This is a genomic window from Archaeoglobus fulgidus DSM 4304 (genome assembly GCF_000008665.1).
Classification (GTDB): domain Archaea; phylum Halobacteriota; class Archaeoglobi; order Archaeoglobales; family Archaeoglobaceae; genus Archaeoglobus; species Archaeoglobus fulgidus.
Genome location: NC_000917.1, coordinates 1,541,579 through 1,597,642, shown reverse-complemented (window position 1 = coordinate 1,597,642; position 56,064 = coordinate 1,541,579). Strand labels below are relative to the sequence as shown.

The following is a 56,064-nucleotide window of genomic DNA, read 5'->3' as shown; positions in this document are numbered from 1 at the left end:
AGAGGGTCAGAAAAGTTGCTGCAGTGTCGGGAAAGGGCTGCTTTGCCTTAAACGAGGCTATTGATGCTGGAGTGGAGCTTTTCATCACGGGAGAGCCTGAGCACGAAGCCTACCATCTGGCAAAGGAGGGTGGAATCAACGTATTTTTTCTCGGGCACTACGAGAGTGAGAAGTTTGGCGTTCAGAGCCTGATGGAGGTTGTGAGGGAAAAATTGGGGATTGAGGCTGTGTTTCTTGACATTCCGACGAACCTTTAAGGCCAGAGCCCGTAGTAGGCGTTCAGGATGATTATTAAAACTCCCGTAACGATGCCTGCAGCAAGAATGGTTTTTGGGCTAACCTTTATCTGAGTTTTTTCCTCCTCGAAGTACCTCATTATACCTGCAGAGGACATCAGCGGTGGTGTCTTCGCCTTGCCCTTCGGAGCCTTTGCCATGGTAAAAGTTTTGTGGGTGAATATTTAACTCTTCCCATGGAGGTTTACAGCGGGATTCTTGTCACTCACGAAGGCGTCTTTCACGGTGACTTAATTGTCGAGGAAATGGCGTTTGAGGAGAGCAGGGTGGAGAAGGATGATTTTGTGATTTCCCCAACTTTCTTCAACGCCCACACCCATCTGGGTGATGCTGCTCTAAGAGAGGCACCAAGGCTCGACCTCGTGAGCATTGTGGGCCCGGGTGGCTACAAGCACCGCATGCTTTCCCAGATTGATTCAAAAACTCTCAGACAGGAGGTGGAGCTGGAGGTGAGGATAAGCAGAGATGCTGGAACGTCCCACTTCCTCGACTTCAGGGAGGGCGGCAAAGCAGGGCTTGAAATCGTAAAGGGAATCGATGGTGTCCTGCCCCTTGCCAGACCAACAAGCGTTGAGGAGGCTGAAGAGGTTGAGGCTTTCGGCTTCGCCTACAGCAGCGCTCGTGACCACGATTTGAAGCTTATGGAAGAGGTTAGAGAGATTGCAAGGCGGAGGAAGATGCTGTTCGCCATTCATGCTGGGGAGAAGGACTGCGCGGATGTTGATGCTGCTTTGGCTTTAGAGCCTGACTTTGTTGTCCACATGAATTCTTGCCCGGAAAAAATAAGGGAGTTTGTTGAGGCCGAAATCCCCATCGTGAGCTGCATTCGCAGCAACGCCTTCTTTGGCCTTCTTAACAAAAAAAGCTACGAATTGCTGAGCGAATACGAAAAATGGATGCTTGGAACGGACAATGCAATGATTTCCACAGCATCAATGCTGGACGAGATGCACTTTGCCGCTTACCTTATTGGCAAAGAAAAGGCGATTTTGAGGGCTGCAACAGCTAGCTATGCTGTTTTTGGCTTCAGACACGGCTACGTAGTCTTCAACAGAAACTGCAGCTTCAGGAGGACTTCCGACCCGCTTTTAACGCTTGTGAGGAGGGCCGGGGTTAAGGACATTGAGAGGGTTTTAATCCTATGATCACTTTAACCTCCTGTAACTCACGGCCCTTTTCAACGCCTCATCCCTTAAACTCTTCTTCTCGAAGTGAAGGTCAAGGCAGTGCTGGGGGCCCAATTCAAGCTTTTTCTTGATGTCCCTCGTTATCCCTTCCTTTTCTCCATTTTCAACCGCATCCGTCAGAACCAGCAGGTCAACATCACCCGCCTTCTCAGCCTCACCTCTTGCAAGGCTGCCGACAAGGTAAACCTCGCTGTCGCTATATCTTCTCCTTAGCTCATCCACAACCGCAGGAATCCACTCCTCCCAGTTTCTGAGGTTTTTCTCCCTCTCTATCAGCTTCCTGTCAACGTATCTTCCAATCTCCCTTCCTGTATACCACCTGTAAGTCCACTCAAAGAGGAAGGAAGCTGCTATAAGGGAAAGCATCACAGCCAAAGCGTAGAGATTTTCCTCCGCCATTCTCAATGCAAGAATTGTGAAGGCTGCGAGGGCCATAATCGCCCCAGCTGAGGAGATTAGCGGATTGACCTTAACCTTCCTCCTGAGCTTTACCGCAGCGAGGTTTACAGCAGCAAATATAAGCAGGAATCCCCCGCTGCCTGCTGTGGCTATCGTTTCAAGGTTGGTGGTGATGGAAAGAATTATGGAGAGAATGGGAATCACAACCAGCCCCTCGTAAGCCTGCCTCCACAGCTTCTTTCCAACAAACTCGGGAAGCTCTCCAAACTTGGCAACCATGTAGCTTGCTCTTGCGGTTCCGTACAGAGTGGCGTTGATTGCCGAGCTTGTTGATGCGAGGGCTGCAAAGGTGACGAACCAGAAGCCAAGCTGTCCGAGTGCTGGCTCGGCAGCAATGGCAAGAGCGTAATCTCTGGCCTCCATAATCTTCTCGTAGGGCAGCGTTCCGACAGTTATTATGGCAATTAGAACGTAAACCGCTATAACGACAACAACTGAAACGTAGAAGGCCTTCTCAAGAACCTTCGGATGCTCAACATCTCCGCCCGCATTGGCAATCAGCTCAAATCCCTCGTAGGCGAGGAAGATAATCATCCCGCCTGCAATTATGCTCACTGCATCAGCCCAGTTGGACGGCATGAGCCTCTCAGGATTCACGAAGGCAAGCCCCGCTGCGGCAACGATAACAAGCACCGCAAGCTTGAACGCAACGAGCAGATCCTCTGCTCTTCCGCTCACAACTGCTCCGAGGGAGTTTAAAACTGTAAAAAAGATTACAACGAATGCGATAAGGAAGCTCTTCAAAATAGGGGTTCCGAGGGCGTTGGCGGCGTAACTGCCAAAGGCGTAGGAGTAGAGAGCTATCATGACAACATAGCTAACGAGGAGAAGGATGTTTAACCCACCAGCAAGCAAACCCGTTCCGTAAGCCTTGATCAGGAACTCTATCGTCCCGCCCTCGCTCGGAAACCTCAGGCTGAGCTTTGCGTAGGAGTAGGCGGTAAAAAGCGCAACAATTCCGGCAATGAGAAAGGCTATAGGGGCAGAGCCCTTCGCAAGCTGAACGCTCAGGCCGAGAACGGCAAAAATTCCTCCCCCAATCATGCCGCCAATGCCGATGCTGACAGCTTCCCAGAAGCCGATTTTCTCCCGCACTGAAAATGAGCAGGAAACAAAAATAAAAAATTATTCCTCTCCGTAGGCAGCTTCGTAAACCAGCTCGACTATGTCCTTCACAACAAGCTGCTTGTCGAGCTTCTCGGTCTTCACTCCATCTTCAAGCATCAGCAGGCAGAAGGGGCACGCAACTGCCAGAACGTTTGCTCCGGTCTCAGCAGCCTCCTGCGCTCTAACTCTTGCAGGCTGAATCTCTCCGGGATAGTCGCCAACGATGTTTCCAGCTCCTCCGCCGCAGCAGAGAGACATTCTCCTGTTGCTCTTCATTTCAACAAGCTCCACTCCCGGAATCAGCTTCAGCACCTCTCTCGGCAAATCGTAGATGCCGTTGTACCTGCCGAGGTAGCATGAGTCGTGGTAGGTTACAGTCAAATCAAGCTTGTTTTTGAGCTCAAGCTTTCCGCTTTTTATGGCATCCCTCAGGATTTCGAGGAACAGCTTTACCTCGTAGCCCTCATACCAGTTCTTGAAGGCATTGAAGCAGTGTGGGGAGTGCGTGAAGAGCCTCTGCACCCCATATTTGCCAAATGTCTTGATGTTCTCCTCCATCAGAACTTCGAACAAGCCCTCCTCTCCCGCTCTTCTGACGTCGTTGCCGCAGCAACCCTCCTCTCTGCCGAGTGTTGCAAAGTTTATGCCCAGATCGCTGAGAATTCTGGCCATTTTCAGCGTTACGTTAATGTTCCTGTTTTCAAAGGCGTGGGCGCATCCAACAAACCAGAGCCACTCGTACTCCGGGTTGTCCTTAACCTTCGGAACCTCAACGTCGCTCTTCTTCACCCAGTCCTCCCTCTTGAACTTCCCTATGCCCCACGGATTCTTCTGCTTCATTATATTCTGGAAGAAGTCCCTGATGTAGGGAGGAGTTTTGCCGTTCTCCACCAGAACCCTCTTTATCGCCAGCATCGTTTCGCTCGGCTTTACATCTCTCGGACAGAACTCGGTGCAGAGGTTGCATGAGAGGCATAACCAAGCTTCCTCGAAGTTCTCTATAACCTCCCCCACACCGAATCTTGAGAGCAGTACGGGTTTTCTAGGAAAGCTTGCATCGGTCGTTGAAACGGGGCATATTCCCGTACATGTCCCGCACTGGTAGCATCTGACAACCCTCTCAGCACCAAACTCTTTTAAAATTTCAAAATACTCTGGGTCTATCGTAATCATTTTATCGTCCTCCTTGAGCTTTAGCCCAGTCTCCTTTGGTGATTTAAAAGCATTTCTAAAAATGCTAAAGAAAAAGATAATAATTAACCTTTTATTTTCTTGATTTCCTCCTCTCTCAGAACTCTCCTGAGGATTTTTCCTACCGCAGACTTCGGCAGCTCATCTCTGAACTCGACAAGCTTTGGAACCTTGTATGCAGCCAATCTCTCCTTGCAGAACTGGATTATCTCCTGCTCGGTAACCTTTCCCTTGTATTCCGGCTTCAGGACAATGTAAGCCTTGACCGTCTCTCCCCTGTAGGGGTCGGGCACTCCTACTACAGCAGCCTCAACAACTGCTGGATGCTCGTAAAGCACCTCCTCAACCTCTCTCGGATAGATGTTGTAACCTCCTGCAATTATCATATCCTTCTTCCTGTCCACGATGTAGAAGTATCCATCTTCGTCCATCTTCGCCATGTCTCCAGTCAGCAGCCAGCCATTGACGAGAACCTTCTTCGTCTCTTCCTCCATCTTGTAGTAGCCCTTCATTACCTGCGGTCCCTTTATAACTAGCTCTCCAACTTCACCGATTGGGAGAACCTTTCCTTCATCGTCTATAACGACAGCGTAGGTGTCGGGGAAGGGTATGCCAATGCTCCCCTCCTTGTTGAGGCCGTAAACAGGGTTGCCAAGTGCTACGGGAGAGGTTTCACTTAAACCATAGCCCTCAACCAGCTTACCTCCCGTAATCTCCTCGAACCTCCTCTTAACCTCAACGGGAAGTGGGGCAGCACCACTAATACATGCTTTCACCGAACTTAAATCGTACTTCTTCACATCGGGGTGGTTGATTATCGCCGCATACATCGTCGGAACTCCGCAGAAAATGCTCGCCCTGTACTTCTGAATGCTCTCAAGTATCCTCTTGATGTCTCTGGGGTCGGGAATCAGGACGATGGTTGAGCCGTTGGCGATTGGAGCGTTCATTGAGGTCGTCATTCCAAAGCTGTGGAAGTAGGGCAGCACTCCAATGAAGACATCATCAGGAGTTCTGTCAACAACCCACTCAAGTGTCTGGTAAACATTCGCGACGAGATTGAAGTGCGTCGACATCACAGCCTTTGGCACACCAGTGGTACCTCCGGTGTAAAGGAAGATTGCCACATCATCCTTGGGGTTGATTTCAGGCCTTTCCTTTGTTAGCGGTGACTTCAAGGCATCTTTCCAGTAAACTACCTTATCGCTCTTCTCGATTCTTACCTTCTCCTTCTTGAGCGGATAAAGGATGTTCAGGGGGAATGGGAGATAATCCTCAATTTTACAGATTACCGCTTTCTTTAACTTTCCTTCAGCTAAAAGACCCTTTATTCTAGGATAAACGAATTCGACAAAGAATCCGTACTCCGCCTCGCTGTTCTCCTGAATGTACCTGATTTCCCTCTCAGTATAGAGAGGGTTGCACTGCACAACGGTCGCGCCGACCTTTAAAATTCCGTAGTAGGCCGCAACATACTGAGGCACGTTCGGGAGGTCCAGAATGACCCTGTCTCCTTTCTTAATGCCGAGGCTCTTCAAAAAACCTGCAATTCTGTCGCTCATCTCGTCAAGCTCTCTGTACGTGATTTTCTTTCCGAAGAAAATCAGCGCGGTCTTGTCGGGATACTTCTTCGCCGTATCCTCCAGAAGCTGATACAGCGGAATTTCGGGGTAGTCAATGTTGGGCCTAACTCCTTCATCGTAGTGCTTTAGCCAGATCCTGTTTATCTCCTTCTCGTCAATTTCTGTTATGCTCTTTCCTTCCACACCAAGCATATTGTTAATTAGAGTGAGAACTATTAAAATTTTTTTAAATGTGGGATAACTTTTAACAATTAACTATTAGGATTTTCCAAGCCTAAAACCCGCCCTCCAGCGGATAGTGGCAGGCAAAGCTGTGCTCCCCGCCTTCCAGCTCGGGCTCCTCTTTCTTGCACTTCTCCCTCGCAAAGGGGCAGCGTGGGTGGTATCTGCACCCTGAGGGAATATCGATGGGATTTGCAATGTCTCCAATAATTTCCACTTTTCTCCCCTTTTTCACGAAGCTCGGAACTGAGGAAAGCAGAGCTGCGGTGTAGGGATGCCTTGGATTGTGTATAACCTCCCTCGTCTTTCCGATTTCCATTATTTTTCCGAGGTACATCACCGCAATTCTATCGCCCACAATCCTCGCAACTGACAGGTCGTGAGTTATGAAGAGCATGCTCAGATTGTACTCATCCCTGAAGGACATGAGCAGGTCAAGAATCGCAGCCCTCAGGCTGACGTCAATCATTGAAACCGGCTCATCCGCAACGACGAAGTCGGGCTTGAGAATCATCGCCCTCGCTATCGCAACCCTCTGCCTCTGGCCACCGCTGAGCTGATAGGGCATTCTGTTGAAGAACTGCTCCCCCGGCAGTCCAACTCTGTCCAGCATCGACATGGCCATTTCCCTTGCCTCATCATTCTCCGCAATTCCGTGAATTGTGAGGGACTCAACGAGGTGCTCCCCAATCTTCATCCTCGGGTTTAGGGAGGCGTAGGGGTCCTGAAAGACCATCTGGATATGCCTCTTCATCCTCCTCTGCTCTTCCTCGCTGAGGGAGGTAATCTCTCTGTCCTTGAAGTAAATCTTCCCGCTCGTCGGCCTTTCCAGTCCGACGATGATTCTGCCCGTCGTCGTCTTCCCGCACCCGCTCTCCCCAACGAGGGAAAGTACCTCACCCTGCTTCATTTCGAAGCTTACGCCATCGACAGCTCTCACAAAGTCCCTTCTTCCGCTCAGCAAAACCTCCAGAACGGATTTCTGAACGGGGAAGTACTTCTTGAGGTTCTCAACTCTCAGCATTCTATCACCCGTAGAGCCAGCACTTCACAACCCTTCCGTCAACTTCGAACTCTGGCGGCTCCTTCATGCACCTCTTCGAAGCTTCAGAGCACCTCGGCCTGAACCTGCATCCTTCTGGTGGGTTTATGAGGTCGGGCGGGAAGCCGGGGAGGGGCTTGATTTCCTTATCCATCCACACATCGGGAACGGACTGAATTAAACCTTTCGTGTAGGGGTGGAGCGGTTCATTCGTCAGTTTCTCAGCCTTGCCAAGCTCAACGAGCCAGCCAGCATACATAACCGCAATCCTGTCGCTTCTCTCCGCAGCCAAGGCGAAGTCGTGGGTGATTAGCATCACAGCCCTGCCCTCCCTCTTCATGTCCTCCAGCAAGTCCATTATTTTCTCCTGAACTATGACGTCAAGAGCAGTAGTTGGCTCATCTGCAATCAAAAGCTTGGGATTGAGGCTTATGGCCATCGCAATCATAACTCTCTGCCTCTGGCCACCGCTGAGCTGATGAGGGTATGAATCAACCCTCTCAGGCTGAAGGCCCACCTTCTCAAGCATCTCCCTCGCCATCTGCCACGCCTCTTTCTTCGTAACATCCATGTGCTCCATGATTGTTTCAGAAATCTGGTCTCCTATTTTCTCAAGGGGGTCAAGGCTGGTCATTGGGTCCTGAAAGACCATCCCTATCTTGCTCCCCCTGATTTCCCTCATCTCCTCATCGCCTAAAGAGAGCAAATCAACGCCATCAAAAATTATCTTACCGCCCGAAATCTCGCCGGGATAATCAATCAGCCTCATAACGGAGTGGGCGAGGGTCGATTTACCGCAACCGCTCTCTCCAACAATGGATATGAACTCGCCCTTTTCAACGGACATGCTGACGTTGTCCACCGCCCTCACAACACCTCTGCGGGTTCTGAAGATTGTCGTCAGGTTCTCTATGTCCAGCAGCATCATCTCTCCCTCCTTGGTGCGTATATCTCACTGAGCCCCTCTCCAACTAATGCAAAGCCGAGAGAGAGCAGCATCACCATCAGCCCGGGGAAGGTAATCATCCACCAGTAGCCCGCAGGCAGGTATGGCCTTCCCGAAGCGAGCTCAAATCCCCAGTCAGGAGTGGGAGCGCTCACTATGAATCCAAGAAAGCTTAATCCTGCCTCAGTGAGAATCGCATCAGCTACGCTCAGGGAGAAGACTACCACGAGGGTTGGAATGAGGTTGGGGAAAATGTACTTCCTCATTATCCTCCAGTCGCTCGCTCCTGCAGCCTTTGCAGCCTCAACAAACAGCAGGGATTTGACGCTCAGCGTCTGCCCCCTAATCATCCTGAAGTATGTGGGAACGTAAACAACAGAGATTGCCACAACAGCGTTGAAAACACTTGGCCCAAGAACAGCAGCAATTGCAATTGCCAGAATCAGGCCGGGAAATGCGTACATGCTGTCCATCAGCATTGAGAGCAGCCTGTCAAGCTTTCCGCCAAAGTATCCGGAAATGAGGCCGAGAGGGACGCCAATAACCGTTGAAACAAGAGAGGCTGACAGTACAACGGCAAGAACAACTCTTGAGCCGAAAACGATTCTCGAAAAAACATCCCTGCCGAGATTATCCGTTCCCATGATGTGCTCAGCACTTGGAGGCTGCAGAACGTCCTTTCCCGACTTTATAGGGTCGTAGGGGGCGATGAAGGGGGCAAAGACCGCCATCAATGCGACAGTGATGATTATCGCAAGTCCCGAAATGACCATGTACCTCCCTTCCGCCTCTGGAAGGAAGCTGAAGATTGTTGTTGCGAGATTTCTGACTTCCGCCATTCCACCACCTCAGTATCTTATCCTTGGGTCAAGTAACGCGTAAATCACATCCACCACAAGGCTGATTAGCGCTACAAAGACTGCATAGAAGACTATCGCCCCCTGAACGGAGGTGTAGTCCCTGTACTCTATCCTCTCAATCAGGAAAGTTCCCATCCCCGGCCACGAGAAGGTTGATTCCGTAAGCACCGCTCCAGCCAGAAGAATGGCGAACTGGAGACCCATCAGCGTAACGACGGGGATGAACGCGTTCTTCATCGCATGAAAGACGACTTTTCTGTTCCTCACTCCCCTCGCCCTGTAAGCTTTAATGAAGTCCTGACTGAGCACGTCAATCAGGTTGTTTCTCAGCAATCTTGTGTAGGCCCCTGAAAGAACAATTCCGAGTGTTATTGCAGGCAGTGCGAGGTGGGCGAGGGCATCGATAAGAGAGTTAAAGTTCAGCGTTAAAATGCTGTCAAGAACGTAAAGCCCTGTGATTGTCTCTGGAGTGTTTCCGGGCGTTATTCTACCGCCAATTGGCAGAACTTTCAGATAAACCCCGAAAAGCATTTGCAGAAGCATTCCAAACCAAGGGATGAAGAGCGTGTAGGCGACAATGCTGTAAATCCTCATCCCAGAATCAACCTTGCTGCCCCTTCTGAAGGCCGCAATCGAGCCAGTGGCAACTCCTATCAGAACGCTCAAAATGAAGCCAAATATCGTCAATTCAAGCGTAGCGGGAAAGTGGTCCATGATTTCGGCAATTACAGGTCTCTTCCCCCAGATCATGGACTTTCCGAGGTCACCTGTGAATACACCCTTAAGGTACTCAATGTACTGCTCGTGGTATGGTTTGTCCAGCCCTGCCTCATGCCGAAGCTTCTCCAATACCTCTTCCGGAACCTTCTGCCCCACCATCGCCGTTATCGGGTCGCCGGGGATAATTCTGAGTATCAGGAAAACGATGGTCAAAAGGATTAGCACCGTCGGTATTACCATTAAAAACCTTGTTATTATGTAAGCCGGCAGTGACGACATCGGATACGTTTGAGGTGTTTGGCTTAAAAATTTATCTGAGGGAAAGAGGGGCACATTGTTGTACCTTTATCGCCTGAAGATTGTATTTCATCAGATGCACGTTTGAAGCTCATGGCACTTCTGAGAAGGCTCGAAAACGATAGTGAAAAAGAACCATGTCGATTTCGGGAGAAATAATTAACGGAAGAGTGGCACTACACGTTGATGCTAAAGCCTCTCTTCCTTTTTCTTGTTTCATGATTAGTTTCGTAACCTCTCCAATGAATCTTATGCTCCCAGCCGGAGCGATAAAAAGATTAGCCCATTAAATTTTTGCCAGATACACTCAAGATACTGTTATATATCATAACACGGACATTTACAACATGAAGAAACTATACGTTTTGGCGCTTTTGGTTGCTGCAGTGCTGCTACTGGGCTGTGCCCAACAGCCGGAGCAACCGCAGAAAGAGGAAGCTAAGAAGCTGAAGATTGAGCTCTGGTGGACTCCAACTCACTACGGTGACACTGAGAAAGATTTGGCACAGGTTCTGAAGGAGCAGCTTGAGGCAACGGGAATGATTGAGGTTGAGCTGAAGAGCGCCGAGTGGTCAACTTTCCAGGACTATTCCAGAAAGGGAGCGATGATGGCTTCGCTGTTCGGATGGTATCCTGACTACCTCGACCCTGATGACTACACCACACCCTTCCTGAGTTGCACGGCAAACAACTGGCTCGGCTATCCGTACTGCGACCCGGAGATGGATGAACTGCTTGAGAAGGCATCAACAGCAACCTCGATGGAGGAGAGAGAGAAGCTTTACAAGCAGATACAGCAGAAGCTTGCTGAGGATGCACCGATAATCCCGCTCGTACAGGGCAAGCTGACGATAGTTGCAAAGGACGACATCAAGGGAATTACCCTCGACCCGACCATGATTTTCAGGTACTATCTTGTCTACTCCGAGGAGCAGAAGGACACAATCACCATCGGTGTAACTGACAAGATTACCGATCTCGACCCTGCCAATGCTTACGACTTCTACACATGGGAAATTATGAACAACGTCATGGGAGGGCTGGTAAGGTACAAGCCCGGCACAACAGAACTTGAGCCATACCTTGCTGAAAGCTGGGAAGTCAGTGAGGATGGCCTTGTTTACACCTTCCACCTCAGGCAGGATCTGAAATTTGCTGACGGCACCCCATGCAAGGCGCAGGATGTGGTGAGAAGCATCAAGAGAGTCATGACCATTCAGGGCGACCCCTCATGGCTCGTTACTCACTTCGTCGAGGATGTGGAGGCTGTTGACGACTACACTGTGAAGTTCACGCTCAAGAAGCCAGCAGCGTACTTTGTCTCACTGCTTGCAACACCGCCATACTTCCCCGTCCACCCGGCATACAAGGCAGATGAAATAGACCCCGACCAGACTGCCGGTGGAGTTGGGCCCTACAAGATAGTGGAGTGGAAGAGAGACCAGGAGCTAATTCTCGAAGCCAACCCGAACTTCTTTGGAGAGCAGCCAATGACAAAGAGAATTGTGGTGAAGTTCTACAAGGACGCCACAACTCTAAGACTTGCCATCGAGAAGGGAGAGGTTGACATCGCATGGAGAACGCTCACACCAATCGACATCGAATCCCTGAAGGCAAAGGAGGGTCTGCAGGTTATCGAGGCTCCGGGTGGTTTCATCAGGTACCTCGTTCTCAACGCCAATGAAAACACAGACTACCCGACAAAGAACATCTACGTCAGAAAGGCCATTGCAGCTGCAATTGACAGAGAGGACATCGCCCAGAGGGTTTACAGAGGGACCGTTGAGCCGCTGTACTCCTTAATACCAATCGGTATGTGGAGCCACGAGGACGTCTTCAAGGATATGTATGGAGATGGCAACATCGAGCTTGCCAAGGAGTACCTGAAGAAGGCTGGCTATTCCGAATAATTTTTTGATTTATTTTTTATTTGGGCTCAAAATTAAAAGGTAGAAACTCTTTCAGCAAGTTCAGGGCCTCTTAAGTCCCCTTCTCAGCCGCTCAAGATTCGCCCATACTCTGTCGAGGTCTTCAATAAGCTCCGTAACCCTGTCTATGTTTGAGATTACCTTCTCAAAGGCTTCACCTCCGAGTTTTTCCCTTAACTCGCAGAAGGCTCTCGCAGCAGCGAGAGGATTCCTTATTCTGTCCACCAAGTGAGAAACCAGCCTTATGTTCTCACCAATCTCGTCTATGAACTTTTTCCTCTCTGTAACATCCCTCGCAACACCGTGCACGGCAACAACTTCTCCCTTTTCAATTACAGGGTGTGCGATAACCTCAAGCCACAGTATCTCACCGCTCTTCGCTTTAACCGGCAGCTCAAACGGCTCCGTTGGCTTTTTTGTTTCAACAACTTCTCTTATTTTCTCCCTAACCAACTCATGGTGGGACTCGGGAACGACATCCCATACAGTGACGTTCTCTCCCTCTTCATACCCAAGAAGCTCCATAGCCCTTCTGTTTACCCTTGTAAAGCAACCCCGCATGTCGTGGACGTAAAGGATGTCGTTGGTGCTGTTCCATAGATACTCGTAGCTCTCCAGAGCTTTTCTCAGCTCCTCCTCCATGCGCTTTTTCTCCGTAATGTCCCTGACGAATTCCACAACCATCTTGACCTCTCCGTTTTCAATGAGAGGATAGCTGAAGAGCTCAAGCCATTCCACTTCAGAACCCTTCAGCCCCGGAACTACTCCTCTTTTCATTTCACCGCTTTTCATCGCTTCAATAGTTGGGCACTCCTCGCACGGTTCACTGCGGTTGTGGTACGCTTCGTAGCACTTCTTTCCCACAACATTTCCATACCACCTCTCCATTGCGTGGTTAACCATTATAACGTTCATATCCTTGTCCAGAACGCTGATTCCATCCTGTATGGTATTGAAAATGGCTCTCAGGAAGGCCTCATTCTTCCTAACCTCCTCTGTCCTCTTTGCAACAACCCTGCTGAGGTATGCATTGAGCGCAATTGCAGCCAGCAGCACAGCAAAAAGGGACGCAATCGCGTAGTAAACCCACTGGGGAATCACCTCAACCCTCGGCCCCAACCACCTGTCGAGAGATTGATAGTAAACAGAGTTGCGGTCGGATTTCATGGCGCTTAGATGGGCATCTATTCTCCCAAGCACGTTATCGTCTCTCCCTGCGAATCTGAGCTCAACCGGGCCGAAAATGATGCTGCTCTCCTTCAAGCCGTAATCTGAGGCGTAGAGGGAGGCGTATATTCTCGAAACCACTCCAGCGTCTGCCCTACCAGCCTTAACTTTCTCGAAAACTTCCCTGTAATCCCCCTCAATCTCAAATATCTGGCAGTTTAGATTGAACTCATCAACAAGCCGTTTCAGTTCCGCGGTGTAAACGTCCCTTTTCACTCCAGCAACCTTTAAACCATCAAGCTTCAAAACAGAGTCAAGGTTCTGTTTTCCCACAACCACTCCCCAGTTAGTGAAAACGGCCTCATCATTGAACTTGTAAGCTTCAGCCCTCTCCTCCGTGTACGCTATATCCACCAGAAGGTCTATCTCACCCCTCTCAAGCTTATCCAACAGCCGGGGGAAGGTGTCATGAACGTACTCAATGCTCCACCCCTCTTCTTCTGCGATGTATTCGAGTATGTCAATGAAGAAGCCTTTAGCCTCACCGTTTTCGACGAAAACAAGAGGAGGGTTGTCGTAAACACCAACTTTTAGAGCTGAGACTGGATTTAGAATGAATAGGGTACAAACCGTGATTAATGCGAACAACTTGAACTTCACCATGTAAAATAAAGTAACGAACTTATAAAAGCGTTTGGTGAGAAATTTTTAATAATCCTCACGAACATCCGAGGAGCATGTATTTCGACTCACATCTTCATTCAGAGGGTCTGGGCTTCTCCGAGCTTGTTAAGCTGAAGGAAAACGGAATAAAGGAGGTTTGCAGCCTCGCCTTCTTTCCCGTGAAGCCAAAATACCCTCAGACCATGATAGATGTCTTCAGAAAGCTAACAGAATTCGAGCCTCTCAGATGTGAGGCTGCAGGGGTTAAGATGCATCCCGCTGTTGGAATTCATCCGCGCTGCATTCCTCCTGACTATGAGTTCGTGCTGGGCTACCTTGAAGAGGGGGAGTGGGTTGCCTTCGGCGAAATAGGGCTTGAGCTTGTAACTGATGAGGAGATTGAAGTTCTCAAATCGCAGCTCGAGCTGGCGAAGAGGATGGACGTGCCGTGCATAATTCACACACCGAGAGGAAACAAGCTAAAAGCAACAAGGAAAACCCTCGAAATCCTCGAAAGTCTCGACTTTCCCGCAGACCTTGCGGTAATAGACCACGTGAACTTCGAAACACTCGACATGGTTCTTGAGACTGAGTACTGGATTGGCCTCACAGTTCAGCCAGGAAAGCTTTCTGCCGAGGACGCTGCAAGAATAGTGGCTGAACACGGCCCGGAGAGGTTCATGCTGAACAGCGATGCGGGTTACAGGGATGTAGAAATAACCACGGTGGCGGAGGCTGCTGTAAAGATTGAGGAGGCTGTGGGCAGGGAGGAGATGGAGAAGGTTGCGAGGGAAAACGCCAGAAAATTTTTGAGGGTGTTGGAATGAAGAGGCCCACGCTCGATGAGTACTTCATGGAAATCGCCTCGGTTGTGGCGAAGCGCTCCACCTGTCTTAGACAGCACGTCGGGGCCGTCATAGTCAAGGACAAGCGCATTCTTGCCACGGGCTACAACGGAGCGCCTTCAGGCCTGCCACACTGCGAAGAGGTGGGATGCCTGAGGGACAGGATGTCCGTGCCGAGCGGGGAAAGGCAGGAGCTTTGCAGAGGGGTGCATGCGGAGCAAAATGCAATAATACAGGCGGCTAAGTTCGGGATAAGTGTTGATGGTGGTACTCTTTACTCAACTCACTGCCCCTGCATCACGTGTGCGAAAATCATCATCAACGCGGGGATAAAGAGAGTTGTTTACGGGAAGGAGTATGCCGATAAGAACGGTTTGAAGCTTCTGGAGGAGGCAGGAGTGGAGATTGAGTTCTTTCCTTCTGATTCGCTTAGCAAAAAAGTAAAAAATTAAATGTAATCCGAAAACTGCACGATAATCGAGTGCCTGTCCGCAGACCATGCCGGGATGGTGAAGCTTTCCTCCCCACCGGTTCTCGACTTCACAGCTATGCTTATCGTCCCCTCCGCAGGGACAACAAGGTCGGCGGCGCTCATGAAAGGCATTATGGAGTACCTAACAACCTCTCTGTCAAGATCGCTCTTTCCATCAGCCCCCCTGTCGAAGACCCATAGCCCGTTGACGGCTCTCTCAATGGGGCAGATTCTCTCAGTGCAGACGTTGACACCATTCACGTAAACCTCATCAACACCGCCAATCTCCTCGTCATACTCGCCTATCATCTCCTTGTATCTAATCAGCAGCAGTCCCGATGTCTCCTTGGCTGCTGGGGAGAGTCTTTCGGGCAGTATCAAAAGCTCCACGTCGAGGGGAGGCTTTGATACCAGAAACCTCGCCCACAGGTCATCTCTCACGAAGGGGGCGCGGTAGTAGTGATAAATGATGGGGCTGAAGTCCTTGCGGAACTGGAACTCGTAAAGCTGCCCCTTCCTGAGCCTGACCTCAAAGTCCCCCTTCACCCTCATGAACTTGACGGGCAACCTCGTCAACCTCTTGCCGTTCTCGTCTATCGGATAGATTGACAGCCATCCCGAAACGTCACCATTGGTCGCAAAGGCCAGAAACTTCCCCTTAACCTTCACGTAATCTCCATCCTGCGGCACTATGTCGGTTGTTGCTGGCTTGTAGCCGTTTATGAACTCAAACATCACCGCAAAAGTTTCCGGAGAAGTGCAGAGCTGAACGTGCGTCATGTTGTTGAAGTAAACGTTGGTTGCGTTGTAAACAACCTTCTCCTCCGGAAGTCCGAGAGCCGGCAGAGCTTTCGGATTTCCGAACACTGCAAGCGTCGGAATCCCTTCGGGAGCATCAACCCCCCAGACGCCGTCAAGAAGAATGAGGTGCGCAACCTTCGCAGCCCTCTCAGGAGAGGAGTTGACGTATCTGACCAGGAAAAACGTCCCCATTGAGTGCCCGACCAGATCCACCTTATCCGCTCCGCTTTCAGCGAGAGCTTCGTCTATGACCCTGTCGAGCCTGCTGAAGGTTTCGTCAATCAGCCTCTCCCTGCTCTTGGAAAGTATCTTGTCAAGCGTTTCAGGGTCGATAATCTGGCTGATGTTCAGCCCGAATTCGCTCCCAAGTCCGCTGAAGAGCATGTCAGTTTCCACAACCAAAGCCCACGAAATCGTGTCGTATTCGAAGGTTTTGACATACTCTGCCGGATATCCGTTTGCAGCAAACCTCATCCCCTGGCTCTCGAACTGTCCAGCAGAACCCGCAAGACCGTGCACAAACACTACCGGTCTAAAGTCTTCCGCTGCTGCCACCTGCACGGCAAAAACCAGCAACACCAGCACGGCAAGCCCTCTCATACTGAATTACCTTCACAAAATATTATATAATTTTCCTTATGTTAATTGTAATCAGCAATATAATCATAATTATTTAAGCATTTCCGGAAACTTCAAGATGATAGCAATAATTAAATAAGACCTTGCATCCTATGAGTCATGAATCCCATAATTTTGAAAAAGGATGGTAAATTAGCGGAAATAACTCTGAACAGGCCTGAAGTGCACAACATGTTTTCCATGGCCACCCTGACGAGGGGTTTCGCTGAGAAGGTGGTGACGATGCTTGAAAAAAGGAGGCGAAATTCGACCGAAATTAAATTTTTATGTCGCCATGCTTTTTGACGTAGCTCACAAGCCCGCCTTCATGGAGAATCTTCAGCATGACCTCGGGAATTGGCTTCACTCTTATCTCAATACCCTTCGTTCTGTTCACCACCAGCCCTTTGCCGAGGTCAACTTCAAGCTCATCACCGCTATCGATAGAGTCTGTGTCGGCTATCAAAACAGGCAGGCCGACGTTTATGGCGTTCCTGTAGAATATCCTAGCGAAGGATTTGGCGATGACCGCCGAAACCCCTGCAATTTTCAAGGCCAAAGGGGCGTGCTCTCTGCTGCTTCCCATGCCGAAGTTCTTTCCTGCAACGATGAAATCTCCGGGCCTGAACTTTTTCATGAAATCCGGATCAGCATCCTCCATCACGTGCTTTGCCAGCTCAGGCATGTTGCTTCTGAGGTGGTAGTACCTGCCGGGCGTGATGTGGTCGGTTGAGATGTCATCACCAAACTTCCACGCCCTGCCAACCATTTTCATTCGTCGTCACCTCTCTTGCATACGAAAACCGGAACAGGGGAGCGCCTTATAACGCTTTCAGAGGTGCTTCCAAGTATCATTGTCATCACACTTCCCGCTCCTCTTGAGCCCATAAAGATCGTGGTGGCATTAATCTCCTCTCTTTTTGCCAGTATCGCCTTGTGCGGTGTTCCAGACTCTATGTGAACGTGAACCTCAATACCCTCCGCCCCTATTACCTCCTCCATCACTCTTAAATCGGCCGTTTTATCTCCATCCTCAGAGACGTGGATTATGTGCAGTTCTCCTCCAGTCTTTTTAACGACGAACTTCGCGTATTCAAGCGCTCTGTCAGCCCACTTCGAGAAGTCGTAAGCCACGAGAACCCTGTCAAAAAGGCTGTTGACCACCATATCGTGTTTGAAAATATAAACAGGCACCTTTGAGTCGTGGAGAACTCCCTCCGAGACACTTCCAAGAAGTATTTTCTTGAATTTGCTCGCCCCTCTTGAGCCCATGGCAATGAAGCTGTAGTTTTCGGATGCTTTGATAATCTCAACAACCGGGTCTCCCGCAGGGAAGGGTTTGATGACTTCCGCCTTAATTCCCGCGGCTTCAATTTTCTGCGCAACTTCGGGCAGCACTTCTTCAGCCTTCTCTGACATTTCGTCAATGTAGTGGTCAATATCAATCCCGCCGCTAACCGTGCTAAGCTTTGTAAGGTTTATGACAAAGAGAACACCAATCTCCTCAACACCAACTTTTTTGAAGTCACCAAGGTATTCGAGGACTTTAAAGCTGTTTTCGGAAAGGTCCGTGGGAAGTAACATCTTTCGAAGCATGGTTATTTTAGAAGCGTTAAGTTTAAAATTTTTTCATTCATTTAATGATTGGATGCTTTCAGTGCTCGTTAACTCTGCTTTGAAAATCGCCGAAGAATACGGGATAGAAAGGATAGCCTTAATCTCCAAGGAGGAGTTTGAGGAAGAGTTAGAAGGTTTTGAAATCATTCAAGCACCCAAAAAGTTTGCGACAATTCTGGACAGCATGATATACTACTTCGAGGAGAGTGAAGAGAAGATCATAGCGGAAAAATTTGCCCAGATTTACAGAGCGAGGGAGTACATTTCCGCTCAAATGTATTTGAAGGGTTTTGAGTTTGGAAGAGCAGTTGTGGTTTTCGACACCGACACCCTGAAGGGTTTAACCATCTTTGAACCAGAAAAGAGCTCATTTCTTAAGGCGGTTGAAGAGTGTGTAGAAAGAGTTCATCCCGAGGCGTTTAGAGCCGTTCTCACCGTTGCCCTGAACATTGCTCAGAAGGGGAGGGAGGGGAGAAAGATAGGGACGGCCTTCGTTATGGGGGATGTGGAGGAGGTTATGAGCAGGTCGAGCCAGCTTGTGATAAACCCCTATCACGGACACAAGGAGGCGGACAGGGATATAAAAAATCCCGAGAACTGGGAGAGCGTCATGGAGTTCGCCCAGATTGACGGTGTTTTCGTGCTTGACGAAAACGGCATCATCATCGCATGCGGAAGGTATATCGAAGCTTCAGCAAAGGATTTGGTATCCAAGATTAAGCGCGGACTCGGGGGGAGGCATATTGCATGCGCCTCAATAACGAAGGAGACAAAGGCGATCGCTGTTGTCGTTTCTGAGAGCGGTGGAGACATCACGGTTTACAAGGACGGTGTTGAGGTTATGCACATTCCATCTCTGCTCTTCTGACCGTGCAGCGGGAGATTGTTGAGCCTTCCGAGCTGCTGGATGATAAAATCTCGCTCAGGCACGCAGAGAGCTTTTAAGGTACTCCAGAGCAAAAATCAGCCCTGATACAGAATTAAGGAGTGGGACTACTATGCTGTGCTAAATCCCGAATACGGCATCGCCCTCACATATTCTGATCTGGGCTACTTGGGGCTGATTTCGGCGGTCTGGCTCGACTCATCTATACGGTTTGGGGCACCCCGCCATCGGATCTTATATTGCTTTTGCTTTTCTGGAACCAATGCTCATGTTAGATTGCCCGTCAGTCTGTCAGCAGTAAAATAAGCGCAATAGCGCAAGAGTCCAAAAATTTATAAGCCTTACGAATTCGTTCAAAGATTTTCGAACGTTTTCGTTGGTTTATTATACAAATTAAACCGAATGCACTCAAAAAGTCGGGGGTGAGTTCGTGAAACACAGGGTAAGTGTGGCTTAGTATTGGCTGTAATTTCTGCCACCGCTGCTGCATACGATGGCTTGGTAGATAGAACGAGAACGCAGCAAGAACCGATGAACAACGAGGTTTTAGCTTACATAAATGAAAGGCTTGATGAAGCGCACAACTACATTTCCAGCATATTCTGGGTGGATGGAGTCTTGGACTACCAGTACTCAAACTCGGATCATGATTTTATAGACCACCTAAATTCTATGAACCCCACCCACACGAAGATAGTCCTGATACACAGTCACGGCGGTGCAGATGGCTGGTGGATTTGGGGATCGAGTTTTCTCCAGTTTAAGGATGGTAGCAAGTTGTACGATAACGAAGTGAACAGATGGCTAAATTACGACGGATACTTTATCTTTGCCGGAGCATGCGATTCCGCAACCTACGATGATCTGGGTAATACCTTCCTTAACAAGGGATTCGATGCGTACTTCGGATATACTGACAGCGTCTATACTGTCAACAATGCCAGATTTTATTCAGCGTTTTTCGATAAAGGAAGACACTTAGACGTAACTATTTCTGAAGCCAGGGATCACGCAGAACAACAAGTGTTGAGCGAGTTTGGTTCAAACTCAGATGTGGTTAAAAATAAAATCATAGGGGACTCTTCTCTTTGCTTAGCCACCTCCGACTGGTGAGGTGGTAGAATGAGTGATAGAATGAGGTTTAGCCTTGTATTTTTCGGCTTGATTTTGAGTGCAGCAATTGTGATGGCTACCAGCTCAACCCACCTATTCCAAAAACCTTCTACGGAACCGGAGCTTCTTATAATAAAGATGGCTGTCAGCAGAGAATGGGATAAAATTTTTGAAATTATGTATTTGCATCATATAGTCACTGGAGTACTTATCCTATCATTCACCTATATCTACCCATCCATAAGGGACTTTCAGCAGGGATTTGACGTTTTTTCTGTGGAATATTTACCATTAGCCCTATTTGGCGTTTATGGTTTCATAGTCAATTTTGCTGCTTCTGTAGCCATAAAAAAATGGATGAAATGGTATATCGAAAAAGGATAATAACTGCGATCAACTTTAAAAACATTTTAAGAATTATATGTCTCAAAGTAAATACAATTAATCTTTGGCAAGAGTATTAAATGGTCTGTTTCGAAAAATTTTTAGTTCAAGTGATGACATAGTAGCATGAAGGACATTTTTATTGTTGGTTGCGGGAGCTACATGGACACGACCTACGGCTGCCCCGGTGAGTGGCGCTGTCTGAAGGCTGCTGCGCTCGGAGAGGGGAAGTTTGACGAGCCGGTTAGAGTGATTGGCTTTGTGAGGTGCGAATGCCCCGGAAACACGTTGGTGCCGAACATCGGCATGACAATGAAGCTGTCTGAGGTAAAGCCGGATGCGATTTACTTCAGCTCCTGCATGCTGAGAGATCCGGGCTGCCCCTACAGAAGCGCCGAGGAGTGGGCGAAGATAGTAGAGAATGCCTTCCAAATTCCAGTAAAGCTCGGCACTCACGAGTACAAGTGATTTCATTTTTCTGTCAGAATGAGCTTCAGAATTCCACCTGAAATTGCGTCTGATTTCCTTTGAAATTCTATCCAGCTCATCTTCGGTGTTTACCTCTCAAACTCAATAAGGCTTTATGCATTCCCTCAGCAAATCTGCTATGTTCAGAAAGGGACTGGTTTACAGCTTTCCCATCGTAATGGCTTACATTCCTGTGGCTTTCACCTTTGGCGTTTTAGCCAGAACTCTCGGCTTTTCAGAAGTGGAGGCAATGCTTGCATCTCTGCTGATATTCGCGGGAGCGAGTCAGTTTGCCCTCATCACCCTCTACAGCCAGTCCTTGCTAAGTGCGATTTTCATCCCCATCTTCCTCAACCTCAGGCACATAATTTACAGCTCGATAATAGCCCAGAAGCTGAAACTGCGCTTTCCACACATTTCAGCCTTCGGCCTGACTGACGAGGTTTTTGCAGTCTCGGTGAACTCCGCTGAAAATGAGAGATTTCTGCTCGGCCTTGAGCTCGGCTCCTACTCGGCATGGGTTGGGGGGACTGCACTGGGAGTTCTTGCGGGAAGCACCTTGATTCTCGACAGGGACGTTTATTCTGCATTGGTCTTCTCAATCTCAGCCCTGTTTCTGGTTCTCCTGCTCCCGAACCTGAAGGGCAGGCATGTCAGAGCGGCTGTTAGCGGTGGAGCTGTTGCCTTGGCTTTCCACCTGCTTAACCTCACTTCTGTTGGAATAATTGCAGCCGCCTTAGCAGGACCGCTGCTTTCGGGGTGGGATGGTGAGTGAGAAAGTCTTGGCCATCATTGCCGTCGCTCTGGGAACCTACTTAGCCAGATTCCTCCCGCTGAAGATTAAATTCGCCACATCCGACAAAATTAAGAGCTTTCTGTCCCTCTCGTCCACATCGGTAATCTCCGCCCTTTTTGTAACCTCCGTGTTTACACCTGATGCGGCAGAGTTTGGCGTGAGGGTTGCAGCCCTATTTCCCCTCATATTGAGCTTCTACCGCTGGAGAAACTTCGGTCTGTCAATCTTTGCAGCAGTGCTTTCTTACTACCTTCTGAGGCTTGCTGTGTGACTGCGAAAAATTTTAATCTTTTTTCTGCCAAGACCAGACATGACTCTAAGAACGAAAGACGGGCTCACTCTCTACACTCGAAGGTGGGATGTTGAGTCTCCAAGAGCTGTAATCTGTCTTGTTCATGGTCTGGGGGAGCACTCTGGAAGATACGAGCACGTTGCAAGGTTTTTCAATGAGAATGGCATCTCCTTTGCAGCTTTTGATTTGAGGGGGCATGGAAGGTCGGAGGGGAAGAGGGGGCATGCTGAATATCAGCAGTTAATGGATGACATCACCCTTTTCCTCCAAAGTTTGGATTACGACTGCCCGAAGATACTCTACGGCCACAGCATGGGCGGGAATCTCGCTCTGAACTACATCCTGAGATACGACCCCGACATTGCGGGAGGTATAATTTCCGCTCCCTTCCTTGCTCTGCCAAAGGAGCTACCAAAACACCTGTTTTTCATTCTGAAGCTCCTCAACGTTGTTGCTCCTTCAATTCAGCTTTCAAATGGCATCGACCCAAACTTAATCAGCAGAGATAGGGAAGTTGTTGAGGCCTATGTTTCTGACCCCCTCGTCCACGACAAAATCTCCCCTCGATTCATTCTGCAATCTCTTGAAGCGGGAAAATGGGCGCTGGAGAATGCAGACAGGCTGAGAAAGCCCATTCTTCTGATACACGGAACTGCTGACCAAATAACCTCCTACAGAGCAAGTCAGGAGTTTGCAAAAAGGGCTGGGGAGCTTTGCAAGTTTGTCAGCTACGAAGGCTTTTATCACGAGCCCCACAACGAGCCCGAGAAGGAGAGGGTGCTTGCTGACATGCTGAAGTGGATAGAGGAGGTGATTTAGTGCATTTTCTCGGCATCGATGCGGGAACGACAGGAGTGACTGTGGGAGTTTACGATGCCGATGGAAATCTGGTTGCAAAGAGCTACTCCGAGTTTGAAACCTACTACCCCCAGCCGGGATGGGTCGAGCAGGATGCCGAGCACTGGTGGAACAGCATCATCGATGCCTGCAGGCAGGCGGTGAAGATTGCCAAAGCCTCTGACAGCATAGCAGCTATAGCTGTTGCAAATCAGAGGGAAACAATCGTCCCCGTTGGCAGAGACGGTGAGCCTGTAAGCAGAGCGATAGTCTGGCAGGACAGGAGGTGCAGGGAGGAGGTTGAGCTGATAAAGGAGAGAATCGGGGAGGAAAGGGTTGCAAAAATTACCGGACTAAAGCCGGACCCCTACTTCTCCCTGCCGAAAATTCTCTGGTGGATGAGGAACAGGCCTGAAGTCATAGAGAAAAGCTGGAAGCTGATGCTCGTCCACGACTACATCGTTTACAGGCTAACCGGAGAGGTTGTGACGGACTACTCAAACGCCTCAAGGACGATGCTCCTCGACCTGAATTCGAGGAAGTGGTGCGATGAAATCGCTGCCGAATTCAACCTTGACCTGTCTCTGATGCCTGATCTCGTCAATTCGGGAGAGGTTGTGGGGGAGATCAGGGGGAACGTGGCGGAGAAGCTTGGCATAAGTTCGAATCCGGTAGTGGTTGCAGGTGGGGGAGACCAGCAGTGCTCCGCCCTCGCTCAGGGTGTTGTTGAGGAGGGGAGCGTGAAGTCCACGACGGGAACGGGGACCTTCATGGTTGCACCTGTGGAGAAAGTCAGAGGCCACGGAGACATCATATACTCCGCCCACGTTCTGCCCGGCATCAATGTGGGCGAGGTGAGCATCTTCACCACGGGCAGCCTGCTATCGTGGGTTAAGAAAGCCTTCTATCACGGTGAGGGCTATGATGTGATTAACGAGGAGGCTGAGAAGTCAGGAGTGGGGGCGAGAGGTGTGTTCATCCTGCCCTTCTTTTCCGGAGCTGGCTGTCCCCACTGGAATCCGGAGGCGAAGGGGGTTATATTCGGCTTAACTCTTGCCCACAACAGAGGAGACATTGCGAGGGCTGTGATGGAGGCAGTAGCTTTCGAGGTGAGAAGCAACATTGAGGTGATGGAGAATAAGGGAATCAGCATTGAGGAGCTTCGCCTTGATGGCGGAGCAGCGAACAGCAGGCTTTGGAACCAGATTTTTGCTGACGTTACCGGCAGAAAATGCCTCGTTTCATCTGATGTGGAAGCGACTGCGAGGGGGGCGGCAATTCTTGCAGCTTCCGGATCTGACAGCTTCAATGGTATTGACGACGCTCTTACAACCTTCCTACCCGATTTCACAGAGGTTATGCCGTCCGAGGATGGGATGGGAAAATACGAGGAGATTTATAGCAAATATGTCCAGATTAGGGATGCATACTTGAAAGGCTGAGGTGATAGAGTGCCTGTACTGCTGATTGTTGTTGACGGCCTATCAGACAGGCCCATCGACGGTAAAACCCCGCTGAGTGTTGCGAGAAAGCCAAACCTCGACAGACTGGCTGAGATGGGGATTAACGGGATTATGGACACCATCGCTCCCGGAATAAGGCCGGGCAGCGACACCAGCCATCTTGCTTTGCTCGGCTACGACCCCTACAAATACTACAGCGGGAGGGGCCCGATTGAGGCTGCTGGAGTGGGGATTGAAATCAAACCGGGGGACGTGGCCTTCAGGGCAAACTTTGCCACTGTAGAGGGTGAGGGCAGCATATTCGACAAGACTGTTGTTGACAGGAGGGCGGGGAGGATTGAGGACACTTCAGAGTTAATCAAAGCCCTCCGCGAGATAGAGCTGCCGGTGGAGCTTCTCGTTGAGAGGGGGACAGGTCACAGAGCGGCGGTTGTTTTCAGGGGGGAGGGGCTGTCTGACAGAGTGAGCGACACCGACCCCAAGGCAGTGGGAAAGAAGGTGAAGCGCTGCGTTCCGCTTGCTGATGATGCAAAAGCCAAAAAAACGGCTGAAATAGTGAACGAGTTCATGCAGAAAGCCCACGAGGTGCTTGAGAACCACCCTCTCAACAGGGAAAGGGCTGAAAAAGGGCTGCTGAAGGCCAACGCCCTGCTTTTGAGGGGAGCTGGAGAGATGCCGCACGTTCCGAGCTTTAAAGATAAGACGGGCTTAAGGCTTTGCGTTATAGCAGCAACCGCCCTGATAAAAGGAGTCGGCAGAGTTGTCGGGGCGGATGTTATCACTCCCGAAGGGGCGACGGGAAACAAGAACACGAACCTTGAGGCAAAGGTTAAGGCGGCAATAAACGCCCTCGAAAGCTACGACGTTGTTCTGCTGCACATAAAAGCAACTGACGAACTCGGCCATGATGGAGATTTTGAGGGGAAGAAGGCCTTCATAGAGAAGCTTGACGAAAAGATAGCCCCACTGCTCGACTTGGATTTCAGCAAGACCTGCCTCATTCTTACAGCAGACCACTCAACCCCAATCAAGGTTAAGGACCACACCGCAGACCCGGTGCCTGTTGTAATCGTTCACGAGGATGTTAGAAGGGATGAGGTTAGCAGTTTCAGCGAGTTCGAGGCGTACAAGGGCGGGCTGTGCAGGATAAGGGGAATGGACCTGCTCAACATCGCCCTTGATCTGCTGAACATTGCGAAGAAGTTTGGGGCTTGAGCTTTTATATATTTTATAAAAAATAAAATTTAAACTTCCTCATCACCCGTCCTTATCTTGACTGACTTCTCCACTGGAATAACGAATATCCTCCCATCACCGAACTTCCCAGTTCTTGCCGAACTCACTATCGCCTCCACAACCTCATCAACAGCATCGTCGCTCACCACAACCTCCACCTTCGTCTTCTGCAGCAAATCAACCTCCACCTCTCTTCCCCTGAACTGAAGCCTGATGCCCTTCTGCTCCCCCCTGCCCTTCACCTCTGTAACGGTCATTCCGACAAACCCTCTCTCTTCCAAAGCTTTCTTAACGCACTCAAGCTTCTCGGGCCTTATTACAGCGACAACCATCTTCATATCCACCACCTCACGTGTAGGCAACCTCCTCATGCTGCGACAGGTCGAGACCGACGTACTCCTCCTGGGAGCTAACCCTCAGCCCCACAGCGGCATCAACAGCCTTTGCCAGTATCAGCGTCACGAGGAAGGCGTAGGCTGTTGCGACTAGGGCCGCAATTATCTGAAGGAGCAGTTGCTGTGCATTCCCTGCCACCAGGCCGGTAGCACCAACAGAGGCGAAGATGCCGGTGGCAATGGCTCCCCACAGGCCTCCGACGCCATGAACAGCCCAGGCATCAAGACTCTCATCTACTCCTGCTCTGACTCTGAGGAGCATCGCTGCATAGCACACCACTCCTGCAACACCTCCTATTACAAGTGCAGAAAGCGGGTCAACGTAGCCAGCTGCAGGAGTAATTGCCACAAGCCCGGCTATAGCACCGCTTGCCACTCCCAAACTTCCGGGTTTTCCCTTTAGCCAGGAGGCAAACATCCAGCTTAAGGCACCCATCGCTGCCGAAGTGTTCGTAACTAGGAATGCGTTCAAAGCCACATCGTTCGCTTCCAGTGCACTACCAGCGTTGAAACCGAACCATCCGAACCACAGCAGTGCTGTACCGAGCAAGGTCATAGGAATGTTGTGCGGTTCAATGTTGTATTCCCCGTAGCCGGTTCTCCTGCCTACAAGAAGTGCTAGAGCTAAAGCACTGAAACCCGAGCTTATGTGCACCACCGTTCCGCCTGCAAAGTCCAGCGCCCCTATTCCAGCGAGCCAGCCGCCTCCCCACACCCAGTGAGCTATCGGGTCGTAAACGAAGGTTGTCCACAGAATGCCGAACAGCAGGAATGCCGACAGCTTTACCCTTTCTGCAAGTGCTGATACAATTATGGCCAGTGTAATCGCTGCAAACGCCATCTGAAAAGCAACAAATCCGTAATCGGACATGCTAACGTTCCTGAGTCCGATGAACACTAAGTTGCCAGTTAAACCACTGACATCGTCACCAAATGCAATAGTGTAGCCAAGGAGTATCCACTGTACGCTCACAATCGCCAGTGCGACAAAGCACATCGTTATCGTGGAAAGGACATTCTTAGCTCGCACCATACCACCGTAAAACAATCCCAGCGCTGGAGTCATCAGAACGACCAGGGCCGTCGAAATCAGCAACCAAGATATATCTCCACTCTGCATAGCTCAGAAATTAAGCCCGAATTTAAAAAAATATTTAACAAAAACTCATAACTTTTCACAATTCTTCAGTTTTTTAGTTTTTTTCTAAAAAGTTTTTAATTTTCCGTTAAACCAAGCATTTTGGCAATGTATTCGGCGTCAGGAAAGGTTCTAATCGTGTTTTCAAGGGTTCTTTCGATGTCCACCTCGACATTCCCTGAAATCCTGCCGTGTCCGGGCAGAAGAAGGTCAATCTTCATGGTTTTAATTTTCCTCAAAGAATTGAAGTACTCACCCAAGCTTCCGGAATTGTAAATCGAAGATAGTGTTCCGTTAGCGAAAAGAGTGTCTCCTGAAAATAAAATTCTGTTTCTGGGGTCGTAGAGACAGATGCACCCTGAGGTGTGGCCTGGAGTGTGCATAACCCTCAGAAAAACGCCGCCCAGATCCACGGCATCTATATTGTTCAACCACACGTGAACTCTATAACCAACCGGCCTCTGACCGTGAGTTCTGCACATCATAACCTCATCATCGCCATAAATTATCTTAACAGCCGCATGTCTGTGGGCCATGATTATGGAGTTCTTCTGGAGGAAGAGGTTCCCCCCAATGTGGTCAAAGTGCTCATGTGTGTTGATGACGATGTCAATATCCTTTGCATTCAGACCGATCTCTCCAAGCTCTCTTTCCAGCTTTGGAAAGTCCCTTGCCGTGCCCGAATCTATGAGAGCATTAAGCTCTGCAGTGATAAGGTAGCAATGGCTGGAAAGTCTTCCCGGCTTTATCTGGTATATGTTGTTGTGAATTCTTCTGTACATAATCATCAAAAATTAAAGGGAGTCGTCTCCCCTCTCCCCTGTCCTGATTCTAACGACATCCTCCACTGGGATTATGAAGATCTTTCCATCACCTGGGCTACCGGTGAATGCGGAGTTCACGATCAACCCTATTACCTCCTCCACAGCATCATCCTTTACCACGATTTCTAGCTTTACCTTGGGAAGCAGGGTAACCTCCATCGTTCTGCCTCTGAACTGAATTTGCATGCCACCCTGCTGTCCCCTCCCCTTAACATCCGTCACAGTCATACCGTAGAACCCTCTCTCCTCAAGGGCAGCCTTAACTTCTGGGAATTTTTCAGCTCTGACTATTGCCTCTATCTTCTTCATCTTCCACCACCTTGCTTCATGGCAAGTGGCAGCTCCGTTTCAGTGCAGACAAAGTTGGGATACGCTACTGCAGCATGCTCTGCAATGTCGAGACCGAGCATCTCTTCTTCAGGACTTACTCTAATTCCTATCACCTTTTTGAGGATCCAGAACAGTGCAAACCCCGTTCCGAAAGCCCATGCAAAGTTTACAATTGCTGAAATTAACTGCACTATGAAGAACCCCCAATTGCCATAAAGCAGACCCGTCACGAGAGGGGATTCGGTTGCGTATAGACCATAGCTCCCGTCAGCAAAAATGCCGAGCGCTATCAATCCCCAAGTCCCCGAAAATCCATGAACAGGTATAGCTCCTACAACGTCGTCTAACCCCCTCTTCTCAAGCCACCAGTATCCGTAGGTTGCTATGAACCCGGCAATAGTGCCTATGACCACCGAAGACCATGGCTGAACCCAGGCACACGGTGCTGTAATTGCAACCAGCCCAGCAACAGCTCCGTTGCAGGTCATGCCCACATCCGGCTTCCCGTTTCTTAACCAGGTTATTGCCATCGCCGTCACCGCCCCTGCAGCAGCGGCTAAATTCGTGTTAGAAGCAATTATAGAAACTCTCAGCTCGTGAGCTGACAGAGTTGAACCCGCATTGAACCCAAACCAACCGAACCAGAGTATGAATGTTCCTATTACTGCAAACGCCAGATTATGACCCGGAATCGCTCTTGGATTTCCATCACTGTCATACTTACCTAATCGCGGTCCCAGGAGCATCACTGCGGCCAGTGCAATGTAACCCCCGAGTGCGTGGACGACTCCACTTCCAGCAAAATCCAGGGCTCCGTAACCTCCGCCAAGCTTCACCATGAACTCGCTGCTACTCAGCCATCCCCCTCCCCACAGCCAGTGACCGTAAATTGGGTAAATTACTGCTGAAACCACCGCGCTGTAGACAAGGTAAACCGAGAACTTCGGTCTCTCGGCAATTGACCCGCTCACGATTGTTGCTGCAGTTGCCGCAAATACGAGCATAAAGAACCACAGCTCAATCGTCGAAACGTCATAACTTTCTCCAGCCAAAAACCATCCTGTAGTGCCAGCAATTCCCTGCCAGTCAGCCCCCATCATCAATGCAAAACCTACTGCAAAGAAGGCCAAGCTGCCAACAGCAAAATCCATGAGGTTCTTCATCATTACATTCGCCACATTCTTGGCCCTTGAAAAGCCAGCTTCGAGCATTGCAAAACCAGCCTGCATGAACATCACAAGAAATCCGCAAATTAGGGCCCATACGAAATCCACTGGCAACTCTGGATTTTCCTTGAGCGTCTCTGCACCATTTGGATCAGCTCCTGCTGTTGCAACGAGAAGCAGCACAATCAGTACAGCAACACACATCCTCCCTACCATGAACTCAAGTTTTAGTGTTGTTTTTAAAAATCTTTTAATATTTTTTTGACATTTCTAAGATTTCTTCACAAAAATTGAGAGTTATTCACAAAATTTTTAAACAGCCTTGTGTGTTAACGGCTATGCGAAATCCCGTTAGAGTAACCATTGCTTTGGATGACGAGAGCGTTAAAATATTTGAGGAGCTGAAAAAGGAGTTAGGTTTATCCCAAAGTGAGATTATCAGGCGAGTTATTAAATTCTACAGGGATTACAAATTTCTTGAAAAGTTCGACAGAGAAAAAGTTTCCACCTATATTGAAATGCTCGGTGAAGGTGAGCACGTTGTTCTGGACATAGACCACTGGATTTCTCTTCTTGAATTCATAGAGTCTCACCCCAGCGGAGAGGATTTCTGGAAGCTTCACAGAGAAATTGCTAAGGCTCACGCAGAGGAGTTCAGTGGTAAAGATTTGGAGTACGTGCTCCGCAGACTCGAAGCATGCAATTTTTTCAGGCTGCAGGTTAAGAAAAACGAATTTGTTCTTCTGCTCAATCACGAAAAGACGAAGAAGTTCGTTAAAATGCTTATGGAGGTTCTTCTGGAAAAGATGGGGTTTGAATGCGAGATAAGGGAGGATTTGATGAAGCTCAGAATAACGAAAGCCTAATCCCCCTCCTTTGTTCTTGAGTAAGTATAAACAACCCTGTGCAGGGCAGTGATGTGGCTTAAAACAGCTATAATCAAAACAGCCTCGTAAATGTATCCTGTAAGCATCCCCAGAAGCAGAATCAAAAGCCTCTCGCTCCTCTCTGCTATACCAACATCGCACTTCTCGATAATTGTTTCGGCCCTCGCCCTCGTGTAGCTCACAAGCAAAGCTCCGCTCATCGCCATTGCGATGGCAACCCAGTCAACGCCGTAGATTCCGAGGGAGATGAAGAGGATGACGTCAACGTATCTGTCAGTCACTGAATCAAGGTAGCCCCCAAACTTTGTGGTTAACTCTGCCTTTCTCGCCAGCGCCCCGTCAAGCAAATCGCAAAGGCTGCTGAGCAGGACGAAGATGCTTGCATGCAATATCCTGCCCTCAATTATCAGGTAAGAGGAGATGAGAGCAAAAACCAGACCGGCGAGTGTGAGGTGGTTGGGCTTTACTCCGAGTTTGGACAGTCTTAATGCCACCGGAGAGACGAGTTCCGTCGTGAGAGGTTTTATTCGGCTGAGCATTTTACTTCCAAAGGGTTCCCTTGTAGTGCCCGGTTACGGGACAGCCGAGGCAGAGGTCAATTTTCCAGTAATTGCAATTCGTGCAGCTTTCATCGCCGCATGGCACCTCTTTCTGCCTTTCAATGTACATCTTAATCGGCATAACAGCGTCTCTTTCAGCCCTGACAATTATTCCTGCCTCAACATCGTAAACCTCAGGTTCGGCTCTGATGTGCTTATCAACAATAGCCTCAAGAGTTGTCAGGTCTTCGCCAGCAAGCAAAATCGTAATATTCTTCTCTCCAGCCACGACGAGTCCGTTGAGGAAAAACGGGCAGTTTGAAAGCTTATTTAGGATTTCAGATGGTCTCTTACATTTCACATCAACCTTAAGAACGTACAGACCTGACCGTTTTATGTTGAGCCCGTACGCGTGGCTTATAACACCCAGCTCTTTGAGCTTTTTTATCCTGCTTCCTACAGAAGGCTGCGAAAGTCCTACAACCTTCGCTATTTCGCTTTGAGACATTTCCGGGTCTTTTTCGAGAAGCTCGAGTATCAATCTGTCCTTTTCATCTATGTCAAGAACCTTGGCCATTTCAGAACACCTCTGAGTCTCTCTCCGTCAACTTATAAAAAATTAGCGGAGTGTCCTGCACCATATTTAAACAATTTATCCAAACATCTAAACTCTTGCCGGAATCAAGCACTGAAAATATTGAGGATAACACTAAATACCTTTCTAGCGTACTATACCAAAATGTACGCTGCTGAAAAGATAAAAAGAGTTCTGGAAAATGCAAAGGAAGAGGGAGTTTTACAGAGCGAGATACCTCGCCTTACCGGTTTATCGAAATCAACAGTTTCTGAAACACTCTCTATGCTTGAAGATGTGAAGGAAGTTGTCAGAAAGAAGGTTTCCGGAAAGTCCTACAGAGTCTGGCTTGCGAAGTACTCTCCCGAACCTTTAAGTGGTGTGGTAAGAGTGGGGATTTTGAGGGCCAGCGAGTATCCGAGAGTGATGAGGGCCTCAAAGAAGCTCAATGCGCATATAAGGGTTTACGATAGCAGCATCGAAATCACAAAGGACCTCGTTTACGGTTTCATCGACATAGCAGCTTCTCCGTTCATAACTCAAGCGGTCTTTGGGATCCTTATGAAAAACATCACAATTGTAAGAAAGGTGGCTCTAAACGGAGGGGGACTCGTTTTCTCAGGTATAAGCTCCGATTACTGGGGCTGCTCCGAATTCTCAACCATGGAAAGAAATTTAAGGAAATATCTCGAGTTGAAAGGGCTAAAGGGCTCCATAAGGTATTTCAGAGGCCCTGAAAGCATGATAAAATCCCTGGGGGAGTTGAGGGCGATAGCGATATGGGAGCCGTACTTCACAATGCTTGAGGGAAAAAAGGAGGCCTTCAACGAGCACATTGGGGATTACCTCTGCTGCACCCTTGCCGTTAACAACAACTTTAGCGAGTGCAATTCAGACTTGCTGGAAGAATTTATCAGGGAGTTCGACAGGGCGAAGGTGGGAAAGAAGGATGGAAAGGTGTTGGCAGAGTTAATCGGCTTCCCTACCGAGGTGGTGGTGAGGTCTTTCGAGAGCTACGATTTCTACCCAGACCAGGAGTTCAAAAAAGAGGAGCTTGAGGAGCTAAGATTCGGTGGGCTGGATGGAGTCGTGCGCCTCGATTAAGTCGCTGAGCTTAAGAAGGCTCATGAAATTCCTTCCTGACTCCTCCCTATCAACAACCGCGATAATGGCCGCTACGCTCGCACCGCTCTCCTCAACTCTCCTCGCTGCCGAGAGGGCAGAGCTGCCGGTGGTTATGACATCTTCCACAACCACAACTTTCTCCCCTTCTTTCACTTCCCCAATTCTGTCGCCCTTGATGCCGTAGTCCTTTTTCTCCTTCCTGAAAATAACGAGTGGTTTTTTCATTTTCAGCGAAAGCGCGACCGCTATGGGCACACCACCAAGCTCAACGCAGGCAATTCTGTCAAATTCCAAGTCTTTCAGCTTTGCCGCCATGCCTTCAGAAATCATCTCAAGGATGTCGGGGAAGGTGGAGGCGAGCTTCACATCGACGTAAACTCTGCTCCTCTTGCCTGAAGACAGCACAAAGTCACCGAACTTCAGCGCTCCGACCTCTATCATTCTCTTGACTAAAGCATCAGCCAACATCACCACGGCACCTCCTTTAGATTCAGCCTGTAGGCAATATAGTTTATCCCCATATGAAGGGCGGGTGTGATGATGACAGCCAGAGCGATGATTTCAGCCGTAAACAGCTTCCAGAAGGGTGGATAAAGCGAGGCGATAAGCAGGGCAACGAGAAGAAACATAAGCTGGTCAACGATTAAAAATCTCGAGCCCCTTTCGTAACCGAATCTCCTCTTGATGAAACTTCCGCAAAGGTCTCCAAACATAGCCCCGAAGGCAAGGAGAAACGTAAGCGTGAAAAACTCGTTAAAGGGGAGAGAAGAGTAAATTGCCAATCCCGAAAGCTTCTCAATTGCATACTGAAGATTGGCCGTCAAAACTCCACCCGCAACGCCCCCAACGAATCCCCTCCATGTTTTACCGTCCCCGAGTATCCTTTTTCCATCAACAAAGGTCTTTCCAAAATCTATCGGCGTTCCGCCGCCAACAAGAACGGCGAAGTTGTTGGGGGTGTAGCAGGGGAGAAGAAGCCAGATTGTTTTGAGAATTAAATCGAGCATGCATGCTGTTGGTGTCGGATTTTAAAATTTTTACATGGCGGTTCAGCTAACGAAACAAAAAACAAAATTAACATCCCCACAAAACTTCAATGATGTTCCTTAGGCTGCGAGAGGAAATTGCCAGAAATCTCAGAAATTCAGGAGTTAGAGCTGTCTCGCCCTACAAGGTAGGAATTGGATGGATTGACTTAGCCATCCCTCGAAAGAGGATTGGCATTGACATATTGGATGGAAGCTACGAATCCTGTGCGGAGAGACTCAGCTCCCACCCCTTCAGGGATGTGATAATAGTTGACTCCGTCGAAGAGTTCTGCAAGGAGTTTGGCATTCCCGCTCCCGAGCTGAATGACGAGGAGCTTGAAGCTCCCTCTGCATACGTAAAGGCCATTGAGGATGCTCTGGCTTATCTTTACATCACAGGCGAGGTTTACGAGAAGGAAATTGATTACAGACCGCTGAACTCAACTTTGCCAGACCTGAAAAGGTTCGGTTATGCTGTCTCATATTCAAAGCCAAAGCTCAATCCACAGATGTTCGTATGCCTCACTCATGACGGCTACACAGCAGCGAAAAAGGTAGTATTGAGGAGAGTCGAGCTGTTCGAGAAAAGACTCAGAAAGCTTTCAACTCCAGAAAACTACATAATCGCCCTTGGCATGTCTGCAGGCCTGAAGGTTTTTAAGACGGCTGATCTGGAAGACTACGACCTCAAATCTCTCCTCAGCTTTATGCGGAAGCTGAGCGAGGAAAGGTTTGCTGTTGACGAAGCTCTGCACCCAAAAACAGCTCTCTGCAGATTTCTTGTTGATACCGCATTAAACGGAAAGGCAGTGAAGCTCGCTCAAACTCTAAGCAAGCTCGGTTTGGCCTTCAAGGTTAAAAAATACTCGCCCTTCGGACACTACCTCGGAGAGGAGTACAGAATTGCAAGGGAGGCTGTTGAAGCATTAATGAAGTTCAGCTTTGCAGAAATCCCCAGAGATTACCTGAGGGAGTTCATGGCCCTGACGTATCCGCTCAGCCACTCCGACATCTATCCAATTCTGAGCTACTCAGGGGATTTTCTGAGAAAAGCCGAGGAGAGCGGAGTTTGCAGGCTCGAAGGCTCAAAGATAACCCTCAGCGAAAAATTTGTTGATTATGCCAAGGTCAGGCTGGCGATGCTTATTGAGAAAATTACAGAAGATCTTCCTTAACCTGCTCTGCAACCTCTTTGCCCGCCCTAATGCTTCCATTCATGCTCCTCTCCGGATAGTTCGGCCTTGAGGTCATTCCCGCAACGTAAAAGCCCTCCGCAACTCTATAGGGAGTTATCTTTCTCCTGTATCCCTTCTCGTAAATCGGCCCGCTGTACTTTGCTTTGAAGACCCTAACAAACCTCACACTCTCTGTCTTAAATCCGAGCTTTCTGAGGTCGGAGAGGAAGAGCTTCTCTATCTCCTTATCGCTCAGATTGAAAAGCCAGCCGTCTGGAGTGGAGTAGGCTGCCAGATACATGAGGTGGATGCCGTAGTCCTCGAAGGGCATGAAGTTCGTGTGCTCAATAACCGCCCCGAAGCTCATCTTATCAGCGATGTTCGTCCAGTAGATGTTCTCAGTCAGTGTCTCCTCAGCCCCAATCAGGGCGCAGACGGAGCTCTGGTATCTGACTTCCGGAATTCCGAGCTTCTCTGCCAGCTCGCCAAGCTCTGAGAGGGGGGCTGTGTACACAACAGCATCAAAATCCTCACCATTCACGTCCCATCTGGCATTTTTCCTGATTCTCGCCCTTTCTCTCCTTATCTCCAGCCCCTCGGCCATCTTATCCACAAGCTGCTGGAACCCGTGCCTTATGTAGCCTATCTCCTCTCCAGAGTACTTCCTGTTGCTCCTTATCGCAACCCTCCCAAGCAGCCATGCGTAGCTCACCTTCTCAGCATTCTCCCCAAACTTCGACCTCAGGAGGGGCATGAAAAAGCGCTCAAGCAGCCCTTCTCCAAGCTCTTCCCTTATCCCCTCACTTACACCAACATCATCAAAATCCTCATAGTTCAGCTTCCTGCTCTTCAGAGTGAACCTCGCAAGCCTGATTTTTTCACCAAAGGTAAGGAGAGGATAGCGAAGAATTTCAAAAGGAGTGTTGAGGGGGTAAATTTTACCGTTGGCAGCAAATCCAGTCTTTGCTATCTTCCACACAAGCTTCGACTTCAGCCCGCACCTCTTTATCTCCTCAAGCAGGAAGGCGTCATCCCTGAAGCAGTGGTGGTAGAACTTCTCGATGCTGAATTCCCTGAAGGTTGCCACAAGCCCTCCCACGTCATCAGGCTCAAAGACCACAACTTTGGCATGCTCTGCAAGCTCCTTCGCCGTCTTGAGCCCTGTAAGCCCCGCTCCAACCACAGCAATTTTCATCAAAAAGCGTTTTTTCAGGCCATATTAAAACTTCACCATCTTTATAAAGTTGCGTAACAATGTTTTTTGATGGTCAATCGTCTAATCAACTCCCGTAGCCCCTATCTACGCAAAGCCGCAAATCAGCCGGTTGAGTGGTTTGAGTGGGGAGAAGAGGCTTTTGCAAAGGCAAAGAAAGAAGATAAGCCTATTTTGCTCTCCATAGGTGGTGTCTGGTGCCACTGGTGCCACGTGATGGCGAAAGAGAGTTTTGAGAATGAAGAGATTGCTGAAATGATTAACAGGAACTTTGTGGCCATAAAGGTGGACAGGGATGAAAGGCCCGACATCGACAAGAGGTATCAGGAGTTTGTAATGGCCACCACAGGAAGCGGTGGGTGGCCGCTAACAGTTTTCCTTACCCCTGATGGCAAGCCCTTTTTCGGGGGGACATACTTTCCTCCCGAAGACCGCTATCATCTTCCCGGATTCAAAACTGTGCTGAGAAAAATTGCGGAGATGTGGAGGCACGACAGAGAGAGGCTGCTGAAATCTGCCGAGGAGCTTACAGAAGCTGTAAGGAGGTATGCTGAGGGCAGCTTTAAAGGGGATGTTGATGAAAAACTGCTTGATAAGGGAATTGAGGCAGTTCTGGATCAAACGGATTACGTTAATGGTGGATTCGGCTCAGCCCCAAAGTTTCATCACGCCAAGGCCGTTGAGCTTCTCCTTACTCACCACTTTTTCACTGGAGATGAAGAGGTGCTGAAGGCTGCAGAGATAACGCTCGATGCAATGGCGAGGGGCGGAATCTACGACCACTTGCTTGGTGGCTTCTTCAGATACTCCACCGATGCGAAGTGGGTCACACCGCACTACGAAAAGATGCTCTACGACAACGCCGAGCTGCTTTATCTCTACTCCATCGCCTACGCCTTAACAGGAAAGAGGCTTTACCAGAAAATTGCCGATGGGATTGTTGAATATTACAGAAAATTTGGCTGCAGCAATGAGGGGGGCTTTTACGCCTCACAGGATGCGGACATAGGAGAGCTCGACGAGGGGGGTTACTACCTCTTCAGCGACAGAGAATTGAAGGAAATTCTCGATGAGAGGGAGTTCAGGATAGCTACCCTTTACTACGACATTCAGGGAGAGAGAAAGCTTCCCCGAATCTTCCTTACCGAGGAGGAGATATCAAAAATCCTCGGAGTTTCTGTTGAAGAGGTGGAGAGGGCTGTTAATTCCGCAAGGAGGAAGATGCTGGAGTTCAGGGAGCAGAGGGAGATGCCCTACATCGACACCACCATCTACGCTGGATGGAATGGATTGATGATTGAGGCATTGTGTATGCACCACAAGGTTTTTGGGGATAATTGGAGCCTTGAAATGGCAGAGAAAACGGCCAACAGGCTGCTAAAGGAGTTTTGGGATGGTAGGGAGCTTCTCCACACTCATAACGTAGAAGGGCTCTCGGAGGACTACATCTTCTTTGCCAGAGGGCTTCTGGCCCTCTTTGAGGTTACGCAGAGGCACGAATACCTCGAAAAGTGTTTTGAAATTGTTGATTCAGCGGTCGAAAAATTCTGGGATGGCGAAGATGGGGGCTTCTTCGACTCTGAGAGGGCTGTGCTTGGAATCAGGCTTAAAAACTTCCACGACAGCCCAACTCAGTCAGTGAACGGCTCAGCTCCACAGCTTCTTTTAGCCCTCAGCGCCATTACTGGAGAGAGAAGGTACGAGGAGCTTGCGGTTGAAGGCCTCAGAACTTTCGCTGGATTGGCCAGAAGGTTTCCCTTCTCCTCCGCTTCCTACTTGCTCAGCCTTTACACCTTCATTAAAGGAGTTTACGTTGTCAAAACGGAGGAGCACTTTGAAAGTGCCCTTAAACTCTTCAGGCCCTTTAAATTGGTTATAAAGGAATACGTTGATGGAATAATGGTCTGCGAAGGAAACACATGCAGGTTCTTAGACTCGACCGAAGACATTATAAATCAGGGAAGATTAGAAGAGCCATGAGTTCTCGCATTCCCGGATTTTACAAGCTCAGCGTGGAGGAAAGGCTGAAGAAGGTTGCTGAATTCGCTGGATTGAGCGATGAGGAGGTTAAAGCAGTTTTATCTCAGGGTTTGCCCCTCGACGTTGCTGACAGGATGATTGAGAACGTTATCGGCACCTTTGAGCTTCCGCTGGGCATAGCCACCAATTTCCTGATTGATGGGAAGGATTACCTCATCCCGATGGCCATTGAGGAGCCAAGTGTTGTTGCCGCAGCAAGCAACGCAGCCAGAATGGCGAGGGAGAGCGGTGGATTCACCACAGACTACACCGGCTCGCTCATGATTGGCCAGATTCAGGTTACAAAGCTTCTCAACCCAAATGCGGCGAAATTTGAGGTTCTCAGGCAAAAGGATGAAATTATAGAGAGGGCCAACGAATGCGACCCGATGCTCGTAAACCTCGGAGGGGGCTGCAAGGATATAGAGGCGAGAGTCATTGACACCATAATGGGGAAGATGCTCATAGTCCACTTAATTGTTGATGTAAAGGATGCCATGGGGGCAAATGCGGTAAACACGATGTGCGAGAAGGTTGCTCCCTTCATTGAGAGAATCACTGGAGGGAAAGTTTATCTCCGCATCATCTCGAACCTTGCAGCCTACAGGCTGGCGAGGGCGAAGGCTGTTTTTGACAAAGATGTTATCGGCGGAGAGGAGGTTGTTGAGGGGATCATGCTCGCCTACGCCTTTGCAGCAGCTGATCCCTTCAGATGTGCCACGCACAACAAGGGAATCATGAACGGCATCTCAGCCTTGATGATTGCAACGGGCAACGACTTCAGGGCTATTGAGGCTGGAGCCCACAGCTACGCTGCTATTGGCGGCTATAAACCCCTCACTACCTACGAGGTTGACAGGAAGGGGAATCTGGTTGGAACGATAGAGATTCCAATGGCTGTGGGGGTGATTGGGGGGGCAACGAAGGTCAATCCGCTGGCAAAAATCTCGCTGAAGATTCTTGGAGTAAACACTGCCGAGGAGCTGGCGAGAGTAGCTGCAGCTCTCGGCCTTGCTCAGAACTTTGCAGCTTTAAGGGCTTTGGCAACTGAAGGAATACAGAGGGGGCACATGGAGCTTCACGCCAGAAACCTCGCCATAATGGCCGGTGCAACAGGAGATGAGGTTGACAGGGTTGTTGAGATAATGGTCAGGGACGGAAAGATAAGGCTGGACTACGCCAAGGAGGTTCTGGAGAGGTTAAGAAGCTGAACTCACTTAATTTTTACCAAGAGCGGCGAAACTGCAAGAAGCAAGAAGGCCAGAACGGAGAATGCTGCGGCAACAGCAGGTTCTATCTCTGCCCCTGCCGCAGCCCTTCCAACCATCACAGCCGGGCTTGCGTACTTCGTAACCATCAGCGGCAGTGAGCCCGCAGCGAGAATGGAGAATAGGAGCTGCGCCCTCTCCCTGTCCCTGAACTTCGCTGCCATGATGTAGCCCAACGCCACGAAAAAAGCTGCGATGAAGACGGATAGAGCAAAGGTCAGCAGAGGGTTTGCGATGTCAACCCTGTTGGCTGCGAGAAGCAGAAGCCAGAGCGCTGTGACGGTGGAGGAGAAAAGCATCGGCGACGCCACCTTGGCCATCGAAATTTTGAAGGGTGAGAGGGGTGTGGAGAGCAGCACTTCCAGAGAGCCGCTCTGTATCTCCTCACAAATCGAGTCGATCGTCATTCCCGCAGCCACGACGGCAGTTGTGATGCTGAGGAGAGGGATTAGGATTAGGTAGATGAACTTGAATACCGTGGACGACCCTGATGGAAGGTCTTTCTCCCTGCCTCCAGAGAAAACCCTCACGTCGAGATTCGGAACGCCGTAAGCGTCTCTCAGCTTCTCTTCATATTCGGTGAGCAGCTTTTTAACGTAGCTCAGAACCTGAGCGGCCTTTATCTCATCGTCGGGCACCAAAATGTCAACGTACTTGATACCGTTTAAATCGGTTACAATCAGAACCGCATCAACCTTCCCGCCTTTGAAGAGCTCCATGGCCGTTTTCTCGTCGTAACAGCTCTCAATGAAGCACTCCCCCACAACCGCAACCTTAGAGCTGCCGTAGTAGCCGAGGTAATCGGGGTTGTAGAGCATTATCAGCCCGAAGGTTATGACTGATGAGATGCCCGCAACAAACACTATCAAAAAAACGATGCTGACGAAGGTTCTCTCCCTGAACATCAGCCTGATGTCCTTTTTTACCAGCTCAAACAAGGAGCATCACCACCGTATGGTCGTAGATGGCATGCAGGATTGCCGCCAGCATCAGCGCCCTTCCGTATCCGAACTTAGCAGTAAAGGCGATGAGCAGAGCGGTTGCTATGTGGAGAATTAAGGGAAGAACGAGGAACTGCCCGAGAAAGGCTATGCTGTACTCCTGAAGGACGTTGAAGAGGATTAGAAACTTCTCACCCGCAAAGAAGCCCAGAGCTGTGAAAAAGGCTCTGCGAGCGGTGGGCGAGGAGAAAATGATGAGTCCCTTTATGAGCTCCTCAACCGCCGCAACGCAGACGAGCAGGGCTGGAATCATGAGCTGCCGCGGAAGGACAAAAATCATGAAAACTGCAAAGAGTTCGGCCATGAAGGCGAAGGATATAGACAGAAAGGCCAAGATGAATGCTGCAGAATCGCTGGTTACGCTCAGCCTCGAAATCTCAACGAGTTTCTGGAAAATCTCCTTTCCATGGGCAATGTCCGGATTGAGGGCCTTCATGCTGAAGTAAAGCAGCATCGAGGCCATAATCAGGTAGTGGGCGAATGAAAGGGAGAGGTCTGTCAGGTTTATCTCCTCTCCCTGAACGCTCGCTATCAGGAGCGTGATGGGTGAGATTTTTGACAGGGGTATTGCAGTTGAGAACACCGCAGGGATGAATGCGTAGATCGTAATAAGGAGAGAAACGACGAGGAGGAGAAAGGTTGCCTCTCTGTAGCTTCTCGAAATCATCACCACGAACGTTTGAGCGGAGAAAAGCAGGAGGATTACGGGGATGGCGAAGAGAAATGCCAAATAGCTCCCCAGATACACCGATACGGCGAGGGAAGAAAGAAGGGAGAAAAGAAGGTAGGGCAGAATCTTCCCGAAAATCAGGTCTGATCTGCTTATCGCGGACAGCAGAACCTCAAGCCTCCTGAGGAGCTTGTCCTCAAGCAGGGAGGACGAGAAGACCTGAACGGCGAAGTAAGATGGAATAACGAAGAGGAAAGCCAGAACCATTCTGTCAACGAGGCTCGGTGTTTTAATGTCCTCAGGAGGTACGTAAGAGGATTTTTCAACCTGTGTGACATTTGCCGTCATCTCACCACCCGTTACAGTCGTTGCTGCAGGCGTTTTTGAGGCGGATTCGCTGGTTTGCTTTGACCCCTCCGACCCGTTTACGTTTAACTGCCCGCTCTCCGTTTCATTCTTCACCCCACCGCCTTCTGCCTTCGTCCTGGGAGGTGTTATCTTCGACGGGTTGAGGTAAACAACGCTAACCCTCACGGGATGTGCCAACTCTCCAAACTCAGCCTCTATCCTCTTTCTGTGCTCCTCCCTGAGGTATTTCAAAAGCTCATCTGCGGCTGCAAGGCTCTTGTCGTTCTGCCCTACAAACAGCTTACCATCATACAGCACGACGTCAGAATCTTCCGAGAGCTTGAACGTCCCAAGGTCCACCCTCACGTTGGCTGTGTAAATCCCCTTATCGGAATCGATACCGGTTAAAACAGAGGCGTATCCCATTGCTGCTGAGAACATTGCAGCAAGCAGAATTAGAAGCAAGCTCCTCGCCCCGTACCTCTTCCTCGACTTTTTTAGTTCGAACTTGGCGACCTTCAGCACAAAAACTGTGATATTATCTGGAATTTTAACGTTTGGGGGAAATAAGATAAAACCTTGCACCAACACTTCATCATGTGTGAATCGAAGGTCTTTTTGGCAGGCCGGGAGGAGCCGCTGATGGAGGATGTGGTGAGAATCGTCGTTGAAGGGGAAAAAGTAAAAATGTGGGACATTCTGGGAGATTACAGAGAGGTAAGAGGTAGAGTTGTTGAGATGGATTTGGTTGGGCACAAAATAATACTGGAGGGAGAATGATGAAGGTTAAGGTGGCGATAAACGGTTACGGAACCATCGGAAAGAGAGTGGCTGATGCAGTCAGCCTTCAGGACGATATGGAGGTTGTCGGAGTTACCAAAACCCGCCCAGACTTTGAGGCGAAACTCGGCGCCAAAAGGTATCCTCTCTACGTGGCCAAGCCCGAGAACGTGGAGCTTTTCGAGAGGGCGGGGATCGAGATTCAGGGAACAATAGAGGATTTGCTGCCAAAAGCCGACATCGTTGTCGACTGCAGCCCGAACAAGGTTGGGGCGGAAAACAAGGCGAAGTATTACGAGAAAGCGGGCATAAAGGCGATATTCCAGGGCGGGGAGAAGAAGGACGTTGCCGAGGTCTCCTTCAACGCGCTGGCCAACTATGATGAGGCTGTTGGGAAAAGCTACGTAAGGGTTGTGAGCTGTAACACCACCGGTTTGACGAGGCTCATTTACATGCTCAAAACGAACTTCAGCATCGGCAGGATTAGGGCGACGATGCTGAGAAGGGTTGTCGACCCGAAGGAAGACAAGAAGGGGCTCGTCAACGGAATCATGCCTGATCCGGTTGCGATTCCATCCCACCACGGGCCGGACGTCAAGACTGTTTTGCCCGATGTTGATATTGTAACAACAGCATTCAAGCTCCCCACAACGCTTATGCACGTCCACTCCCTCTGCGTTGAGATGAGAGAAGCGGTCAAAGCAGAAGACGTCGTGAGCGCTCTCAGCGAGGAGCCGAGAATCATGCTTATTTCCGCAGAGGATGGCTTCACCTCAACGGCAAAGGTAATCGAGTTCGCGAGAGAGCTCAGGCTCAGGTACGACCTCTACGAGAACATCGTTTGGAGGGAATCGATCGGCGTTGATGGAAACGACCTCTTCGTAACGCAGGCGGTGCATCAGGAGGCTATTGTTGTTCCGGAGAACATTGACGCCATAAGGGCCATGTTCGAGCTTGCGGAGAAGGAGGAGAGCATAAGGAAGACGAACGAGAGCCTTGGAATTGGGAAAGTTTTTTAAAATTTTTACCTCACTTTTGCCATGGATATTCAGACGAGAAAGTCGATACTCTGGGACGCCTTTGAGGAGCTGAAAACAAGGTGGGGTGCGGACGAAAAGTTCCTCGAGAGGGTTGAAGAGGAGGAGCTTACCGTTGACGGCCTGCCAGAGAGCAAGGTTAGAGATTTGATTGAATTGAGGGAGAAGTACCAGCTCGACGAGCTTGAGTTTCTATTCATCGTCGGCACGGCAGTTGGTCTTTATCAGGGGCAGAAGCAGGTTAAGGAGATACTGCAGAGGAGAATGAGCGCACTTAACGAGTTCGTTTCGTCTCTCGTCGGGAGAGAGCTGTGATGAAGTTCGCGTTCAAGATAGCGTACTTCGGTGACAACTTTCACGGAAGTCAGTTTCAGCCCGACCAAAGGACGGTTGAGGGAGAGGTAATCAACGCCCTAAGAAGGCTCGGAGTTGAGAATCCGAGGCTGAGGAGTGCCGGGAGAACTGATGCCGGAGTTCATGCCTACGGCCAGGTCATTTCCTTCTACTCCGAGGACAAAATCTTTCCGAGAATGCTGAACGCTGAGCTTCCCGAAGACATAACAGCATGGGCGTGGGCGAAGGTTTCCGAGGACTTCGACCCGAGAAGGGCGAAGAGCAGAGTTTACACATACGTTATGTACGGCTCGGACTACGACATTTCTGCGATGAGAAAGGCTGTTAAAGAGCTGATCGGCGTCCACGACTTCTCAAACTTCACCAAGAAATTCGGAGAGGGAGAGAGCTGCGTTAGGGAAATTATTAGCGCCGACATTAGAGCGGACAGGGAGTTCATAATCTTCGAGATTGAGGGGAACGCCTTTACCTGGAACATGGTTCGCTGCATAGTGACGGCAATAATGGAGATCGGAAAGCAGCACAGAAGCATTGAGTGGTTCAGGGACCTCCTGAACCCGGAAAAGCACAAGGAGAGGGTCGAGCCCGCTCCACCTTACGGTCTAATCCTGAAGGATGTCAAATACGACGACGTGGAATTCGAAATCGACGATTACGCCTTTAAAACACTCCAGTCAAGAATCGAGGACAGAATAATTTACCACGGTACGATTTTCAAGCTGTTCTCCCTTTTCAGGCAAAGCGGAATTTCCTGATTCCTGAGAATATTAAAACGGCGGAAACTTTCCTCGAACCGGGAATTGGATAGTCCCCGTACCTCACAACGATATCCCTGTTGATGTTCTCTATCATCGCTATTGAGGAGAAAAGCCCCTCCATTGTCAGCTCATCAGGCTTACCGGCGAAGAGGAGCAATGCTGATTTGGCGTTCTCAACATCTCCGTTGATGCTCACGTTCTGCAGCGCTTCCTCCGTCAGCTCTATCATTCTTCTAGTTCTCACCGCCTTGAGCTCGCTGTTCCTTCTGAAAATCAGGTTCTTAAAGTTAAAGGGTATCTTTCTCTCAGCCAAGCCCGCTATGGCGAATCCGTCGGATTTCAAAGCGTTGAAGACATCGGACGTGTCAACAACTACCTCCCCAGCCACCCTCTTCTTCAAATCAATCTCGCCGGCAAGGGCAACGAGGTTCATCACCTCAAGGATTTTTCTCTCAACTCCAACCTCCCCCTCAAAGAGAATCAGAATGTCCGAAACGTCTCTGAGACTTCGAATTCGCTTCTTTATCTCCCCAATGCTCGAGGTGTCAAGTTGGGGGACTATTGCGAGGGAGATTACAGCATCCTCCGTAACTTTTCTGAGCCTCTGGCAGAGCTCGAGAGATGTTATGTAGCCAAAATCATCCTCCAGCGAGGTTAAAACAAGGCTGCCCTCAAATATTTCATAAAGAGATGTGATTTGATTCACAAACCCGCTCACGTCTCCTTTCAGCCCGTGAACGTAGTACTTCCTGTCGTCACCTATCGAAATGCTTCTCAAGTGCTCCTCATTGTTCAGAACTGCAAAGCACTTAAACAGGGGAACTCTGTTGACCTTCACGCCTTTTTTATGCAGAATTTCTGCCACCTTGGCCCCGCGCAGCCCCGAGCCTATTGTCAGCAACCTCATTTGATTTAAAATCGAAAAGGCGTTTAAAATATTTTCTTGAAGTCAAATGAGAGACTCGTACAACCTTATGAGGGACTTGACAACCACATCCCAGCTGTACTTCTCCCTTACAATTCTCCTTCCGCTTTCTCCAATCGCTTTCACCTTCCTCTCGTCGCTCAGAACTTCGTTTATTATTTCGCTCAGCCTCATGTAATCTCCCGGAGGAAAAACGAAGCCCGCCTCAGATGCAACATCCCTAACACCCGGAAGGTCAGAGGCAGCAACTGGAGTTCCGCATGCCATCGCCTCAAGAAGGACTATTCCGAACGCCTCCAGCCTGGATAATGAGGGCAGAACGAGAAGAGAAGCTCTTGAAAGGTACTCTATAACCTTTTTTCTCGGAAGGAAGCCTGTAAACTCTGCATTCACCTCAAGCTCTCTTGCCAGCCTCTCAAGCGAGCTCCTCTCCTCTCCATCACCTATAATCACGCATCTCGCTTCAACATCAACGTGCTTCATTGCTTTAAGCAAAACGTCAACCCCCTTTGTTGCCGCAAGCCTGCCGAGGAAGAGGACCGTGGGCTCCTTTTCCGCCTCAACCCCTTCGAACTCGCTTAGCTCTATGCCGTTGGGGATGACGTGGTAGTCCCTGCCTGCCAAGAGCCTCGAAGTCTCCGCGTAGCTTTTTGTCGTCGCAACAATCGCATCAGCCCGGTCAAGGGCTTCGGAAAGCATATCGTCGGTTCTTCTGATTATTAGCTTCGATAAAGCTCTCGGAATCGGAAATCTCCCGTACTTCTCGGGAATCTCTATATCGCAGTGGTAGGTTATGACGTGCGGCGATTTTCTGAGTGAGCAGGAAAAGAAGGGGGGAGGTGTGTGGGAGTGAAAAATATCGCCATCTATTTTCTCCAAGAACCTCCCGAGGAATGGTGTGATGGGAGAATAGGGAATCGGGATGCTCGGAACGTACTCAACTCTGAACGGAAACTTTTCTCTCCCAGAAGCTGTGGAGGTGACAACAACAACCTCGAAACCCCTTCTGTGGAGGTGGTGGGCAATTCTTTCAACATGAACCTCAACCCCGCCGATGTGGGGTGGAAAGTACGAACTCAGCAGAACTACCTTCATGCGCCACTTCGTAAAGCGAGATACAAATAAATTTAACTTCGGTTTGTTTCAAATCTGCTTAGAGAAAAGTAAAAAAATCAGGATGGGGGTTCCTTGATAAACCCAAGCTCGTAGAGCTTCTTTATCTTCCTCTGCGTGGCGGAAATCATCAGCTCGGCTATCTCGTAAATCTCCTCCTCCCTCAGCTCCAGCCTAGCCAGCCCGAGTTCAACCGCCTTTACGCCAACGGCTGTCGCCACCTCTGGGAACACCTCTTTTTCAGTCATTCTGGGAATTATGTAGTCCTCGCTAAGACCGTTCCTTTCAGCAAACTCTGCAAGGGCGTTGGCAGCGGCAAGGCACATCTCGTCCGTTATTTTTCTCGCTCTTACCGTCAAAGCACCCCTGAAAACTCCCGGAAAGACGAGGGAGTTGTTGACCTGGTTGGGGAAGTCGCTCCTCCCCGTCCCAACAATCCTCGCTCCTGCATCCTTCGCCTCCCACGGCCAGATTTCCGGTGTTGGGTTTGCCAGAGGGAATACGATGGCGTCATCGTTCATTTCAGCAATCCACTCCTTCTTTATGACGTCCGGACCGGGCTTGCTTGCGGCTATAAGGACATCAGTGCCCCTTATAGCCTCCTCCATTCCCCCGGTCCTTCTCTCACCGTTGGTCTCAATCGCCACCTGCCACTTGTATCCCTTCTTCTCCTTCAGGTCAGCCCTGTCTGGGTGCAGAATGCCTTTGCTGTCAACAACAAACATCTTCTTCGGATCAGCCCCTGCAGCCTTCAGCAGCCTGATTGTGGCGAAGTTGGCCGCTCCAACTCCGATTATGGAAATCTTCACCTCGCTGATGTCCTTCCCGACGATTTTCAGGGCGTTGATGAGGGCTGCAAGTGTGGCCGTAGCCGTCCCCTGCTGGTCGTCGTGCCAGACTGGGATGTCAAGCTCCTTTTGCAGCCTTTCAAGGATGTAGAAGCACTTCGGAGAGGAAATATCCTCAAGGTTTACACCTCCAAAAGTTGGTGAGATGGCTTTAACAATCTCGATAAACCTGTCAGCATCCTGCTCCGCAAGAGCGATCGGGAAAGCGTCAACCGCACCGAGGAATTTGAAAAGGAGAGCTTTGCCTTCCATAACGGGCATCGCTGCTTTCGGCCCAATGTTCCCCAAACCGAGAGTTCTTGAGCCGTCCGTGATTATTGCGATGAGGTTCCACTTGTTCGTATAATCGTAGGCCTTTTCCTCGTCCTCGGCAATTTCGTTGCAAACTTCCGCCACTCCGGGTGTGTACCATATGCTGAAGTCGTCAAGAGTTCGAATGGGAACTTTCGGGAGTATCTCTATCTTTCCCCCATAAAAAGCGTGCCATTTCTTTGCCCTTCCGTTCTGGGTCAATTCAAACACCTCTTCAATCATACAAATCTTATACGTACTATAGTACTTAAATGTTTTTACACGATACATATTTGATACTCATATTTGTATTCAAATTTATCATGTTAATGGAGAAAAGTGTTTTTTACCGAGCGCGCTTAAGATTGAGCATGAGGGCGACATGGAAGGGTAGCATATCCTTTGGCCTCGTGAACATACCGGTGAAGGTTTACAAAGCAACAACGCAGAAGGAGATTCAATTTCACCTCCTTCATTCTGCTGATGGGGGCAGGATCAGATACAGAAAAGTCTGCGAGAAGTGCGGAAAGGAGGTTTCAGACGGAGAAATCGTCAAAGGATACGAAATATCGAAAAATGAGTATGTGATTCTAACCGACGAAGACTTTGAGAAGATTCCCCTAAAATCGACGAAAAGCATAGAGATAAGGCAGTTTTTCGACCCTGCAGAGCTTGGACTGATTTACTACAGCAGCTTTTACTACATATCACCAGACAAGGGAGGAGAAAAGGCCTACTACCTGCTGAAGAAAGCTATGGAGGAGACAAACAGCATGGGGATAGGAAAGATGACCATGCGCGGAAAGGAGAACCTCGTGGCTCTAAGACCCTACGACGGTGGGATAGTTCTGGCTCAGCTGCACTACATCGACGAGGTCCGCAGCCCTCTGGAGCTTCCCGGCTGGGGCGCTGTGGCGGAAATCACCGAAGAGGAGCTTGAACTCGCCAAAAAGCTCATCCTTGCCATGAAGAAACCGCTGAAGCTGGAGGAGTTCAGAGACGAGTACAAGGAGGCGCTGATGCAGCTGATTGAGGCGAAGCTCTCCGGCAGAGAGATTGTTGTCAGCGAGGGAGTTGAAGAGGTTAAATCGCTGATTGATGCGTTGAAAGCCAGTCTTGAGGCAGTCAAATGAGCTGGTTCGATAAAAAAATCAAGCCGATGCTTGCTGTCAGGTCAAAGCCCTTCAGCAGCGACGACCACATTTACGAGGTTAAGTGGGATGGAACGAGGTGCCTCGCTTTCGTTGATGTGGAGGGAAAGAGGGTCAGGCTGCAGAACAGAAGGCTACTGGACATAACCTACCGCTACCCCGAGATTAAACTGCTGGATGCTGTCGAGAGAAACGCGATTCTCGACGGTGAGGTTGTTGTGATAAAGGACGGTAAGCCCTCCTTCCCTCTTCTGCAGAAAAGAGAGCATGTGGACAGCAGATTCAAGATTGAGATTCTCAGCAAAACCATTCCCGCAGTTTACATAGTTTTCGACGTTCTTTACTGCGACGGCTGGGTTGTGGATTTGGAGCTGATGGAGAGGAAGAAGATACTCTCCGAAGTTCTCCAAAGCAGGGGAAGGGTTGTGGTGGAGGAGTGGATTGAAGGTAAAGGGGAGGAGTTCTACAGAAAAGCGGTGGAAATGGGGCTTGAAGGGATTGTAGCAAAGAAAAAGGATGGAAGATACTTGATAGGCAAAAGGAGCAGACTCTGGAAGAAGATAAAGAAGAGGAACACACTGGACTGCGTTATAGTGGGATGGATTGAGGGAGAGGGAGAGAGGGCAAAGACCTTTGGCTCCCTCGTTCTGGCTGTTTACGAGGATGGAAGGCTTAAACATGTCGGCAACGTTGGTACCGGCTTTGATTCTGAGTTTCTGAACTGGTTCTCGGAGAGGTTGAGGGAAATAGAGGTTGCAAAGCCGCACTTCGAAATCGAGACCAAAAACGTTCACTGGGTTAAGCCGAGATACGTCTGCGAGGTGGAGTTCCTCGAGTTCACCGAAGACGGGAAGCTCAGAGCACCGGTGTTTCTGAGACTGAGAGAGGACAAAAGTCCCGATGAATGCAGGATTGATTAAGTGAGCTTAACAATTCTCATGTGCAATTCGTAGAGCTTCGTCGCCAGCTCCTCTAGGAACTCTCTGTCTTTCAGCCCCTCAAGCCACCTCTCGGGAATTGCAAATCCCTTCGCCCCTTTAATCGCCCCGCATATCGCCGCAATTGAGTCCGCATCTCCGCCGGCGTTAACGGCTTTTATCAGCGACTCTTCAAAGTCTTTTCCCGCAAAGTAGGAGTAAAAAGCCATGGGAACGACGTCGAGGGAAGATATGCTGTTTCCAAGCTTTTCGACTGCGTATTCCACATCTCTATCGGAAATCTCGTTCGCATACCTTATTTTCTCCGCAAGAAGGTTGTCGTAGGCCTCAACCCTTCTCAAAACCTCTTCGAGCATCTCCTCGTCGCTGAAATCCAGAACGTTGCAAGCTATTGCCACTGCAACCGCAACGGCACCTCCTATCGCTGCAGTTCCGGTGTGTGTAACTCTTGCGGAAATCTCCGCATACCTCTCAACCAGGTTCAGGCTGAAATGGTAAACCAGCCCTATCGGCGCAACCCTCATCGCCGCTCCGCACGTGTCGCTGAAAACTCCCGCTCTCGTCCAGTGAACACCTCTCATCAGGTTCGATATCGCTTTGGTCGAGCTCGGCCCGATTCTCCTGCTGTTGGTTTCAAGAAACCACCTCTTCAGCCTCTCTGCAAAATTTTCCGGATCGAAGTAAACGGTTTCGAGAATTGATTCGGCAAGAACGACCATTTGCTCGGTATCATCCGTCCATTCTCCCGCATTCAAATCGCCATAGGGTGAGGGAAGGAAGTCCCTTACCTCCCCGTACAGCTGCCTTATATTTTCGATTGAGAGCCCCTCAACGGGCATTCCGAGGGCATCACCAACTGCCAGGCCAAGAATGCAGTTTCTGAATTTCTCCTCCATTGCTCGAACTCTTCGCAAAGGCTAATCTACTTTACGATATCCGTTATTATTGAGGGGCAGACTCTCTTAACCCCTTCCATCTCCGCTATTTTCTGGTGAATTTCTGAAAGCTCCTGAACCGACTTTGCTATGATTTCCGCCATTATCGTGTGGTCTCCAGTGGTGAGCCAGAGCGACTTGACGCTTTCAAGGTCCTTGAGCTCCTCAACAACCTTCCAAAGTTTATCTGGGTCAACATCAACACCTGTGAGCGAGGCGCTAAGGCCAACCTTTTTGTAGTTGATGATTGCCTTGTAGCCCAGAATCTCCTCTCTTCTCTCCAGATTCGCTATTCTCTTTCTAACAGCCGCCTCTGTCACGTTTAGCTCCTTTGCAATCCTCGTTTTCGGAATCCTCGCGTTGCTTACGAGCAGCTCGATTATTTTCAAATCCTTCTCGTCCACAGGTGAGTTTTGACTTCAAACTATATATTACTATTGTCAAACGAAATCGGATATTGACACTTGCTTTTCAGTACCATTTTCGAACATAGATTTTATTTCCTGCTCGAGAAGCATTAGTCTCTGCTTGGTGTAGCTGGAAACGTTGAAGTTTTCGCAGAGAAACTTGGACAGCTCGAGATACTTCATTATGGAGCTGCTGTGCACCGTAAGCGTGAGCTTGTTACCGCACTTCAAGCACTTCCCCACAAGGGGGATTCTGCGGTACTTCGTGTTGCACCTTGTACAGCGGAACTCCTGTCTTGAGAAGGCTCTCAGGTTGCCGATAATGTCGGGCAGGAAGTGCACGTTTATAACCCTCTCGGCCACATCGTGTTCATCAACAGCTACAATCATTCTAGCGAGCTCCATCTGCCTGTAAACCTTATCCTGCATCGTTTTCAGGGATTTGTATGCGCTCTCCTTCACTCCCGCAGCAATGTTCTCCGTGTCGTGGGTGAAGAAAAGCCCGCAGAAACGGCTTTCATCCTTTAACCTGTCCTTTACCTTCTCAACGTAGTCCTCCATCTCCTTGGGGCTGGCGAACCTCATCGTAGCTTCATAGAACTCAAGAGGGTAGCGCTCCACTATGTCCATGTTGTGAACCTCCTTGTCGACCTCCCTCGGATCGACTATGGCTGTCAAAACGAGAGGTGCGTCCATCTGCCCTCCTCGCTTGTCGGGGAGGAACTTTCGAGAGAAGTTCAGCAGGCCGTCGAGCAAGAGCATGAAGCAGTCCTCATCACCGTCGCAGTTCCTCCTCTTTGCCGCGTGGAAGTACGGATGCGCGTAGCCAGCAAGAACGTCTGAGAATCCTATTATTCTGCCCAGCACCCCTGCCGAGGTGTGGGGAGCGAGTCCTATAACCAGGTGTCCGATGAGGTCTTCAACGCTTTTAGCGTTGTAAAAGGGTTCCATTTTGTAAAACTTAACCAGCAAATCGTCTATGAAGTTCGCCACCCTGAGCAGGTACTCCGCTCCACTCTTCGGCAGTATCACATCCTGCGGTTTGAGCTCAACAATCTGGTTCTCATTTTTCAGCTCCGCTCCCTTGTAGTCCCTCTCGTAACCAAGCTCCCTCAGCTTCTCAACGCTTACACCAATTTCCGCTGGTTTGAAGTGCGTTATCGGAAGGTCCGTTGCGTCGAACCTTGCCGTACCATCTTTGAACACAAAAACGCCGTGCTTGACCCTCAGTATCCCCTTTTCGAGTCTCTCTGGAATTTTCGTTTTGGATGTCATTCCCTTCACTCCTTTTATCGTATCAAAGGAGTCGTATTCGCCGAGGTTTGCTATTGCCTCCTCGTAAAGCTCCCTGAGGTCAACCTTTCTCTTCATGTACCCCTCACACTCTCTGCCACAGCTCTCGCAGACGCTTGAGGTGTTCTTCATCCTGCAGGACGGGCAGTAGTAGAGCTGCTCTGTAAGCTCACCACAAACGTCGCACTTGAGCCAGAAGGTCTCCTTTCCGCATTGCGGGCACTTCCTGATTGCAATCTCCACCTCTATTTCGCCTTTTTTCGCGTTGTAGCTCTTTGTGTAGTTTATTGCGTTCTTTATGTCTCTCGTGTTCCCTCCCGCCATGCCGACGGGGAAAAGAATGTGAGGGGGAGGGCTCATCTTCCTTTCCTTGGCCTTTTCTGGCCTTCCCATCCTCGCCCCTATCCTCGACAGGGCTTTCGGCCTTACCTTTATTCCAGAAATGCCGTTCACGATTTCAAGAACATCCTTTCCAGAAACTTCCGAAACCTTTGAGAGCTTCTCATCCAGCCCGAGGCACCTGATGAAGGCCCTCCAGGTTTCTATAACGATGAAGGACTCCCTGACCTTGTGCTCCAGAAGCAGAGCTTCCAAAATCTCCTTTACTCTGGAATCGTAGGGTAGGAGCAGCACGCTCTTTCCGTGCTTCCCCTCTATTTTCCCATTGTCCGAGACGAAGTTTCGCAGATACCTGTAATCCTCAACGCTTATGTCGTGCCACAAGTAGGTGTAATCCGGATGCAGCGGCACGTGGAACTCGTCGCACAGCTTTAAAGCCTCCTCTTCGCTTATCTTTCTGTAGTCCCCCCTCAAACCGGCCTTTTCAGCCTCCTGAATCCACCACTCGTATGTGTAGGATGCGGGAATCAGGGGGTGGTTGTTCTCAAGAAAATCGCCGTAGTTAATCAGAATTTCCCCGAGGTCGAGAATTGCCGCAACTTCCCCCTTTAAAGCCTTCGCCTCGCTCAGAGTGTTGATTTTAACCACATCCCCGTTTTTGAGCCTGACGGTCGGACCCTCAATGGTCGAGACCGGCACAACACCTCCGGCCTTTCCGGGTCTCTCAACCTTAAGCTGCGTGCCGACAGCAACAAACTCGAGAAGGTACATCGTTGCGGGGTTTACTCCGACGGTGGCGAAGCCTGAGTTTCTCGCCCTTCCGTAGCGGAGCCTGAATCCGCCCTTTCTGGACGGATGGCTAAGGACTGGTCTTCCAGCAACAATATCGGAAAGATACTTGTCCTTCGGCTTGATTACTGCCTTCTCCTCCTCACTACCGCTATCCCCTCCCCCCTTAATCAACGCATCGAGCCACTCCCAGCCCTCTATGCCAACCTCATCGACCATCTTCTTAAGCTTTGGAGCCTTTAGCGCAATCCCCTCCGCAATAACGAGTGCCATTCCTCCCCTAACTCTGTTCGTCTCCACCCTCGGCAGATTCCTGTAGCCGGAAACCTCGGCACTTTCCGTCGGCTCACCGTCGATGCATATCGGACAGTTAGAAACGATAAGCCTGATTTCCTCATCGCTCGGGAGGTACTGAAGGTTTGCAACCTTTTTGTAAAGGGGAATCTCCTCACAGTACCTCAGAATTTCCTCCTCTGTAGGCACGTACCTGCCAATTTCGGCCTTTCTCCTCACATAATCAGCAACAAGAACGGAAATAACCTGAGCCGTCCCACCAGCGCTTCTGATCGGGCCTGCATAGTAAACCCGAAGGAAGTTCTCCCTGTCGATTCTAACCCTCGCAATGCCCTCAATTGGTGCAGCCACAACACCTTCGGTCATTATCGCAACGGCGGTTCTGACGGCTTTGTCAATTGCCTCCTCCTTAGGCATTTCTCCAAACTTGCCCTCAACAATTTCGTCGGCAACCTTAAAGCAGATGAGCTCCCTGCTCAATCCCCCCTCCTCAAGCTCCATTATGCGTTTCGCCAAACCCTGCAAATTCATCAGCTTTTCAACTCTCTCCGCCATGTTCTTCGCAATCGGAATCTCAACGCTCAGCTCGGGGTCAAGCCCCTTCTTCCTTGCAGCCTCCGCAATCCTGTAAATTCTATCAAGTTCAACCATTAAGGACTCGTGATACCTTCTGATTTCCTCAATCCTCCAGAAATCCTCATTGGACTCAGATTCAAACAATGGGAAGAACCTGTCAAGAGTTGCATCCATCTTTCAACACTGAGTAACACGCAAAATAAGCTTTCTGGATGGTGAAATGAATATAATGGCTCTTTTCTATTCTTTGCCTCTCCGCAGCGAAAACCTATAATTAATAGAGATTAAAAAATTGGGGGTATGCGGGGATTGGTGCTGGTATTCCTAATCATCATTAACACATTCACCATATAAATCTTTCTAACATTTAAACACTAACTGGAAAGTTGCCGGACTGGCTGACAAAAGCCTTATCTCCCCGCCATATCTGCTCATCAGCTTTTTAACGATGTAAAGCCCCAGACCACTCCCCTTCGTGCTGAAACCCTCCTCAAAAATTCTGTCAGAAATCTCCTCGGGAATCCCACTTCCGTTGTCTGAGAAGGTAACGTAGCACTTTCCGTTCCTCTTCTCCCCTCTTATGAAGACTTTGTCCGCATTGCCGTGCCTTACCGAATTTGAAATCAGGTTGTCAAACACCGAAACCACGTTCTTGTCGGCCATAAACATCGTCTCTCCCTCAACCTCCACCTCCACATTGTACTTCTCCGCAATTTCCTCTATGATGTCTTTCAAGTCAATTTCCACGAGTTCGGCTTCGCGCCCCATTATCTCCTCAAGAGTTCTCACCCTCCTTATCAAGTCTGCAATCCTGCTGACAGACCTCTCAATGTTCATTACCATTCCATCATTCATTCCCTCCTCCTTCAGAACCTCCACGGCCAGCTGTATTGACGTGAGGTCGTTCAGAATATCGTGCCTCATCAACTTGTTTACCAACCTTAAGTTCTGGTTCAGCTCCTCAACTTCCTCAATCTTGCCTGAGATTGCATCGAGAAGCTCATTTATCCTCTTCTCCAGCAGAGTGATTTCGTCACAGCCCTCAACCTCCACCCTTCCCGCACCTTTCTCCATAATTCTGCCCAGACTCTCAGCCAGCCTCTCAACCCTGTCCACCACAGCCCTTTTAACGAAAAGGAGGTAGCCAAGAACCACCAGAATGCCAACAGCTGTACCCGCAAATGCCAAAGGCAGGTAAAGCGAGCTGAGAATTCCAAGAGCCTCCCTTTCGGCGTAAAACTCGATTGTTCCTACAACCCTTCCGCTGTAATCCTCAAGAGGAAATTCAACCAGCAACGCGCTTTCGTTCACAAATTTTACACTCTTCTCCTTTGGTACCGGCAGTATTTTGAAGCTCAAACCTGCAATTTTCGATGGGCTTTGGATAAAAGAGTCGTCCACGATTCGCGCAAAGATTAGAGTCCCAGCGTACGGGCCGGTCTCGTCGCTCCTCAGGATCGGTCTGGCCGAGAAGGCGTAAATGGAGTTATCAAACCTCAAAAAGCCCTTCTTGACGTCCAAATCGTTTCTGGCGGAGAGTTCCCTGAACCGCTCAATCAGCGGCTGAGAGGGGTTCATGGCTGTTTCGTTTTCCAGATCATAACCCTTTGCAAGCACCACCTCTCCGTTTCTGTCGAGATAGACGATATAGTTTACATTCAGAGTTGGAAAGGTTTCATCAACAAGATTTGATTCAACGTAGTCCATGTTTCGATTTAGTACGAAATTGTAAGTGTCATCCCACTCGGCCCAGTCCGCACAGAAGGAATCTATCGCATCAACCTCATGAAAAAGTGCTGAATGAACCAATTCAGCCCTGTTTAACGCGTTGTTAACGTCAATATGGTCAAACAAGGATTGAGTGGCAAAGTACAGTCCGGCGTAGATAACAATAACTGAAACGACCAAAACTCCTCCACCAACGAGCAGAACCTTTCTGGTTAACACTTTCCTACAAAGGTAAGTAGTTTTTAAAACTTAGCTTGCAGCAGTGCAATTACCTTGCCTGGGCGAACCAAAACTTTTTAAAGCGCATGCTGG

At 49.5% G+C, this 56,064-nt stretch carries 57 protein-coding genes (1 of these 57 running past the window's edge); 26 read left to right on the top strand and 31 right to left on the bottom strand.

Translation table 11 applies throughout. From position 1 onward, the window contains the following. Nucleotides 1-257, top strand: the 3' end of a protein-coding gene (locus tag AF_RS08935) for a Nif3-like dinuclear metal center hexameric protein (protein WP_010879273.1). The gene continues 481 nt to the left of window position 1, outside the view; only the last 257 of its 738 coding nucleotides appear in the window; the start codon falls outside the window, past its left edge; its stop codon occupies nucleotides 255-257. Here AF_RS08935 and AF_RS08930 read toward each other — a convergent pair. Next, nucleotides 254-436 carry a preprotein translocase subunit Sec61beta gene (locus tag AF_RS08930; protein WP_048064461.1) on the bottom strand — a complete coding sequence of 61 codons (183 nt, stop codon included), beginning with the start codon at nucleotides 434-436 and terminating at the stop codon, nucleotides 254-256. The two genes, AF_RS08935 and AF_RS08930, sit on opposite strands and share 4 nt — an antisense overlap. Nucleotides 437-472: 36 nt before the next feature. Here AF_RS08930 and AF_RS08925 point away from each other — a divergent pair, with 36 nt between their 5' ends. After that, nucleotides 473-1,441: an amidohydrolase family protein gene (locus AF_RS08925; protein WP_048064460.1), complete on the top strand. Its 969-nt coding sequence runs from the start codon at nucleotides 473-475 to the stop codon at nucleotides 1,439-1,441. Here AF_RS08925 and AF_RS08920 read toward each other — a convergent pair whose 3' ends face one another. The 7 genes from AF_RS08920 to AF_RS08890 all read right to left on the bottom strand — a co-directional run bounded on the left by AF_RS08920 (nucleotide 1,442) and on the right by AF_RS08890 (nucleotide 9,892). Continuing rightward, nucleotides 1,442-3,037, bottom strand: coding sequence for an amino acid permease (locus AF_RS08920; RefSeq protein WP_010879270.1), 1,596 nt, complete (start codon nucleotides 3,035-3,037; stop codon nucleotides 1,442-1,444). Between the two features lie 30 nt (nucleotides 3,038-3,067). Beyond that, the gene (locus AF_RS08915; protein ID WP_010879269.1) at nucleotides 3,068-4,222 is read right to left on the bottom strand and encodes a (Fe-S)-binding protein; all 1,155 of its coding nucleotides are present in this window, start codon (nucleotides 4,220-4,222) and stop codon (nucleotides 3,068-3,070) included. An 83-nt stretch (nucleotides 4,223-4,305) separates the two neighbouring features. Further along, nucleotides 4,306-6,015, bottom strand: a complete 1,710-nt coding sequence (locus AF_RS08910; protein WP_010879268.1) for a long-chain-fatty-acid--CoA ligase — start codon at nucleotides 6,013-6,015, stop codon at nucleotides 4,306-4,308. An 82-nt stretch (nucleotides 6,016-6,097) separates the two neighbouring features. Then, nucleotides 6,098-7,069, bottom strand: coding sequence for an ABC transporter ATP-binding protein (locus tag AF_RS08905; protein WP_010879267.1), 972 nt, complete (start codon nucleotides 7,067-7,069; stop codon nucleotides 6,098-6,100). A gap of 4 nt (nucleotides 7,070-7,073) precedes the next feature. After that, entirely contained in the window at nucleotides 7,074-8,012 is a 939-nt protein-coding gene (locus AF_RS08900; protein WP_048064732.1) for an oligopeptide/dipeptide ABC transporter ATP-binding protein, read from the bottom strand. Further along, entirely contained in the window at nucleotides 8,012-8,872 is an 861-nt protein-coding gene (locus AF_RS08895) for an ABC transporter permease (RefSeq protein WP_010879265.1), read from the bottom strand. Before AF_RS08895 ends, AF_RS08900 begins: the two co-directional genes overlap by 1 nt. Before the next feature lie 9 nt (nucleotides 8,873-8,881). Continuing rightward, the gene (locus tag AF_RS08890; RefSeq protein WP_048064459.1) at nucleotides 8,882-9,892 is read right to left on the bottom strand and encodes an ABC transporter permease; all 1,011 of its coding nucleotides are present in this window, start codon (nucleotides 9,890-9,892) and stop codon (nucleotides 8,882-8,884) included. A gap of 365 nt (nucleotides 9,893-10,257) precedes the next feature. Between AF_RS08890 and AF_RS13540 the strand changes: the two genes are divergently transcribed. Further along, on the top strand, nucleotides 10,258-11,820 hold the full coding sequence (locus tag AF_RS13540; RefSeq protein WP_010879263.1) for an ABC transporter substrate-binding protein: 1,563 nt from the start codon (nucleotides 10,258-10,260) through the stop codon (nucleotides 11,818-11,820). Nucleotides 11,821-11,880: 60 nt separating this feature from the next. Here the strand turns inward: AF_RS13540 and AF_RS08880 are convergent, their stop codons facing one another. Next, the gene (locus AF_RS08880; RefSeq protein ID WP_010879262.1) at nucleotides 11,881-13,668 is read right to left on the bottom strand and encodes a PAS domain S-box protein; all 1,788 of its coding nucleotides are present in this window, start codon (nucleotides 13,666-13,668) and stop codon (nucleotides 11,881-11,883) included. 74 nt (nucleotides 13,669-13,742) lie between these two features. Here AF_RS08880 and AF_RS08875 point away from each other — a divergent pair, with 74 nt between their 5' ends. Both AF_RS08875 and AF_RS08870 read left to right on the top strand, forming a co-directional pair. Beyond that, nucleotides 13,743-14,495: a TatD family hydrolase gene (locus AF_RS08875; protein ID WP_010879261.1), complete on the top strand. Its 753-nt coding sequence runs from the start codon at nucleotides 13,743-13,745 to the stop codon at nucleotides 14,493-14,495. Continuing rightward, nucleotides 14,492-14,965, top strand: a complete 474-nt coding sequence (locus AF_RS08870; protein WP_010879260.1) for a deoxycytidylate deaminase — start codon at nucleotides 14,492-14,494, stop codon at nucleotides 14,963-14,965. Before AF_RS08875 ends, AF_RS08870 begins: the two co-directional genes overlap by 4 nt. Here AF_RS08870 and AF_RS08865 read toward each other — a convergent pair. The 3 genes from AF_RS08865 to AF_RS08855 all read right to left on the bottom strand — a co-directional run bounded on the left by AF_RS08865 (nucleotide 14,962) and on the right by AF_RS08855 (nucleotide 18,000). Continuing rightward, a complete protein-coding gene (locus tag AF_RS08865; protein WP_010879259.1) occupies nucleotides 14,962-16,386 on the bottom strand; it encodes an alpha/beta fold hydrolase in 1,425 nt (474 codons plus the stop codon). The genes AF_RS08870 and AF_RS08865 overlap by 4 nt on opposite strands. A 295-nt stretch (nucleotides 16,387-16,681) precedes the next feature. After that, the gene (locus AF_RS08860) at nucleotides 16,682-17,179 is read right to left on the bottom strand and encodes a 3-isopropylmalate dehydratase small subunit (RefSeq protein WP_010879257.1); all 498 of its coding nucleotides are present in this window, start codon (nucleotides 17,177-17,179) and stop codon (nucleotides 16,682-16,684) included. After that, nucleotides 17,176-18,000, bottom strand: a complete 825-nt coding sequence (locus tag AF_RS08855; RefSeq protein WP_048064458.1) for a universal stress protein — start codon at nucleotides 17,998-18,000, stop codon at nucleotides 17,176-17,178. The genes AF_RS08860 and AF_RS08855 overlap by 4 nt, the downstream gene beginning before the upstream one ends. Before the next feature lie 52 nt (nucleotides 18,001-18,052). Between AF_RS08855 and AF_RS08850 the strand changes: the two genes are divergently transcribed. From AF_RS08850 to AF_RS08810, 10 genes are all read left to right on the top strand, one after another. Next, entirely contained in the window at nucleotides 18,053-18,889 is an 837-nt protein-coding gene (locus AF_RS08850) for a DNA integrity scanning protein DisA nucleotide-binding domain protein (RefSeq protein WP_048064457.1), read from the top strand. Between the two features lie 135 nt (nucleotides 18,890-19,024). Further along, the gene (locus AF_RS13905) at nucleotides 19,025-19,213 is read left to right on the top strand and encodes a hypothetical protein (protein WP_197030923.1); all 189 of its coding nucleotides are present in this window, start codon (nucleotides 19,025-19,027) and stop codon (nucleotides 19,211-19,213) included. A gap of 225 nt (nucleotides 19,214-19,438) precedes the next feature. Then, complete coding sequence (locus AF_RS08845; protein WP_010879254.1) at nucleotides 19,439-20,020, top strand: C25 family cysteine peptidase; 582 nt, start codon at nucleotides 19,439-19,441, stop codon at nucleotides 20,018-20,020. Between the two features lie 9 nt (nucleotides 20,021-20,029). Continuing rightward, entirely contained in the window at nucleotides 20,030-20,404 is a 375-nt protein-coding gene (locus AF_RS08840; protein ID WP_010879253.1) for a hypothetical protein, read from the top strand. A 126-nt stretch (nucleotides 20,405-20,530) separates the two neighbouring features. Further along, complete coding sequence (locus AF_RS08835; protein WP_048064455.1) at nucleotides 20,531-20,872, top strand: CGGC domain-containing protein; 342 nt, start codon at nucleotides 20,531-20,533, stop codon at nucleotides 20,870-20,872. A gap of 139 nt (nucleotides 20,873-21,011) precedes the next feature. Next, nucleotides 21,012-21,647 carry an AzlC family ABC transporter permease gene (locus tag AF_RS08830; protein ID WP_048064454.1) on the top strand — a complete coding sequence of 212 codons (636 nt, stop codon included), beginning with the start codon at nucleotides 21,012-21,014 and terminating at the stop codon, nucleotides 21,645-21,647. Next, the gene (locus AF_RS08825; RefSeq protein ID WP_010879250.1) at nucleotides 21,637-21,939 is read left to right on the top strand and encodes an AzlD domain-containing protein; all 303 of its coding nucleotides are present in this window, start codon (nucleotides 21,637-21,639) and stop codon (nucleotides 21,937-21,939) included. Before AF_RS08830 ends, AF_RS08825 begins: the two co-directional genes overlap by 11 nt. Nucleotides 21,940-21,978: 39 nt before the next feature. Continuing rightward, entirely contained in the window at nucleotides 21,979-22,779 is an 801-nt protein-coding gene (locus tag AF_RS08820) for an alpha/beta hydrolase (RefSeq protein WP_010879249.1), read from the top strand. Next, nucleotides 22,779-24,239: a xylulokinase gene (gene xylB, locus AF_RS08815; RefSeq protein WP_052270490.1), complete on the top strand. Its 1,461-nt coding sequence runs from the start codon at nucleotides 22,779-22,781 to the stop codon at nucleotides 24,237-24,239. The genes AF_RS08820 and xylB overlap by 1 nt, the downstream gene beginning before the upstream one ends. Before the next feature lie 9 nt (nucleotides 24,240-24,248). Then, nucleotides 24,249-25,475 carry a 2,3-bisphosphoglycerate-independent phosphoglycerate mutase gene (locus AF_RS08810; protein ID WP_010879247.1) on the top strand — a complete coding sequence of 409 codons (1,227 nt, stop codon included), beginning with the start codon at nucleotides 24,249-24,251 and terminating at the stop codon, nucleotides 25,473-25,475. A gap of 29 nt (nucleotides 25,476-25,504) precedes the next feature. On the opposite strand, the gene AF_RS08805 is transcribed toward AF_RS08810, so the two are convergent. The 5 genes from AF_RS08805 to AF_RS08785 all read right to left on the bottom strand — a co-directional run bounded on the left by AF_RS08805 (nucleotide 25,505) and on the right by AF_RS08785 (nucleotide 29,565). After that, complete coding sequence (locus AF_RS08805; RefSeq protein ID WP_048064453.1) at nucleotides 25,505-25,834, bottom strand: P-II family nitrogen regulator; 330 nt, start codon at nucleotides 25,832-25,834, stop codon at nucleotides 25,505-25,507. A 10-nt stretch (nucleotides 25,835-25,844) separates the two neighbouring features. Beyond that, the gene (locus tag AF_RS08800) at nucleotides 25,845-27,011 is read right to left on the bottom strand and encodes an ammonium transporter (protein WP_010879245.1); all 1,167 of its coding nucleotides are present in this window, start codon (nucleotides 27,009-27,011) and stop codon (nucleotides 25,845-25,847) included. Between the two features lie 95 nt (nucleotides 27,012-27,106). After that, nucleotides 27,107-27,811, bottom strand: a complete 705-nt coding sequence (locus AF_RS08795; RefSeq protein ID WP_048064452.1) for an MBL fold metallo-hydrolase — start codon at nucleotides 27,809-27,811, stop codon at nucleotides 27,107-27,109. Between the two features lie 12 nt (nucleotides 27,812-27,823). Further along, nucleotides 27,824-28,162, bottom strand: a complete 339-nt coding sequence (gene glnK2, locus AF_RS08790) for a P-II family nitrogen regulator GlnK2 (protein ID WP_010879243.1) — start codon at nucleotides 28,160-28,162, stop codon at nucleotides 27,824-27,826. After that, nucleotides 28,159-29,565, bottom strand: a complete 1,407-nt coding sequence (locus AF_RS08785) for an ammonium transporter (RefSeq protein WP_010879242.1) — start codon at nucleotides 29,563-29,565, stop codon at nucleotides 28,159-28,161. The genes glnK2 and AF_RS08785 overlap by 4 nt, the downstream gene beginning before the upstream one ends. 122 nt (nucleotides 29,566-29,687) lie before the next feature. Between AF_RS08785 and AF_RS08780 the strand changes: the two genes are divergently transcribed. Continuing rightward, nucleotides 29,688-30,215 (top strand): ribbon-helix-helix protein, CopG family, encoded by a 528-nt coding sequence (locus AF_RS08780; RefSeq protein ID WP_010879241.1) that lies wholly within the window; start codon nucleotides 29,688-29,690, stop codon nucleotides 30,213-30,215. On the opposite strand, the gene AF_RS08775 is transcribed toward AF_RS08780, so the two are convergent. Together AF_RS08775 and AF_RS08770 are read right to left on the bottom strand one after the other, a co-directional pair. Then, entirely contained in the window at nucleotides 30,212-30,775 is a 564-nt protein-coding gene (locus AF_RS08775) for a CDP-alcohol phosphatidyltransferase family protein (RefSeq protein ID WP_048064451.1), read from the bottom strand. The two genes, AF_RS08780 and AF_RS08775, sit on opposite strands and share 4 nt — an antisense overlap. 1 nt (nucleotide 30,776) lies before the next feature. Then, nucleotides 30,777-31,352 (bottom strand): Lrp/AsnC family transcriptional regulator, encoded by a 576-nt coding sequence (locus AF_RS08770; RefSeq protein WP_010879239.1) that lies wholly within the window; start codon nucleotides 31,350-31,352, stop codon nucleotides 30,777-30,779. Nucleotides 31,353-31,514: 162 nt separating this feature from the next. On the opposite strand from AF_RS08770, the gene AF_RS08765 reads away from it, so the two are divergent. Then, complete coding sequence (locus AF_RS08765) at nucleotides 31,515-32,453, top strand: hypothetical protein (protein WP_052270489.1); 939 nt, start codon at nucleotides 31,515-31,517, stop codon at nucleotides 32,451-32,453. Here AF_RS08765 and pyrE read toward each other — a convergent pair. Continuing rightward, nucleotides 32,412-32,948: an orotate phosphoribosyltransferase gene (gene pyrE / locus AF_RS08760; RefSeq protein ID WP_010879237.1), complete on the bottom strand. Its 537-nt coding sequence runs from the start codon at nucleotides 32,946-32,948 to the stop codon at nucleotides 32,412-32,414. The genes AF_RS08765 and pyrE overlap by 42 nt on opposite strands. Continuing rightward, nucleotides 32,942-33,481, bottom strand: a complete 540-nt coding sequence (locus AF_RS08755) for a CDP-2,3-bis-(O-geranylgeranyl)-sn-glycerol synthase (protein ID WP_010879236.1) — start codon at nucleotides 33,479-33,481, stop codon at nucleotides 32,942-32,944. The genes pyrE and AF_RS08755 overlap by 7 nt, the downstream gene beginning before the upstream one ends. Before the next feature lie 89 nt (nucleotides 33,482-33,570). On the opposite strand from AF_RS08755, the gene AF_RS08750 reads away from it, so the two are divergent. Then, nucleotides 33,571-34,677, top strand: a complete 1,107-nt coding sequence (locus AF_RS08750; protein ID WP_010879235.1) for a hypothetical protein — start codon at nucleotides 33,571-33,573, stop codon at nucleotides 34,675-34,677. Here AF_RS08750 and AF_RS08745 read toward each other — a convergent pair. After that, complete coding sequence (locus AF_RS08745; RefSeq protein ID WP_010879234.1) at nucleotides 34,658-35,872, bottom strand: NAD(P)/FAD-dependent oxidoreductase; 1,215 nt, start codon at nucleotides 35,870-35,872, stop codon at nucleotides 34,658-34,660. The genes AF_RS08750 and AF_RS08745 overlap by 20 nt on opposite strands. Before the next feature lie 69 nt (nucleotides 35,873-35,941). Here AF_RS08745 and AF_RS08740 point away from each other — a divergent pair, with 69 nt between their 5' ends. Both AF_RS08740 and AF_RS08735 read left to right on the top strand, forming a co-directional pair. Beyond that, complete coding sequence (locus tag AF_RS08740) at nucleotides 35,942-37,870, top strand: thioredoxin domain-containing protein (RefSeq protein ID WP_010879233.1); 1,929 nt, start codon at nucleotides 35,942-35,944, stop codon at nucleotides 37,868-37,870. Further along, nucleotides 37,810-39,120 (top strand): hydroxymethylglutaryl-CoA reductase, degradative, encoded by a 1,311-nt coding sequence (locus AF_RS08735; protein WP_010879232.1) that lies wholly within the window; start codon nucleotides 37,810-37,812, stop codon nucleotides 39,118-39,120. Before AF_RS08740 ends, AF_RS08735 begins: the two co-directional genes overlap by 61 nt. Nucleotides 39,121-39,122: 2 nt before the next feature. Here AF_RS08735 and AF_RS08730 read toward each other — a convergent pair whose 3' ends face one another. Continuing rightward, entirely contained in the window at nucleotides 39,123-40,115 is a 993-nt protein-coding gene (locus AF_RS08730) for an ABC transporter permease (RefSeq protein ID WP_143274448.1), read from the bottom strand. Then, nucleotides 40,108-41,721 carry an ABC transporter permease gene (locus AF_RS08725; RefSeq protein WP_048064447.1) on the bottom strand — a complete coding sequence of 538 codons (1,614 nt, stop codon included), beginning with the start codon at nucleotides 41,719-41,721 and terminating at the stop codon, nucleotides 40,108-40,110. Before AF_RS08725 ends, AF_RS08730 begins: the two co-directional genes overlap by 8 nt. A 72-nt stretch (nucleotides 41,722-41,793) precedes the next feature. On the opposite strand from AF_RS08725, the gene AF_RS08720 reads away from it, so the two are divergent. Genes AF_RS08720 through truA form a run of 4 tightly spaced genes read left to right on the top strand, consistent with a single transcriptional unit; the run spans nucleotide 41,794 to nucleotide 44,122 of the window. Further along, entirely contained in the window at nucleotides 41,794-41,976 is a 183-nt protein-coding gene (locus AF_RS08720) for a CooT family nickel-binding protein (protein WP_048064446.1), read from the top strand. Next, complete coding sequence (locus AF_RS08715; protein ID WP_048064727.1) at nucleotides 41,976-42,995, top strand: type II glyceraldehyde-3-phosphate dehydrogenase; 1,020 nt, start codon at nucleotides 41,976-41,978, stop codon at nucleotides 42,993-42,995. The genes AF_RS08720 and AF_RS08715 overlap by 1 nt, the downstream gene beginning before the upstream one ends. A gap of 21 nt (nucleotides 42,996-43,016) precedes the next feature. Next, nucleotides 43,017-43,328, top strand: coding sequence for a hypothetical protein (locus tag AF_RS08710; RefSeq protein WP_010879227.1), 312 nt, complete (start codon nucleotides 43,017-43,019; stop codon nucleotides 43,326-43,328). Next, a complete protein-coding gene (truA, locus tag AF_RS08705) occupies nucleotides 43,328-44,122 on the top strand; it encodes a tRNA pseudouridine(38-40) synthase TruA (RefSeq protein ID WP_048064445.1) in 795 nt (264 codons plus the stop codon). Before AF_RS08710 ends, truA begins: the two co-directional genes overlap by 1 nt. Here the strand turns inward: truA and AF_RS08700 are convergent. From AF_RS08700 to AF_RS08690, 3 genes are all read right to left on the bottom strand, one after another. Beyond that, nucleotides 44,100-45,032 carry a cell division protein gene (locus AF_RS08700; RefSeq protein ID WP_010879225.1) on the bottom strand — a complete coding sequence of 311 codons (933 nt, stop codon included), beginning with the start codon at nucleotides 45,030-45,032 and terminating at the stop codon, nucleotides 44,100-44,102. The genes truA and AF_RS08700 overlap by 23 nt on opposite strands. Before the next feature lie 42 nt (nucleotides 45,033-45,074). Further along, nucleotides 45,075-46,145 carry a glycosyltransferase family 4 protein gene (locus AF_RS08695; RefSeq protein WP_010879224.1) on the bottom strand — a complete coding sequence of 357 codons (1,071 nt, stop codon included), beginning with the start codon at nucleotides 46,143-46,145 and terminating at the stop codon, nucleotides 45,075-45,077. Between the two features lie 77 nt (nucleotides 46,146-46,222). Next, entirely contained in the window at nucleotides 46,223-47,545 is a 1,323-nt protein-coding gene (locus tag AF_RS08690; protein ID WP_048064444.1) for an NAD(P)-dependent malic enzyme, read from the bottom strand. Between the two features lie 128 nt (nucleotides 47,546-47,673). On the opposite strand from AF_RS08690, the gene AF_RS08685 reads away from it, so the two are divergent. Together AF_RS08685 and ligD are read left to right on the top strand one after the other, a co-directional pair. Then, the gene (locus AF_RS08685) at nucleotides 47,674-48,435 is read left to right on the top strand and encodes a Ku protein (RefSeq protein ID WP_048064443.1); all 762 of its coding nucleotides are present in this window, start codon (nucleotides 47,674-47,676) and stop codon (nucleotides 48,433-48,435) included. After that, nucleotides 48,432-49,373: a non-homologous end-joining DNA ligase gene (gene ligD, locus AF_RS08680; protein WP_010879221.1), complete on the top strand. Its 942-nt coding sequence runs from the start codon at nucleotides 48,432-48,434 to the stop codon at nucleotides 49,371-49,373. The genes AF_RS08685 and ligD overlap by 4 nt, the downstream gene beginning before the upstream one ends. Here the strand turns inward: ligD and AF_RS08675 are convergent. From AF_RS08675 to AF_RS08660, 4 genes are all read right to left on the bottom strand, one after another. Beyond that, nucleotides 49,370-50,287 (bottom strand): ADP-ribosylglycohydrolase family protein, encoded by a 918-nt coding sequence (locus tag AF_RS08675; RefSeq protein WP_010879220.1) that lies wholly within the window; start codon nucleotides 50,285-50,287, stop codon nucleotides 49,370-49,372. The genes ligD and AF_RS08675 overlap by 4 nt on opposite strands. A 26-nt stretch (nucleotides 50,288-50,313) precedes the next feature. Then, nucleotides 50,314-50,730, bottom strand: coding sequence for an Lrp/AsnC family transcriptional regulator (locus AF_RS08670; RefSeq protein WP_010879219.1), 417 nt, complete (start codon nucleotides 50,728-50,730; stop codon nucleotides 50,314-50,316). 36 nt (nucleotides 50,731-50,766) lie between these two features. Continuing rightward, on the bottom strand, nucleotides 50,767-54,198 hold the full coding sequence (gene polC / locus AF_RS08665; protein ID WP_010879218.1) for a DNA polymerase II large subunit: 3,432 nt from the start codon (nucleotides 54,196-54,198) through the stop codon (nucleotides 50,767-50,769). A 186-nt stretch (nucleotides 54,199-54,384) separates the two neighbouring features. After that, a complete protein-coding gene (locus AF_RS08660) occupies nucleotides 54,385-55,971 on the bottom strand; it encodes a sensor histidine kinase (protein WP_010879217.1) in 1,587 nt (528 codons plus the stop codon). Nucleotides 55,972-56,064: the final 93 nt, after the last annotated feature.

Bases quoted from the DNA above. Each gene is read 5' to 3' on its own strand.
- ligD (WP_010879221.1), top strand. From the start codon at position 48,432: ATGAGCTGGTTCGATAAAAAAATCAAGCCGATGCTTGCTGTCAGGTCA.
- AF_RS08845 (WP_010879254.1), top strand. From the start codon at position 19,439: ATGAACAACGAGGTTTTAGCTTACATAAATGAAAGGCTTGATGAAGCG.
- AF_RS08755 (WP_010879236.1), bottom strand. From the start codon at position 33,481: ATGCTCGATTTAATTCTCAAAACAATCTGGCTTCTTCTCCCCTGCTAC.
- AF_RS08785 (WP_010879242.1), bottom strand. From the start codon at position 29,565: ATGGTAGGGAGGATGTGTGTTGCTGTACTGATTGTGCTGCTTCTCGTT.
- AF_RS08805 (WP_048064453.1), bottom strand. From the start codon at position 25,834: ATGAAGATGGTTGTCGCTGTAATAAGGCCCGAGAAGCTTGAGTGCGTT.
- AF_RS08690 (WP_048064444.1), bottom strand. From the start codon at position 47,545: ATGATTGAAGAGGTGTTTGAATTGACCCAGAACGGAAGGGCAAAGAAA.
- AF_RS08900 (WP_048064732.1), bottom strand. From the start codon at position 8,012: ATGCTGCTGGACATAGAGAACCTGACGACAATCTTCAGAACCCGCAGA.
- AF_RS08750 (WP_010879235.1), top strand. From the start codon at position 33,571: ATGATGTTCCTTAGGCTGCGAGAGGAAATTGCCAGAAATCTCAGAAAT.
- AF_RS08735 (WP_010879232.1), top strand. From the start codon at position 37,810: ATGCAGGTTCTTAGACTCGACCGAAGACATTATAAATCAGGGAAGATT.
- AF_RS08865 (WP_010879259.1), bottom strand. From the start codon at position 16,386: ATGAGAGGGCTTGCCGTGCTGGTGTTGCTGGTTTTTGCCGTGCAGGTG.
- AF_RS08840 (WP_010879253.1), top strand. From the start codon at position 20,030: ATGAGTGATAGAATGAGGTTTAGCCTTGTATTTTTCGGCTTGATTTTG.
- AF_RS08780 (WP_010879241.1), top strand. From the start codon at position 29,688: ATGCGAAATCCCGTTAGAGTAACCATTGCTTTGGATGACGAGAGCGTT.
- AF_RS08765 (WP_052270489.1), top strand. From the start codon at position 31,515: ATGTACGCTGCTGAAAAGATAAAAAGAGTTCTGGAAAATGCAAAGGAA.
- AF_RS13540 (WP_010879263.1), top strand. From the start codon at position 10,258: ATGAAGAAACTATACGTTTTGGCGCTTTTGGTTGCTGCAGTGCTGCTA.
- AF_RS08720 (WP_048064446.1), top strand. From the start codon at position 41,794: ATGTGTGAATCGAAGGTCTTTTTGGCAGGCCGGGAGGAGCCGCTGATG.
- AF_RS08715 (WP_048064727.1), top strand. From the start codon at position 41,976: ATGAAGGTTAAGGTGGCGATAAACGGTTACGGAACCATCGGAAAGAGA.
- AF_RS08770 (WP_010879239.1), bottom strand. From the start codon at position 31,352: ATGGCCAAGGTTCTTGACATAGATGAAAAGGACAGATTGATACTCGAG.
- AF_RS08850 (WP_048064457.1), top strand. From the start codon at position 18,053: ATGCTTTCAGTGCTCGTTAACTCTGCTTTGAAAATCGCCGAAGAATAC.
- polC (WP_010879218.1), bottom strand. From the start codon at position 54,198: ATGGATGCAACTCTTGACAGGTTCTTCCCATTGTTTGAATCTGAGTCC.
- AF_RS08930 (WP_048064461.1), bottom strand. From the start codon at position 436: ATGGCAAAGGCTCCGAAGGGCAAGGCGAAGACACCACCGCTGATGTCC.
- AF_RS08925 (WP_048064460.1), top strand. From the start codon at position 473: ATGGAGGTTTACAGCGGGATTCTTGTCACTCACGAAGGCGTCTTTCAC.
- AF_RS08740 (WP_010879233.1), top strand. From the start codon at position 35,942: ATGGTCAATCGTCTAATCAACTCCCGTAGCCCCTATCTACGCAAAGCC.
- AF_RS08685 (WP_048064443.1), top strand. From the start codon at position 47,674: ATGAGGGCGACATGGAAGGGTAGCATATCCTTTGGCCTCGTGAACATA.
- AF_RS08700 (WP_010879225.1), bottom strand. From the start codon at position 45,032: ATGAGGTTGCTGACAATAGGCTCGGGGCTGCGCGGGGCCAAGGTGGCA.
- glnK2 (WP_010879243.1), bottom strand. From the start codon at position 28,162: ATGAAGAAGATAGAGGCAATAGTCAGAGCTGAAAAATTCCCAGAAGTT.
- AF_RS08910 (WP_010879268.1), bottom strand. From the start codon at position 6,015: ATGCTTGGTGTGGAAGGAAAGAGCATAACAGAAATTGACGAGAAGGAG.
- AF_RS08825 (WP_010879250.1), top strand. From the start codon at position 21,637: ATGGTGAGTGAGAAAGTCTTGGCCATCATTGCCGTCGCTCTGGGAACC.
- AF_RS08880 (WP_010879262.1), bottom strand. From the start codon at position 13,668: ATGGTGAAGTTCAAGTTGTTCGCATTAATCACGGTTTGTACCCTATTC.
- AF_RS08895 (WP_010879265.1), bottom strand. From the start codon at position 8,872: ATGGCGGAAGTCAGAAATCTCGCAACAACAATCTTCAGCTTCCTTCCA.
- AF_RS08905 (WP_010879267.1), bottom strand. From the start codon at position 7,069: ATGCTGAGAGTTGAGAACCTCAAGAAGTACTTCCCCGTTCAGAAATCC.
- AF_RS08710 (WP_010879227.1), top strand. From the start codon at position 43,017: ATGGATATTCAGACGAGAAAGTCGATACTCTGGGACGCCTTTGAGGAG.
- AF_RS08835 (WP_048064455.1), top strand. From the start codon at position 20,531: ATGAAGGACATTTTTATTGTTGGTTGCGGGAGCTACATGGACACGACC.
- AF_RS08800 (WP_010879245.1), bottom strand. From the start codon at position 27,011: ATGCAGAGTGGAGATATATCTTGGTTGCTGATTTCGACGGCCCTGGTC.
- AF_RS08860 (WP_010879257.1), bottom strand. From the start codon at position 17,179: ATGAAAATGGTTGGCAGGGCGTGGAAGTTTGGTGATGACATCTCAACC.
- AF_RS08745 (WP_010879234.1), bottom strand. From the start codon at position 35,872: ATGAAAATTGCTGTGGTTGGAGCGGGGCTTACAGGGCTCAAGACGGCG.
- AF_RS08875 (WP_010879261.1), top strand. From the start codon at position 13,743: ATGTATTTCGACTCACATCTTCATTCAGAGGGTCTGGGCTTCTCCGAG.
- AF_RS08775 (WP_048064451.1), bottom strand. From the start codon at position 30,775: ATGCTCAGCCGAATAAAACCTCTCACGACGGAACTCGTCTCTCCGGTG.
- AF_RS08795 (WP_048064452.1), bottom strand. From the start codon at position 27,811: ATGTACAGAAGAATTCACAACAACATATACCAGATAAAGCCGGGAAGA.
- AF_RS08870 (WP_010879260.1), top strand. From the start codon at position 14,492: ATGAAGAGGCCCACGCTCGATGAGTACTTCATGGAAATCGCCTCGGTT.
- AF_RS08695 (WP_010879224.1), bottom strand. From the start codon at position 46,145: ATGAAGGTAGTTCTGCTGAGTTCGTACTTTCCACCCCACATCGGCGGG.
- AF_RS08830 (WP_048064454.1), top strand. From the start codon at position 21,012: ATGTTCAGAAAGGGACTGGTTTACAGCTTTCCCATCGTAATGGCTTAC.
- AF_RS08855 (WP_048064458.1), bottom strand. From the start codon at position 18,000: ATGCTTCGAAAGATGTTACTTCCCACGGACCTTTCCGAAAACAGCTTT.
- AF_RS08675 (WP_010879220.1), bottom strand. From the start codon at position 50,287: ATGGAGGAGAAATTCAGAAACTGCATTCTTGGCCTGGCAGTTGGTGAT.
- AF_RS08820 (WP_010879249.1), top strand. From the start codon at position 21,979: ATGACTCTAAGAACGAAAGACGGGCTCACTCTCTACACTCGAAGGTGG.
- AF_RS08915 (WP_010879269.1), bottom strand. From the start codon at position 4,222: ATGATTACGATAGACCCAGAGTATTTTGAAATTTTAAAAGAGTTTGGT.
- AF_RS08890 (WP_048064459.1), bottom strand. From the start codon at position 9,892: ATGTCGTCACTGCCGGCTTACATAATAACAAGGTTTTTAATGGTAATA.
- truA (WP_048064445.1), top strand. From the start codon at position 43,328: ATGAAGTTCGCGTTCAAGATAGCGTACTTCGGTGACAACTTTCACGGA.